The organism is Yoonia sp. I 8.24, from assembly GCF_022096995.1.
GTDB lineage: Bacteria > Pseudomonadota > Alphaproteobacteria > Rhodobacterales > Rhodobacteraceae > Yoonia.
In genome coordinates, this window is sequence record NZ_JACXGQ010000004.1 from 55,735 (window position 1) to 112,590 (window position 56,856).

Here is a 56,856-nt window from a genome sequence, read left to right on the forward strand (position 1 = left end):
ATGATGGGCTTCACCGATGCGCGTCTAGCAAAACTGACCGGGCGCGACGAAGATCAGGTCCGCCGCGCGCGCCAAAACCTTGGTGTGAACGCAGTGTTTAAGCGCATTGATACTTGCGCGGCCGAATTCGAAGCACAAACGCCTTACATGTATTCCACCTACGAAAACCCAGTGATGGGCGAAGTAGAATGCGAAGCGCGCCCATCTGACCGCAAGAAAGTTGTCATTCTTGGCGGTGGACCGAACCGGATCGGTCAAGGGATCGAATTCGACTATTGCTGCTGCCACGCCTGTTTCTCGCTCACTGATCAGGGCTATGAAACCATCATGATCAACTGCAACCCCGAAACCGTGTCGACCGATTATGACACTTCGGACCGTTTGTATTTTGAGCCACTGACATTCGAACACGTCATGGAAATCATGCGTGTCGAGCAAGAAAACGGCACGCTACACGGCGTCATCGTACAGTTTGGCGGGCAAACGCCGCTCAAGCTTGCCAATGCGCTCGAAGAAGCTGGCATCCCGATCCTTGGCACCACGCCGGATGCGATTGATTTGGCCGAAGACCGTGAGCGGTTCCAAGACCTTGTAAACCGTTTGGGCCTGAAACAGCCTCATAACGGCATCGCATCAACAGACGCCGAGGCTTTTGAAATTGCGAAAGACATCGGCTTCCCGCTGGTCATCCGCCCCTCTTATGTTTTGGGTGGTCGTGCGATGGAAATCGTCCGTGATCAGGCGCAATTGGAACGCTATATCTCTGATGCGGTGGTCGTCTCAGGCGACAGCCCTGTATTGCTCGACAGCTATCTGTCTGGCGCGGTTGAGGTCGACGTGGATTGCCTGTCAGACGGGAAAAACACCCATGTCGCGGGCATCATGCAGCACATCGAAGAAGCTGGCGTACACTCTGGCGATAGCGCCTGTTCACTACCCCCCTATTCATTGTCCGATGCAATGATCGCAGAAATCCGCAAACAGACGGAGGCACTGGCGCTGGCATTGAATGTTATCGGATTGATGAACATTCAATTCGCGGTCAAAGACGAAACCGTCTACCTGATCGAAGTAAACCCGCGGGCATCGCGCACCGTGCCATTTGTTGCAAAGGCCACCGATTCAGCCATCGCATCTATTGCCGCCCGCTTGATGGCTGGTGAGCCGCTAACAAACTTCCCTCTGCGCGCCGCCTACCCCAAAGCCGAAGACCCGATGGATGTACTGCCGCTTGGCGATGCGTTCACATTGGCCGATCCAAATACACCTTGGTTCAGCGTAAAAGAGGCGGTTTTGCCCTTCGCTCGCTTCCCCGGAGTTGACACGATCCTTGGGCCAGAAATGCGCTCAACCGGCGAAGTTATGGGGTGGGCACGGTCATTCCCACGTGCGTTCCTCAAGGCGCAAATGGGAGCAGGCACCGAATTGCCGACCTCTGGTACTGTATTCCTGTCGATCAAAGACATGGATAAAACCGCCCAAATGGTCGAGGCCGCACAAATCTTGACCGAACTCGGCTTGTCTATCTCAGCGACACGCGGCACGGCAGCATGGTTGTCAGAAAACAATGTCCCCTGCGAGAACGTGAACAAAGTCTACGAAGGTGGGCTGACAATCGTTGACCGGCTCAAAGACGGGCACATCGCTTTGGTCATGAACACGACCGAAGGCGCGCAAGCCGTCGAAGACAGCCGCGAAATTCGCGCCGTCGCGCTCTACGACAAAATCCCTTACTTCACGACAGCCGCCGCGTCCCACGCAGCGGCACTTGCGATGCAGGCGCGCGCTGAAAGCGAAGTGATGGTGCGGAGTCTGCAAGGGGCTTAAGCCTTTCATCTTAATCGGGATCTCCCCGGCTGCGCCGGGGGGAGCCCAACAACGGGCGTCTGTCGCAAGGTCAGAAACCTACCACTGTGGACATCTGCAAGCGTCGCGCAATATGGTGGCCCAACGCAAAACGAGGGTTGCCATGCATAACGTCGCCATCACCGGAACCGGGCTGTTCACCCCATCCGAAATCATCACCAACGACGAATTGGTCGCGGCATTTAACGCCTACGCAGATCTTTGGAATGCCGAAAACGCCGCCGCGATTGACGCAGGCACAGTGCAGGCAAAATCCCATTCCTCGTCCGAATTTATCGTCGCCGCATCTGGGATCGAAAATCGCTATGTGCTTGATAAAGCTGGTGCGCTTGATCCAACCCGCATGTTCCCCCGGCTTGCCCAACGTTCAGATGATGCCCCCGGATATATGGCTGAAATCGGCGTCGATGCCGCGCAAAAGGCAATCGCCGCCGCAGGTCGCAGCGCCGCTGATGTTGACCTTGTGATCTGTGCCGCCTCGAATATGGAACGCGCCTACCCCGCCGTCGGCGTCGAAATTCAACAGCTTTTGGGCGCAGCTGGCTTTGCCTTTGATATGAATGTTGCCTGTTCAAGCGCGACGTTTGGCATCCAAACAGCCGCTGATATGATCCGCGCCGGGTCCATACGCTCTGCAATCGTTGTGAACCCGGAAATCTGTAGTGCGCACCTCGAATGGCGCGACCGCGATTGCCATTTCATCTTTGGCGACGTGGCCACCGCAACCTATCTTGAACGCGACGAAGGGATCAGTGGGCCACATTTCAAAGTCCTGTCGACCCGCTGCGCCACGCAATTCAGCAATAATATCCGCAATAACAACGGTTTCTTGCGCCGCGCCCATGACGCCATGGACGACCGCCGCGATATGCAATTCATGCAAAACGGCCGGAAGGTGTTCAAAGAAGTGTTACCACTGGTCAGCCAACACATTGCCGATCACCTAACTGAAACGGGTGTCGAAGCCGGCGATTTGCGCCGTCTTTGGCTGCATCAGGCCAATAAATCGATGAATGATTACATCGGGAAAAGAGTTTTGGGCCGCACCCCCGAACCCGACGAGCAGCCCAACGTCTTGCAAGACTACGCGAATACGTCCTCTGCGGGGTCGATCATCGCATTCAACAAATACTCGGGCGATCTCGCGCCCGGCGACAAAGGCTTGATTTGTTCGTTTGGCGCGGGCTATTCCGTTGGGTCAGTGATCGTTGAACGCTGTTAATTCTTGATTGGAGCACCAATGCAAAAATTTATTTTCCTCGCCGCCCTCCTTACCCTCGCAGCCTGTGGCGGCGTCCCAATTGTGCCGCTGATCTAACTGCTCACGCGTTTATGCAGGTCTTCTTGGGTCTCGACCCGTTCAGAATACCGGTCAGTTAACATCGCAGAACGCCCACGCGTCATCAAGGTAAAGCGCGCGAGTTCCTCCATCACATCGACGATCCGGTTGTACAGCGATGACGGCAGCATCCTCCCGCCTTCAAACTGCTTCCATGCCATCGGCACCGAGGATTGATTTGGGATCGTGATCAAGCGCATCCAGCGGCCCAAAATGCGCATTTGGTTTACTGTGTTAAACGATTGCGATCCGCCAGACACCTGGATCAACGCCAGCGTTTTTCCTTGTGTCGGCCGAATGCCACCGATTGGTGATAGTGGAATCCAATCAATAATCGTTTTCATGATCCCCGTCATTGCGCCGTGCCGTTCAGGGCTCGACCACACCATTCCCTCAGACCACATGACAAGTTCGCGCAGTTCGACAACCTTGGGGTGGGTGTCCTCTGCGTCGCCGGGCAAGGGTAACCCCGAAGGATCGAAAAACCGCGTTTCACAGCCAAGTGCGCGCAAGATCCGCGCGCCTTCCTCTGCACAAAGCCGCGAATAGCTAGTTTCGCGCAACGAACCATAAAGCAGCAGAATACGTGGCGCGTGCCCCGGATCATCCGCTGACACAAACGACGAAATATCTAGCGCCTGTAACGCATCTTTAACCAGATTTGGCATGTCGTTTTTATCCATGGCCTACCCTTTGTTTCGATTCACCTTGTCACTGCGCGATCTTCGCCGAGACGTCGAATATGCCGCGGCTATTCTATCTCCACTAAATGGGGACATGCATGCTGTCACCGAAAAACTAACCCTTTCCCGCCGTAAAAATCGCGCAGCGTTCCAAAAAATCCGGCACCGTGTTTTGGCGACTATCGGCTTGTGTCTTGCCAAGCCATCGGCCCCAGCGCTAATGAAGCCACATGGCAAAATTATACTTTAACTTTTCAACGATGAACGCGGGCAAATCGACCGTGCTTTTGCAGGCGTCCCACAACTATATTGAGCGCGGTATGCAAACCTACCTCATGATTGCACAGTTGGACAATCGTGCTGGCGCGGGCCGTATCGGCAGCCGTATCGGTATCGGCGCGGATGCAGATACATTTGCACCCTCCGAGGACCTCTTTGCAAAGATCAAGGCACGTCTTGACGCCGGGCCCTGTGCCTGTGTCTTTATTGACGAAGCGCAATTTCTAGAAGCCGATCAGGTTTGGCAATTGGCGCGCGCGGTCGATGATCTGGGAGTGCCCATCATGACCTACGGGCTACGGGTGGACTTTTTGGGAAAACTGTTTCCCGGCTCTGCTGCTCTTTTAGCATTGGCCGACGAAATGCGGGAAGTACGCACAATTTGCCATTGCGGAAAAAAGGCGACCATGGTCGTGCGCAAAGACGCAGCCGGGAATGTCATGAAAGACGGCGATCAGATAGTGATCGGTGGGAATGACCGCTACGTTTCACTTTGTCGCCGACATTGGCGTGAAGAAATGGGCGAGACGACAAAAGCCTAGCTCGCCATCCGGTCGTACGTCGGCGGAGCGAAACGGAAACCCGATAGTGCCCCCGATAGCCCAGTTGCACCCTGCGCCAACTGGTGCCCCATTGCCGTCATTTCTTCGCACATCGCAGCGTTGTGCTGCGTCGCACTGTCGAGCGTTTGCACCGCGTCGTTCAGATCGTGAACCACACCAGCCTGATTGTCGACAGACGTGGTAATATCACCGATCATTTCACTGGCCCGCGAAACTTGTTCGACGATACCGGCGAGCGCTTCACCAGCCGCATTCACAAGCTCAGACCCGTTTTCGACCTCTTGTGAACTTTTGAAGATAAGTTGTTTGACGCCCTGCGCCGCCTCTGATGTCCGTTGCGCCAATGCCCGCACTTCGGAGGCAACGACCGCAAACCCCCGTCCCGTTTCACCCGCACGTGCGGCTTCAACGCCGGCGTTCAAGGCAAGCAAGTTCGTTTGGAACGAGATGTCTTCGATGAGGCTGATAATATTGGATATTTCCGATGAAGATTGTTCAATACGCATCATCGCATCGACCGCTTTTTTAACAATTTCACCATTTTGAGCGGCGCTATCGCGCGCCTCTGACGCGGTGGTATTAGCTTGTTTTGCGCCGTCAGCGGTCTCGCGCAACGTTTTTGTCAGTTGCTGCAGGCTTTCCGCCGTCTTTGAGAGCGTCCCAGATTGCACCTCTGTCCGTTGGGCCAAATCATCCGCAGCACCCGAAAGTTCGCGCGCGCTCACGTTATATTCTTCGGATGTTTCAGTCGCCGTTTGGAGCACATCACGCAGGCTATAGACCAATTCATTGAAGTGTTGCCGCAAATCTTCGAATTGCGCAGGCAGTTCTTCATCAAGTGTTTGCGACAGATCTTGTTCTGACAATGTCTTAAGCCGCGCATTCAGCAGTTGCACAACCGATGTCGCCGCGTGCCGTTCTTGGGTTGCGTTTTGTTCAGCAAGTTCGCTGGCCCGCTGAGATTCTTGCATCGCGTCTCGTTGTAATATTAAGGCCTCATCCATTGTATTGCGCTGTAGAATGGACACCCCCAAAATAACGGTCTCCATGACTACGATACCAGCATGGATCATCGTGCGCGCAATAAACCCGCCCGTCATTTCAGGATACAACAGCGTTGGCATTGCAAGGCTCATCCCGAGGTGATGTACCGCAACGAATGCCGCAGACCCAAGCAGAACCTTGAAATCGTACATGACGGCGATCACCGCGAGCACCGCAAAATACATCATATGCGTATCAATTTGCCATGGATGCCCCTTAAACGCGACCGTCAGCGCCATGTTGAGAAGAAGAAGCACCGCGGCGAGCATTCCCTTTGCAGCACCCGGCAAGAAATAGACCGTCGCGACAGCAGCCCCAGCGGCAGCAATCGAAAAAACACCAAGCCCAATCGCTGCATTGCCGATCAATAATGCGCTCACGGGTGGCAATGGCGTAAGAACAGCCAAGAACCACAGCGCAAGGCGCACACCGCTTTGGTCTTTTGGATGCTGCGTCGAATCACTGTGCATTTGGGTCACCTATCTGTTGACAATCACCGCCGAAATTCAGGCGTTCGCCAGTTTATGGCCCAACAGATTTTAAGATTAGATGAACCGCACTAGTAAAAACTCTGCGGATCAATATCGATCGTGAGGCGCAGATTTGTTGACAGCCGAAATTGCCCTGCCCATTGCGCAAGCGCCTGTTGCAACGGCGCGGTCTTATCGGCCTTGACCAGAAGCCGCACTCGGTGCCGTCCGCGCACCCGTGCAATTGGTGCGGGCGCCGGCCCAAAAACCTGCGCGCCGATCCGGCGCAACGGCGCATCCCGCCGCGCCATTTCTGTTCCCAAATCAAAGACCTCTTGCACATTTGGGCTGCTGAGGATGATACCCGCCATGCGCCCGTAAGGAGGGACACCCGCCGCTTTGCGCTCGGCGGCTTCGGCGGCCCAAAATGCCTCTTCGTCGCCAGCCAAAATTGCGCGGATCACAGCATGTTCGGGCTGGTAGGTTTGCAACATCGCCTCGCCCGGTGTTTCTGCGCGCCCAGCCCGGCCAGCAACCTGCCGCATCAGTTGGAACGTGCGTTCCGCCGCGCGTAAATCGGACCCCTGCAGCCCCAAATCAGCATCGATCACACCGACTAAGGTAAGCTTGGGAAAGTTATGCCCTTTTGCGACCAGCTGCGTGCCAATAATAATATCTGTGCCGCCCTCGGCGATCTCTTCGATATGGGCCTTCATCGCGCGCGCAGAGCCATAAAGATCCGACGACAACACCGCGATCCGGGCCTCTGGGAACAGCGCGGCCACCTCTTCGCCCATCCGTTCGACACCTGGTCCAACGGCGCTTAGCCGGTCTTCAGCTTCGCAATGGGGGCACACGGTCGGCATTGGTTTGGTTTCACCACATTGGTGGCACATCAGACGTTTCAAAAACCGGTGTTCAACCATGCGTGCATCGCAGTGGTCACAGGCAATCTGGTGCCCGCAAGCCCGGCAAATCGTGATCGGTGCATACCCACGCCGGTTCAAAAACACGAGCGATTGCTCACCTCTTTCCAACCGCGCCGCGATGGCTGTGCGCAATGAAGGAGACACCCATTTCCCGCCGGGCAGGTCCTCGACACGCATGTCGATTGCCGTCATTTTTGGCAAAACGGCCGCTCCAAAGCGCGACTTCAGCTCAAGCCGTTTGTATTTGCCCGCCTCTACATTCGCCCAGCTTTCTAAACTTGGGGTCGCAGATGCCAAGACCACCTGCGCACCATTTATCGCGGCCCGCAGCACGGTCATATCGCGCGCATTATACAGCACGCCGTCCTCTTGCTTATAAGAGGTGTCATGTTCTTCATCGACCACGACCAGCCCAAGGTTTTGAAACGGTAGGAACAATGCAGAGCGCGCGCCAACGACCAATTGTGCATCGCCTTGGCCAACCATCCGCCAACAGCGGCGGCGTTCGGTCATGGTCACGCCAGAGTGCCATTCAGCCGGTTTCACACCGAAACGCGCCTCGACCCGGTTAATAAAATCGCCCGAGAGCGCAATTTCGGGCAATAGCACAAGCGCTTGACGCCCCATGCGCAGGCATTCGGAGACGGCTTCAAGATAGACTTCGGTTTTGCCCGATCCGGTCACGCCCTTCAGTAAGGTGGTGCCGTATTTATCGGTCCGCAGCGCCGCGCGCAGCATTTCTGCGCCAGCCGCCTGATCAGCGCTGAGTTCCTTACCCCCGTAATCAGGGTCCAATTTCGGATAGGGCGTGTCACGCGGGGCTTCTTCTTCGCGGATCGCGCCATGTTTGACCAACCCTTTGACCACGGATGCACCAACCCCGGCCATCTCGGCCAGTTCTTTTAGCGTGAACGACAGCCCGCCATAGTCGCGCAACACCGTCAGCACTTTTTCGCGCGCATCGGTCATGCGATCTGGAACACCATCAGCCAAACGGTACACTTTGCGCATCGATGGCGCATCCCCAAGTCCCGGCGCACGGGTGGCGAGGCGCAACATCGCATGCAGCGGGGTCAACGTATAGTCAGCGGCACGGGTCAAAAACACACGCATTTCTTCGCGCATGGGTGCCACATCCAACACACGGATCACCGCGCGTATTTTACTGCGGTCATAATCGCCCTGCCCCGCCCCCCAGACGACGCCCAACACCTTACGCGGGCCTAACGGAACCTCGACAAATGCACCCAGATGGCATCCGCCTTCGGGGGCTTTGTAATCCAGCAGCCGATCAAGCGGTTGCGCCGTCAAAACGCCAACCAACTCGCCTTCATGGAAATAGCTCTGTGTCATAACAACCTTTTGCGGGTTCACGGCTTGCCTGACATCAGGTAAACGCTGTCACAACAAACACCAACCCATAGGCGGAGTGAACCCATGAAGTTTTTCGTAGATACAGCCGAGATCGACCAGATCAAAGAATTGAATGACCTAGGCATGGTTGATGGGGTGACAACAAACCCATCGCTGATTGCAAAATCTGGACGTGACATTCTCGAAGTGACTAAAGAAATCTGTGATCTGGTTGATGGCCCGGTATCTGCCGAAGTCGTTGCACTCGACGCTGAAGGCATGATCGCCGAGGGTCGTAAGCTTGCAAAGATCGCGGACAACATCGCTGTGAAAGTACCGCTGACATGGGCGGGCCTTAAGGCGTGTAAAACACTTTCCGACGAAGGCACCATGGTCAATGTGACCCTGTGTTTCTCAGCGAACCAAGCGCTTTTGGCTGCCAAAGCAGGTGCCACATTCATCAGCCCGTTCATTGGCCGTTTGGATGACATCAACATCGACGGTCTCGATCTGATCGAAGACATCCGCACAATCTATGACAACTACGGTTTCGACACACAGATTTTGGCCGCGTCCATCCGCAACGCCAACCACATGTCAGATTGCGCCAAAATCGGCGCCGACGTGGCAACCGCACCGCCAGCCGTGATCAAAGGTATGGCCAACCACGTGCTGACCGACAAAGGTTTGGCCGGGTTCATGGCCGACATCGAAAAAGCAGGTATTAAGATTCTGTAAGTGAAGATTGCCGCCAAGTTGCCTGTGGGTGGCTTGGCGGCTGGATACCAGAAAACCGGAGATGAAATTGCATACATTCCTTATGCAAGTGAAAACCTTCTGGGCGAAACTTGATCTCTTCACCGCATTCCTGTTCGGCGCATTTTGTGGGTTTCTAACTTGTATGTTGCCTGCGTTGATACTGCCTTGGCCGGCGGCATTTTTTGGAATGTTTTTATATTTTTTGTTTCATATGTGGTTTTGCATATCACTTATGATCTTGATTTTCTCAAAATCCGAAAGAGATCGGCAAATTGGTCGTGGGTACACTCCCCGACAGGCGATTAGGATTTACATGTATCGAACGAAATATAGCTTGTTTTGTACCGGATGGTTCTGCGTACTGATCTTGTCGATTGGTGTGCTGGAAACAGGATAGACCTTCGCTTTCGAGTTTCAGTTGATCGTAGGCGCCATATTTATCTTACTCTTTGTCGGAATGGGCCTTGCCCGCATGCACGAAGCGAATGGCGGCGCACTCTAGATCCGCCCCTGGCAATGCCGCTCTTACGCCTGTTTTAAATGCGCAATGGTGTTAGTCTCGCCTAATCGCTGACGGGAAGGCTGCCACGATTTCTGCAAGCGCGGAAACCGCGATGAAGGATGCGTCGCGCAGTGATGGAACCAGCCCGATCGGGCCGCGCAGCCGTGACAGGGCACCCTCCGACACACCCATTTGGCGCAGGGTCTCGCATCTGAGCGCATGCGTCCTTTGGCTGCCCAAACTACCGACAAAATGCGCATCCGTAGCGAGAGCAGACTTCAAAAGGCCCGGTTCCCAATCATGATCATGAAACAGTGTTAAAAACGCTGAGTGCGCATCCAATTGATCCAGAGCGCCGGCCTGATCATGCGTCGTCAAATGCAAAGGCGGGTGCTTGGCTAGATGACCAATCGCGTCGAGATCCAGGCGATCGGGTGAAGCAAGGCCAATATGGAACCCGGATGCGTGCCCCGCTTGCGCAAGGGTCCGAAAAATGGCTCCACGCCCGGCAAGATAAAGCTGAACAGGCGGGGCATAAGTGAACCGCCGGGTGACAAGTTCGCCCTGCACATCGGCCGAAAAAGCAAGCGTCACGGCTTGGCGCGCATCAAAACCTTGCTTTGCCGCCAAAAGCGCATTGATATCGGGGTTCGGGTCAATAAGTACGTCCAGCGCACCACCACATGGCAGCTTAAGATCGGCAAAACGCGATCCATCGCCATAGCGGATCAGGGTTTTATCCCCCGATTGCAAGGCGGCTACCCCATGCAGTTGAATATCGCGGTCAATACAACCATTCGACAAATACCCGGTCATCGCGCCGCTTTCAGCGACCAAAGCCAAGGAGCCGACCTCGCGGGCGGCACCACCTTCGATGGCGAGCGAAGTGATCAAGGCGAACCTTTGCCCGTCCTTGATCAGCTCTGCGGCTTTGGTGATGATGTCAGCCGCGTGTTCGGCGTAAGTTAACACCTCAGGCGGAGACGTCTTCATTCACAACATCCGCGAAGGATTTAAAGAACTTCGCCGCCAGTTTTTTCGCCGTGCTTTGGATCAAACGGCTGCCCAATTGGGCCAGTTTGCCGCCGATATCGGCCTTGGCCTCGTAGCGCAGGGTCGTTGTCTCAGCATCGGTCGCGATCAGCGTGACGTCCGCACCGCCTTTGGCGTGCCCGGCAGCGCCGCCATTGCCTTGGCCTGTCAACGAAAACGCATCAGGCGCCCCGCCCGTGTCCAATTGCACATTGCCACTAAAGCGGGCCTTTACAGGGCCAACCTTCAGCACGACTTTTGCTTCGAGTTCGGTGTCTGAGTGTTTGATTAGCTCTTCGCAGCCCGGAATACATTGTTTGAGAATTTCAGGGTCATTGAGCGCCGCATACACCCGTTCTTGTGATGCGTTGATGACGATTTCATCAGAGAGTTCCATGTAAGGGTCCTTTTCTTAGCAACAGGGAAATTTGATAGTCGCGAGCGTCTCGATTTGCTCTGGCGTCGGGGCGAGCTTGCGACGCAGACGTGCGATTGCGTGTTTAAGTTTTTTCATACTGTGGCCTCCTTGAATGTGCTGTGCAACGCCGCATAGGCGGCTGGCGTGTCAACATCGGCGTAAAAGCCGGGGTTTGGCAGCGCGTGAAACTGAACCTGTTCAGGATGCGCGCGGGTGAAGGATTTGCAGCCCGGCGCGCGTGGGTCTTCAAGCAGCCTTGCGCGCAAGTTTTCAGGAATAAAAATTGGATTTCCGCGTTGTCCTTGCCACTTCGGGATCGCGATTTTATTGCCCCCAATCGCGGCATGTGCTGCAATCAATTGCCTAAGGTCTGCCGGGCTTAATCGCGGCTGATCGCCAAGCCCGATAAACAGCGTTCCCTTTGCGCCTGCACGACGCAACCCGCACACAACAGAGCTGACCTGCCCTTGCACAAAATCGGGGTTAAAACAGATTTCGGCGGGGCAATCGCGCAAGGCATCTTCGACCTGTGCAGCCTCATGGCCGGTGACCACCAAAACAGATTGGCCAGTCGCGGCATGGTAGGTTGCGACCATATGCCGGATCATTGGTACGCCACCAATGGGCAGCAGCAATTTATTGCGCGCGCCCATCCGTGTTGACAGACCTGCCGCCAGTAAGATCGTGCCGATCTCAGTCATGGTCTGCCACCACTGCGGACCGACGCGTTTGCACCAGCTCTGCCAATATGGACAACGCGATTTCTTCGGGGGTGACGGCACCAATATCCAGCCCTGCCGGGGCCTTCACGCGGGCGACAGCATCCGCATCACAGCCTGCGGCGATCAGTTTTTCCGACAGGCTCACAAATTTGCGCGCACTGCCAACGAAGGCAATATAGCCCGAAGGTTGCGACAGCGCCGCTTTCAGCGCATCCAGATCCCCTTGTCCTTGGGTCGCCACTACCACGCATTTTATTGGTGGCTGGTTGCCTTCACTTGCCGCAGGCGGGGCACTCGCGACAGTCCACTGAAACCGCGGAGCCAATTCACATAGTGCTTGCGCCACTGGCGATGCGCCTAAGACCAATAGCTGCGGCATGGGTATGCAAGGTTCAATGAAAATATCAACGGTCCCGCGTGACGGGCACCCATTGCGAGCAAACCGCGTGCCTGCGACTTCCTCGCCCGGGGCGACGCCCATCTGCTCCAACATATCTTCTGGGGTGACGGATACCAATTGTGGTCTCCCCTCTTCTAAGGCGCGCAAGGTCGCTTGTTTCACCGCCCCGCGCGTGCAGCCCCCACCTAGCCAGCCGCGCAAGATCGTCCCATCCGCGCCAAGCAAGGCTTTGGCCCCCGGTTTCGCCGCAGTGGACCCCGCCGTGCGCACGATTGTGGCAAAGGCAAAGGGTTCATCCTTGGCGCGCAAGGCTTGCGCCGCTTCGGCCAAATCAGACGAGAGAACTTCAGCAGGGGTCATAACGCACCTAATTCACGGTCAAGGGCGGCCAAATCATTCAAGGTGTTGGCCGCGCTAAACAAATCTAGATGTGGCACGGCAGCTGCCATGCCTGACGCCACAGGCGCGTAATCTTTCCAGCCTTTCAACGGGTTTAACCAGATGATTTTGCAGCCACGTTTTTTCAGCCTCTTCAGTGCTGCACTGATAATCTCGGGCGGCTCCGTGTCGTATCCATCCGATAAGATCATCACCACAGAGCGCCCGTCCACAAAACGTTTCGCATAGGTCTGCGCGAATAAATCAAGCGACGGGCCGATCTTTGATCCACCGCCAAACCCATCCGCCATCAAGGACATCCGCCCTATCGCACGCATCGCATCTTTGTCGCGCAGTGCTTCGGTGATCCGCACAAGCCGGGTGTGAAACAGATAAGCATCTGCGGTAGTATCGGCGCGCATCAACCCCGATAGAAATCCCAAAAAAACCTGCGCATAGATAGTCATCGACCCCGAGACATCGCAAAGCGCCACGATTTTACGTGGGCGGTCAGGGCGGCGCTTATGGAGCAAGTGCAACGGCTCTCCGCCCGTTGCAAGACTGCGGCGGATGGTCTTGCGAAAATGCAGCCTGTCGCCTTTGCGCGCGGCAATCCGGCGCCGTGACCGACGGTCGCGCAACGCAGCGCCAAGCCGACGCGCGACAACTTCGGCAGCGGCGATATCTTCAGGACGGACGAGATCGCGCAGGTCTTTGCGCGATAGGTTACGCAATTCGGTCGCGATCAGCTTTCCGGTCCCATCGCTTTCAGCGTCACCATCGCCATCGTCTGGCGCGCTGGCGCTGCCTGCAGCCCCGGCATCTTCGCCCTTGGCGTCGCGTGACGAATGCACATCATCGCTTGTAGGGCTTGATTGGCTGGGGACGATCTTTTGTTTGACCCGCCCTGCATCCATCCAAAAACTATCGAACAAGGCATCAAATTGTTCGGCCTCCTCCTTGCAGCCCGTGCAGACGGCCCGCAAGGCGCGCCGTGCCTCTTCTGGGGCGCTGGCGTTGACGAGGCGAAGCGCGCATAGTGCCATATCCGCCTCGGCCACACCAAGCCGCAAACCGTTGTCACGCAAATGCCCGATAAACCCGGCGACCCGCGCACGCGGTCCCGGATCACGCCCTGCGAATTTGGTGACCCGGCTCATGCGGCTTTACCTGCGAAACGCCCGGCGACTTCGGGTGTGATCTGCGCCTGATCGCTTTGCGTCTTAAGCAAGGTTGTCAACGTCGCCTGCAACGCAGCCGGGTCGCTGGTTAGATCCGCAATGCCCAGCCCCATCAGAGCCGCAGCGAAATCCAACATCTCGGCCACGCCAGGGGTTTTTTCCAGTTCTTCTTCGCGCAGTTTTTGCACAAACCCAATCACTTGTGCGCCAAGCTGGGCATCGATCTGCGGACAGCGTGCCTTCAGGATCGCAAGTTCGGTCTCGCGGTCCGGATATTCCACGTAGGTATAAAGACAACGCCGCCGCAGCGCGTCTGAGAGGTCGCGGGTGCCGTTTGATGTCAAAATCACAAGCGGCCGCGTGATCGCCGTGATCGTGCCAAGCTCAGGGATAGAGACCTGAAAATCAGACAGGATTTCTAACAGATAGGCTTCGAATTCTTCATCCGCACGGTCGATTTCGTCAATCAGCAAAACCGGTGGCACGTCTTGGCTGATCGCTGCGAGCAGCGGGCGTTCGAGCAAAAATTCGCGCGAAAAGATGCGGTCTTCGACCGTTTTACCGGTTTCACCCGCCTCTGCCGCAGCACGGATGCTGAGCAACTGACGCTGGTAATTCCATTCATAGATGGCTTGGGACGCATCCAGCCCCTCATAGCATTGCAAGCGGATCAGCTGCGTGTCTTTCACTGCTGACAGGGTACGCGCAATCTCAGTTTTGCCGACGCCAGCAGCGCCTTCTAACAACAAAGGCCGCCCAAGTGACAAGGCCAGTTGCAAAGCAACGCTCAGGTCGTCAGATGCGACGTATCCTTCGCGCCCCAGCGCGGTTTGTAGGTCAGTCCAAGTCATCAAAATTCTCCGCGTTGGGTGGGGCGTGCGCCCCACCCAGACTTTGGTTTAGTCGTGCAGGCCCAGCTCATTTGCGGTTTTCCAAATCCGCCAGTGATCATGCGGCATATTGGTATGCGTGTTGCCAAAGGCACGGAACGCATCCTGCACCGCGTTTGAGAAACATGGTACGCCACCGACATGCGGGCTTTCGCCGACGCCCTTTGCCCCAATCGGGTGATGTGGGCTAGGGGTGACCGTGTAATCGGTCTCGTAGTTGGGGACCTCCCACGCGGTTGGCAGGAAAAAGTCCATCAATGTGCCCGTTTTGCAATTCCCCATTTCGTCATAGGCAATCTCTTGGCCCAAGGCGACGGCGAGCGCTTCGGTCAAGCCGCCATGCACCTGACCTTCGATAATCATCGGGTTGATCCGTGTCCCACAATCATCAAGCGCGTAGAAACGCCGGATATCTGGCACGCCGGTATCCACATCAATATCCATGACACAGATATAAGCCCCGAACGGATAGGTCATATTGGGCGGGTCATAATAGCTGACCGCCTCAAGCCCCGGTTCAATCCCCGGGATGGCCTGATTATAGGCGGCAAAGGCGATTTCCTTCATCGTTTTGAACTTTTCTGGCGCGCCTTTGACAACAAACCGATCCACGTCGAATTCCACGTCATTGTCGTGAACTTCAAGCAGGTAAGCCGCGATCATCTGCGCCTTGGCGCGGATTTTGCGCCCCGCCATCGCCGTGGCCGCCCCTGCCACCGGGGTTGACCGCGACCCATAAGTCCCAAGCCCATAAGGCGCAGTGTCGGTATCGCCTTCTTCAATGGTGATACTGTCGGCAGGCAGTCCGATTTCAGAGGCAAGGATTTGCGCAAATGTTGTCGCGTGTCCTTGGCCTTGGGAAATCGTGCCCAACCGTGCAATCGCGGATCCGGTCGGGTGGATCCGGATTTCACAGCTGTCGAACATGCCAAGCCCAAGAATATCGCAATTCTTGACCGGTCCAGCGCCGACAATCTCAGTAAAGAATGACAGGCCGATGCCCATCAGTTTGCGCGTTTTACCAGCCTTGAAATCTGCGACACGTTGCGCCTGCTCTGCGCGCAGCCCATCGTAATCAACGGCTTTTAGCGCCTTATCCCATGCGGTGTGATAATCGCCTGAATCGTATTCCCAGCCCAGCGCTGCTGTGTAAGGGAATTGTTCCTTTTTGATAAAGTTGATCCGGCGCAGTTCGGCCGCGTCCATGTTCAACTTAATCGCCAGAACTTCGATCATCCGTTCAATGAAATAGACGGCCTCGGTCACGCGGAATGAACAGCGGTACGACACGCCGCCGGGGGCTTTGTTGGTGTAGACACCATCCACCGCCAGATAGGCCGTTGGGATGTCATAAGACCCTGTGCAGATGTTCATAAAACCCGCCGGGAATTTGGTCGGGTCAGCACAGGCATCAAAGCCGCCATGATCCGCGGTCACATGGCAATGCAGCCCTGTGATTTTACCTTCGGGGGTCGCGGAAATCTTGCCTTTCATCCAATAGTCACGGGCAAAGGCCGTGGTCATCAGATTGTCCATACGGTCTTCGATCCATTTGACCGGCTTACCCGTCACGATGGATGCTACAACCGAACAGACATAGCCCGGATAAGCGCCAACCTTGTTGCCGAAACCGCCGCCGATATCAGGCGAAATCACCCGGATATTGTGTTCTTCAATGCCCGAAATAAGCGAGACAATCGTACGGATCGCATGCGGTGCTTGGAAGGTTCCCCAAAGCGTTAGCTTACCGTTGACCTTATCCATTGACGCCACACAGCCGCAGGTTTCAAGCGGGCACGGGTGGGTGCGGTGGTAGTACATCTCTTCTTCTGCGACGACATCCGCGTTCGCGATAACCTCTTCGGTCGGGGCTTTATCGCCAGCTTCCCAAGTAAAGATGTGGTTGGGATGCTTACGGGGGCCGTGGGCACCATCGGTGGCTTTGCCGTTTTCATCGACCGTATCTTCGCGCAAGATCACATCTGATTGCAGCGATTTAAACGGGTCTACAATGACCGGCAGTTCTTCATAGTCGACCACGACGGCTTCGATCCCGTCGGCAGCGGCATAGCGATCTTCGGCCACAACATAGGCGACCTCTTGGCCCTGAAACAGAACTTTGCCGTCAGCAAGCACCATCTGTTTGTCGCCCGCCAATGTCGGCATCCAATGCAGGCCAAGCGGTTCCAGATCAGCCGCCGTCAGCACGGCCAAAACGCCGGGCACTTCTAATGCGGCTGCAATGTCAATATTCGTGATCCGGGCATGCGCATAAGGAGAGCGCACAAAATCGCCAAACAGCATCCCGTCAAGTTTCACGTCATCGACATAGTTGCCTTTGCCTTGGGTAAAGCGCGCGTCTTCAACCCGTTTGCGTGAACACCCCATACCTTTGAGGTTATCAACGCGTTCCTCGCGTGTAATTTCGTCCTTCATTCTGCGGCCTCCTTGGCTGCATTCATTTCAGACGCAGCGGCCTGAATGGATTTCACAATGTTCTGGTATCCCGTGCAGCGGCAGATATTGCCGGCCATGCCGAATCGAATTTCTTCTTCGGTTGGGGTGGGGTTTTCTTCCAGAAGCTTGGTCGCGCGGGTGATCATACCCGGCGTGCAATAGCCGCATTGTAGCCCGTGGTGTTCTTTGAACGCCTCTTGCAACGGGTGCAGATCATCGGGGCCACCGATACCTTCGATGGTGGTGATCTCTTTGCCGTCGGCTTGGGCTGCGAACATGGTGCAGGATTTGACAGATTTTCCGTCAATCGTGACCGTACATGCGCCGCAATGGGACGTCTCGCAACCGATGTGCGGGCCAGTGATGTTCAGCCGTTCGCGCAGGGTATAGATCAACAATTCGCGCGGCTCCGCGAGAAATTCCTCGGCCTTGCCGTTCACATTCAATTTGATGTGCATCTTATTCGACATAATAAATCTCCCTTACGCCCGCGACCAAGCGCGTGTGATGGCACGCTGCAAAATGACGCCCGCCACATGGTTTTTGAATGCGACCGGACCGCGGTTGTCTTCGACCGGGTCGATGTCGCCAAGCATCGCGTCAATTGCGGCTTTGATCGCCGCATCATCCACCGCCGTTCCAACCAATGCGGCAGAGGCCGCTTCGGAATAGACCGGGATATCGCTCAGGTTTGTCATCGCGATGGATGCCGATGTGCAGGTGTCACCATCTTTGGTGATCTGCACCGCAGCGGCCGCTGTCGCGTAATCACCAATCTTACGTTTCTGCTTTTCATAGGCATATCCACCGCTGGGCATCGGGATCGTCACGCGGGTCAGAACTTCGTCATCTTCGCGGGCGGTCATATAAGCTGCTTCATAGAATTCACGCGCTGCGATGTCGCGTTCGCCGTCTGGACCGACAACGCTAAATGTCGCATCCAAACATTGCATCAGCCCCGGCATGTCATTGCCCGGATCGCCGTTCGCTACATTGCCACCGACAGTGCCCATGTAGCGCACCTGCGGGTCAGCGATTTGCAAAGCCGCTTCGCTAAGGATCGGGGCCTTGGTTCCCAGCGCTGCGTGATCAATGATCTGCGCTTGGGTGACCATCGCGCCAATCACAATTTTATCCGCATCAATCGCAATGTCAGACATGCCGCCAACATCTTGTAGATCGATCAAATGAGGCACATCGGCCATGCGCAGTTTCATCATCGGGATCAGGCTGTGGCCCCCCGCCATGACGCGCGCATCATCGCCATGTTCCTCAAGGATCGACAGCACGGCGGCCATGTCCTTGGGTCGGTAATAATCAAATGCCGCTGGAATCATCGGCTCTCCTCCCTAAAAAGCGTGTGTTCTGGCTAAGGAGAAGTAGGGCATACGCGGGTATGCGATGGCTTTAGGAAATCAATGAAAAACAGGTATTTTGCACGAAATGCGCGTCAGGTCGCACGAGTTGCACCCAGCTGCGACGCCAAGGCATCTTGTATTGGCTTGAGCTTGGAGCGGCTAACGGGCGCGGGCGGCAAATCTGTCCCATTGAAGACGCAGCGCCCTTTATCTTTCGTCCGCTCAAACCGCGCGACCCGGTCCGGGTTCACCAGATAGCTACGGTGGGTTTGTAAAAATCCCGTTGGCAAAAGCCGTTTCGTCGCCTCTGTGATCGGCCAAACGCAAAATAGACGCTCTTGGTCAGTGTAGACCTGCGTGTAATGGCCATCGGCGCGCACGAAGGCCACTTCGCTCGGCGAAATAAAAACTTTACCACCGTCCCGTTCGCATGGGATTTGTAGGCGCGACGGTTGGTGATCTTCTGGCGCTTCAGGCTTCTTGTTCGCTGGCACAATCAAATAGGTGACGCTGACCCAAAGGCACGCCCCGAAAATGACAAAGCTGAAGAAAATAACGCCAAGGGCCAGCGTCTCATTGCTCATCGACGGGCCAAATTCAGCACCGCTTGGCACGGCGACAAAGTTGGTGCCCGCCATCGCGAGGAAATGAACAGAACACACTGCAATCGCAAAACATAAGGTACCCAGCAAAATGTTGCGGTTTGTGCGTTTGCCGTAAGCGATTCCAAAGGCCAAGATACAAAGCCCAATCGCAACGATCGACGACAGCGCCACGCCCAAAGGGGAATAGACCGCGCGGCATAGCTCTAGCCCTGCCATCCCGATGTAGTGCATCACCAAAATGCCAACTCCGACGATACCGCCAGCCAGCGTGATCGTGGCGGGGGTGCGGGGCGCGAAATGCAAAATGATCAACGCGGCACCGACGATCAAGATCGCCGTCAGTGCGGAAACAAGCGTGATCGCCGCATCATAGTAAAATAATGTCGGAAGCTGCAGCCCCAGCATCGCGACGAAATGCATTGCCCAAATACCGCCGCCAAGCGCGACAGCTGCAAGTGTGATTAAAGCCTTTTTATGGATCTCGGATTTCGTCGACAGCGCGCGGGTCATCGATAACCCTGTAAACCCCGCAGCCAAAGCAACCACACAGGCCATTACAACCAAAAACGCGTCATGATCAACGTCAAGAAATTCCATGTTCGCAACTTGACCAAAAAACATGCACTTGGCAAATGCTATAGTTGAAAAGCCTTGCACGTTTTCAATATCGCACCGCACCCACGCCATAACGCGTGTACGGCTACATCCCCGATGTGCGCCCCAAAAGTCACCCTTTCATACCGCGCAAAAATAGTTGCGGAACCGCGCGCCGTGACCTGCTACTGTTTGTGAAAAACATAAGAGCAGCCTGATGAGTACACCCGAGATGGATGAGCAAACCCGCGAAAAGATCATCGCGAACCCGAACCTCTTGCTTGAGGATCACGATATTATGCGCGCCCTTGTGGGCGGCAATGATGACAATATGGGCGGCAATATTGTTGACCTGCGTGGCATCGCAATGGAACGGCTTGAGGCGCGGTTTGATCGGCTTGAAGACACGCACCGCAACGTCATTGCCGCAGCCTATGATAATCTGGCGGGCACCAACCAAGTACACCGCGCCATTCTGCGCATGATGGACGCCCAGACGTTTACTGCCTTTCTCGAAGACCTGACTGGCGATGTGGCCAATACCCTGCGCGTCGATGCGATCCGGTTGGTTCTGGAAAGCGCAGATCCAGAAACCGACAGCAACATGGGCTCAGCCGTCGCCGTGGTGCCCGAAGGGTTTATCGACGATTATATCACCCTTGGTCGCAACATGCCGGTCCGCCAAATCACTCTGCGCAAATTCGATAACTCTGGCGCTAGTCTTTATGGTGAGCGTGCGGGCTATATTCAATCTGAAGCCTGCCTAAAGCTGGACCTCGGTACGGGCAATCGCCCCGGCATGCTGATCATGGGATCAGAAGACCCGCAGCAATTCAGCGCCCAACAAGGCACGGATCTGCTGACCTTCTTCACCGGCGTGTTTGAACGGGTCATGCAGCGCTGGCTGGGATAGCTGCGATGATCTCTGCGGCGCTCACGGATATGTTGGCAAAGTGGCTGGACCATCAGCGCGCTTTATCAGGCGCGGCGGATAACACGCTCAAAGCTTATCAGGCGGACGTGATGGGGTTTTTAGCCTTTATGACACACCACCATGGGGGTGGTCTGGGGCTGGAACCAATTGCCGCGATTTCAACGCGCGACATGCGGTCATGGATGGCGCATGAACGCGGGCGCGGTGTGGGCGCGCGGTCTTTGGCGCGATCATTATCGGCGGTGAAATCATTCTACCGCTGGCTGTCCGAACGCGAAGATTTTGAACCTACTGCCGTTCTTTCGACGCGGTCACCAAAGTTTCAAAAGAAACTCCCCCGCCCCTTAGCCGAAGACGCCGCCGCCGCGATGATCGATACTGTTGAGCTGCAAGCCCGCGCGTCTTGGATCGCCGCCCGCGACGGCGCGGTGATCACCCTGCTTTACGGCTGTGGACTGCGTATCTCCGAGGCGCTCAGCCTGACCGGCGCGGACGTGCCATTGCCTCCGGTCCTGCGGATCAAAGGGAAAGGCGATAAAGAACGGATCGTTCCCGTCATCGATGTCACCCGCGAAGCCGTGGATGCCTATGTTGCGCAATGCCCCTACCCGCTTGAACCACTTGCACCGCTGTTTCGTGCAGTACGTGGCGGGCCACTCGCCCCGCGTGCGATCCAAAAAGTTATGGCACAAACGCGCATGCAGCTTGGCCTGCCTGCAACCGCCACGCCCCACGCGATGCGCCACTCCTTTGCGACGCATTTGCTATCCGCAGGCGGTGATCTGCGCACGATCCAAGAACTTCTGGGACATGCGTCCCTATCGACCACCCAAGCTTATACGGCTGTCGATTCCGCACGTCTGATGGAAGTCTACGACAAGGCCCACCCTAAGGCATGACTAACCGATTGCCCTGCAGTTGAATTTCGACCATATCGTCATGATGGATATTCGCACCAAAGCCCTTTCTGTCCACTTTCTAACAGCCACCGGCGCGGTTTTTGCCATGTTGGCAATGTTGGCCGCCGTTGACGAAAAATGGAATCTGATGTTCCTCTGGCTTGTCGTCGCGTTTTTTGTCGATGGGATCGATGGACCTTTGGCGCGCCGCTATGATGTGAAAAAGAACGCGCCGATCTTTGACGGGGTCCTGTTGGATCTGATTATCGACTACCTGACCTATGTCTTTGTACCCGCCTACGCGCTGTTCAAATCAGGGCTTCTCCCCGGCTGGACGGGGTGGTTTTCAATTATCATCATCACCTTTGCCTCTGCGATGTATTTTTCGGATACACGCATGAAGACGAAAGACAATTCTTTCTCTGGCTTTCCGGGCTGCTGGAATATGCTGGTGCTGGTGATCTTTGCGCTCACCCCGGATTTTTGGGTTTCACTCTTGCTTGTGGCGAGCCTCGCAATTGCGATGTTCTTGCCGTTGAAATTCGTCCACCCTGTGCGTACCGAACGTTGGCGTGTCGTGACATTACCGATGGCGCTGGCCTGGACAGCATTTGCGGGATGGGCGGCGTGGGTGGATTTTCATCCTGACAGCGCAGCACATTGGGGGCTGATCGTAACATCTGTTTACCTACTTTTGGCGGGAGTCGCACAACAAATACTGCCAGAAAAATCCGAGACCTAAATTTCCCTTAGGGAAATGTTATCTCTCGTGCTATAGTTGTGTCATTATTATACGACTTCTCGGATTGAGAGATATTTTGATGAAAGCGCAAAAGCAGATACCGCCTCAGCGTGCCGCGCAGCCGCGCGCACCCAAAACTGGCGGACCGTTGCAGCGCGCGGCAGATGACAGCGCAGCTTCCCAATCACTCACAGAACTGCAACTGATGGCCGACGCCCGCCCCACCGTTCAGCGGGCAGAAGACGATGAATTTCAAGCAAAATTCATACAACGCGCCGAAGCACCCGCACCAAAGGCAAACAATACCGGGCTGCCGGACAATCTGAAATCCGGGATCGAAAACCTGTCGGGCATGTCGATGGACCACGTACGCGTCCACCGCAATTCTGACAAACCCGCAGCGGTTCAGGCACACGCCTACGCGCAAGGCAGCAACATCCACCTTGGCCCCGGCCAAGAACAACACCTCCCGCACGAGGCGTGGCATGTCGTGCAACAGGCGCAAGGCCGCGTGAAACCAACGATGCAGATGAAAGGCGTCGCAGTAAATGATGACGCGGGCCTAGAGCATGAGGCCGACGTGATGGGCGCGAAGGCTGCACAATTAGGGAGTACAAAAGAAATAGTGGCTTCATCTGTTCATCGTACGACCAATACCGCTACTTGTAGCGGGGATGGGAGCTTAAATTCTTCAGTTCAGCGAGTAGCAGGCCATAATGGGCTCGACGAATTTAAGGCTGCCATCCACGAAGGGTCAGGTAAGGCTGAGGCAATTGCGACAAGTCTCTATGCGTTCAATGGTTCCGGGGATGGAGATTACGCGATCGATACAAAGACCAAAATACGTCAAGCGGCGCTTGATTTTGGTTACCCAGCTGAACACGCGCAGCGGCTTTCTGACAAAAATCCGTATCAGGATACCGATATCGCGACCAATACGACTCTTAATGGCGGTGTTCAGGGAAGTGCCCCTAATAGAAAAGCAAATGCCGAAAGCTTCGAATTCAGCGCAACGATTCAAACAAACGACAGTGATACCGTCAGTCGCCATCAACTGAATTTCGATAATGACTATCAAGAAGATGGTGAAGCAAGCATGAACTATAATGCGCGTAACCCAGCTTTAGCGAACTTTTATGCCAGCAACGTTGTCGAAGTTCAGCGTGGCGTCGTCGGCGCGGCTTTTGGTGGTAGCTCCGGCGGTGGACTTGTTGCAGTGACGCAAGTAACCAGATCAGACGTCCAGTCTGTAAATGGACGGGAATGGTGGGACCGTCTTCCTGCGACGGGAGGGACAAAATTTAGAAAACTGACTGATCTCGAGCTACAGGATTTTCTGAAAAACACGGATAATGGGAAAAGTACGGTCAGCGCGTTTCGTGGGCAATACGACGTAGTAACTGGAGAGACCGTGGTCTATAGCGCGAGTGACTTGGACAAGTTTTCGGTTAAACTAGGTCTTACGCCGGTCTAGCCATGTTGCGATCAAACGTTTCAATAGTACGCCTCGCGATCACGGCGCCGTCGGGAACGATGATAGGCAAACGGTATCGCTAAGCTGTCACAGCCGTTACGAACAAAAGCCATATTCAAATCAACAACCCCGCCGCCCTCTCCAACCGCAATAGCGCCACTTTCGCGTCCACGCCGCCTTCGCCGGAATAGCCACCTAAACCCTGCGCTCCTAGGACGCGATGGCATGGGATCAGGATGGCTATTGGGTTGGCGCCGCAGGCTTGTCCGATGGCTTGGGCAGAGACACTCAGCGATTTGGCTAAGTCTCCGTAGGTCCGTGTTTCGCCGTAGGGAATGGCGCATAGAGCTGCGTAGAAAGCATGCTGAAACTGCGTCCCGCGTGGTGCAAGGGGCACGGTAAATTCAGTCAGCTTGCCGGCAAAATATGCAGCCATTTCGGCGCGCGCTTGATCAAAAAGCGGCCCCTTTCTCAGCGTCCCCGCCCGCCCCCAATACAGCGCAGTAATCGCGCCATCCGCCGCGTCGACACCCAGCGCGCCGACAGGCGAGGTTTCACAAATCAACCCGCTCATATTGGTTTCCTTTGGGTCGCTGCGACCCGCGCCTTGATAACATCGACGACGGGCTTAGGTACAGAATAAGGAGTACCTGATGCAGCAGTTTTCTCTACTTGACCTGTCCCCCGTGCCCGAAGGTAAGACCACGGCGGATGCCCTTGCAAACACAGTCGCGCTTGCGCAATTGGCCGAAAACACGGGCTACCATCGGTACTGGCTGGCCGAACACCACAACATGCCCGGCATCGCGTCAGCGGCAACCTCCGTCGTGATCGGCCATGTCGCAGGTGCGACCAAGACAATCCGCGTCGGCGCTGGGGGCGTGATGCTGCCTAATCATGCACCGCTGATCATCGCAGAACAGTTCGGCACATTGGCCACACTTTACCCGGACCGGATCGATCTTGGTCTTGGGCGTGCACCCGGCACCGATATGAAAACCGCCCGCGCGCTGCGCCGCCATATGGCCCCAGAGGAGAGTTTCCCACAAGATGTGCAGGAATTGATCGCCTATTTGGGTGCGGGGCCAACACCGGTTCAGGCAGTGCCGGGGAAAGGCACGCAGGTCCCGATTTGGATATTGGGGTCCAGTCTTTATGGCGCGCAGCTCGCCGCGCAATTGGGGTTGCCTTATGCGTTTGCATCACATTTCGCGCCTGCAATGCTGCCAGATGCGCTCGCGACCTACCGCCAGTCATTCCAGCCGTCGGAATTCTTGGAACGCCCCTATGTCATGATGGCTGCAGGGGTTTGCGCGGCCGATACTGACAGCCAAGCACATTACTTGCGCACCTCACAGCAGTTGGCTTTTGCGCGGCTCATTGCGGGCAAACCCGGCAAGCTTCCACATCCGGTTCACGATCTACCCGCGCAGGTCGCACCGCATGTTTTGGCACAGGTAAACGCCGCGCTTGGCTGTTCGGCGACAGGTGAACCAGATACGCTTCGGGCGCAGCTGCGCGCGCTTACCGACACATATCAACCTGATGAGCTGATGGTGACGGGCATGATCCATGACCACACAGCGCGGTTACGATCGTTCGAGATTGCGGCGCAAGTATTGACCGATTTGCGTGCGCCCTAGCGACGGCGCCAGACGAACGCGGCTACCGCAATTAGCAGACACATCGACAACGTTGCATCCGGTCGCGGAGAAATCCAAAGGCCGTTATGAATGATGACCAAATCTGCGGTCATAACGAGCGGCCACATAATCGCATTTGCGCAACCATGCGCTATCACCGCAGGCCAGACGCTATTGGTGCGTTTGCGCGACACGCCATACCATACTGCCATCGCAAGCGTCTCGATCAAATAGATCGGCATGAACAGGTAAAGCGGGATGTCGGCGACATTTCCAAATGTCATCAAATAAGAAATATGCCAGATCGTCCAAATCAATCCGACGAGCAAATGCCGTTTTAGATCTGGCACACCCAAGATTTCCAGTTGCGGTTCGAGATAGCCGCGCCAGCCGAATTCTTCGAAGACTGCATATAGCATCGTGATCGGCAGCATTGCCAAGATCGCTGGCAAATACAGCGCCACAAACCCATCGAATAATGTCAGCGTGCCTAGCGCTGCCCCCAAAACAAGCGACAGGGCAACCAACGCAGGAAACACCAAAAGCGCCAACGCGTAATCGAACGCGTGACCTGCGAATGTGGGGCGAAACCCTGCCGTTTTCCAACCATCCCCGCCAAAGGCGCGCAACGACAAAGCCATAAGAATTGCGCTAACGACGAAGACCAATCCACCCACGTCATGTCCCCATGCGACAAGCAAACAGCCCAACACCGACAGCGCATAGGCGCCCGCCACATAGATTACGATATTGCGCAAGCTTGCCTTCATTTCAGTGCCTCAAGTGTTTCATCGATCCATAGGATTTCCGCTTCGACGTAGCGCAATCCGCTAAGCAACGTGGCCCGGCGCAACACCGTGTTTAGGTCCCCGCTCTCTGGGATACTTGCCGCGATGCCCTGAAATGTGGCGCGCAGTACCTCCGCCTCGCCCCGCCGGGCCAGTAGAAGCGCGCACACATCCGCTGCACCGATGCGGCCCCCAAAAAACATTTTTATCAAAAAAGGTTCGCGCGAAGCTTCGACGGGGTGGATTGTGCGCAGCCAATCGTCAAGTTCCGCCAATCCCGCGGCGGTCGCGAAGTGCAGTTTGCGCTGGCGCGTGTCCCCATCAACCTCTTGCACATCCACCAACCCATCAGCGACCAATCGCGCCAACGTCCGGTAAATCTGCGCCTGATCAGCAGGCCAGAAATGCTGCACAGAGGCATCCATCGCCTTGCGCAAATCATAGCCGCTTAGCGGTGTTGCGGATAAGAATCCAAGGATGGCGTGACGAAGTGACATGACTCGGCTTATATAGGATTTATCATATATGACAAGTCCTATATTTGCAGTAAAAAAAACCCGGCACGCGATGGCCGGGTTTCTTAGTTTAGCCTAGCGCATCATGACAACGTCCACAGACACCGGCGTGGCTGTGGCTGCCAACGTCGGGCAGGATCTTCCAGCAGCGTTGGCATTTTTCACCCTCAGCACGGGCAAAGACCACGGCCACATCGGCGACATCATCCAAGGTAAACGCATCCGCCGGTGCAGCCTCTGTCGACAGGTTGATGCCGGAGGTGATGCACAGGTCGTCAAAGCTCACTGTTTCCAGCACCGCAGCCACGTCAGCCGACACATAAACCGTTGGTGCCGCTTCGAGCGAGGCACCGATGACCTTGTTGGTGCGTTCGATCTCAAGCGCGCCCGTCACGACCCGGCGCACCTGACGAACAGTCGCCCATTTTGCGGCCAAAGCATCGTCGCGCCACGCGGTCGGTGTCTCTGCAAAGTCTTCGAGATGGATAGAGCTTTCATCACCGGGGAACCGCTCAAGCCAAACTTCTTCCATTGTAAACGTCAGCATCGGCGCAAGCCATTTGGTCAGCCGGTGGAACAAGATGTCCAGAACCGTGCGTGACGCACGGCGCCGGTCCGTGTCACCATCACAATAGAGCGCATCCTTGCGGATATCGAAATAGAAGGCCGACAGCTCAAGCGTGGCAAAGGTAAACACCGCTTGGAACACGCCTTGGAAATCGAATTTCTCGTATCCTGCGCGCACCTGTGCGTCCAATTCGGACATGCGGTGTAGCATCAGCCGCTCCAATTCCGGCATATCGGCGGGCTCAACGTGGTCGGCTTCGGTAAAGTCAGCCAGCGACCCCAGCATGAAACGCAACGTGTTGCGCAAACGGCGATAGCTATCGGCCACCCCTTTTAGGATTTCATCACCAATCCGGTGATCGTGCTTGTAGTCGGTTGTCGCGACCCAAAGACGCAGGATGTCCGCGCCATATTGTTTGACCACCTGTTCCGGCACGATCGTGTTGCCCAAGGATTTGGACATCTTTTCGCCCTTCGCGTCCAAGGTAAACGCGTGGGTCACAACCGCGCGGTACGGTGCGTGCCCAATGGTGCCGCAGGCCTGCAGCATGGACGAATGGAACCAGCCGCGGTGTTGGTCCGTCCCTTCTAGGTAGACATCTGCGATCCCGTCATCCGACCCATCTTCACGGTCGCGCAATACGAATGCGTGCGTTGACCCGGAATCAAACCAAACATCCAAGATATCAAAGACTTGCGTATAGGCATCATGATCCACATCATCGCCCAAGAACCGTGCCTTTGCTCCTTCGGCATACCACGCATCTGCGCCGCTTTCTTCAAACGCGGCCAGCACACGGGCATTCACAGCTTCATTGCGCAGCAAGAAATCAGGGTCCGTTGGCAACGCCCCGTTTTTCGTAAAGCATGTCAGCGGCACACCCCACGCACGTTGGCGCGACAACACCCAATCCGGACGTGCTTCGATCATCGAATAAAGCCGATTGCGGCCCGTTTGCGGGGTCCATGTCACCAATTCATCGATAGAGCGCAGCGCACGTTCGCGGATCGTTGTGCCGTAGGTATCTTTACCATCACCCACAGCGCGGTCCACAGCGGCAAACCATTGCGGCGTGTTGCGGTAGATCACCGGTGCCTTAGACCGCCATGAATGCGGATAGCTATGCTTGATCACACCACGCGCAAACAGCCCGTCAACCTCGGCCAGTTTCGACATGATGGCAGTATTGGCGTCACCTTCCCACGGGTTGTTTTTATTCTTCTTATTGGCCTTATCACGCAGGATTTTTTTACCACCAAAGAACGGCAGGTCCGCACGGAGCGACCCGTCTTCCATGACATTGTAGGTGATCATCTGTTCCAACATACCAAGATCACGGTAGAATTCGAATTCATCCATCCCGTGGGATGGGGCACAGTGGACAAAGCCGGTGCCTTCGTCTTCGGTAACAAATGGTGCTGCACGGAAATCACGCGGATCATCCCATTCACCATTGCCGCCTTCGGCCCCAGCAAGCGGATGTGACAGCGTGGTTCCAGACATATCGCCCGCGTCGCTGACGCGCGTGAACGCCTCAATGCGTGCTTTTGCAAACACCGCTTCAGCTTGCTTATCGGCAAGAATATACCGCTCACCTTTACGGACCCAATTGTCCTCGGGCGCGTCAGACACTTCGTAAACGCCATAAGAAATCGTCTCTGAGAAAACGACCGCTTTGTTAGAAGGGATCGTCCAAGGTGTTGTGGTCCAGATTACAACACTGGCCCCTTCAAGAGCAGCGTTATTGGTTTCGCGTACAGGGAACTTCACCCAGATCGCAAAGCTCTCTTTATCGGCATATTCAACTTCGGCCTCGGCCAAGGCGGTCTGTTCAACGGGCGACCACATCACAGGTTTTGAGCCTTGATAGAGCGTGCCGTTCATCAAGAACTTTTGGAATTCTTCCGCGATGGTCTTTTCCGCGTGGAAATTCATCGTGAGATACGGTTCATCCCAATTGCCTTGGACCCCCAAACGCTTGAATTCTTCGCGCTGCACATCGACCCAACCTTGGGCAAACTTGCGGCATTCCTGACGAAAATCGACGACATCAACATCGTCTTTGTTCTGGCCCTTATTGCGGTACTGTTCTTCGATTTTCCATTCAATCGGCAGCCCGTGACAGTCCCAACCGGGGATATACCGCGCGTCGCGCCCCATCATCTGGTGCGACCGTACAACCATATCTTTCAAGATTTTATTCAGCGCGTGGCCGATGTGCAGGTGACCGTTCGCATAGGGCGGGCCATCATGCAGGGTGAACGGTTTGCGGCCTTCTGCCTTTGCGCGCAATTTGTCGTAAACGCCGATTTGGGCCCAACGCGCGAGCCAATCGGGTTCGCGTTTGGGCAATCCAGCCCGCATTGGAAAATCGGTACGTGGCAGGTTCAGCGTGTCTTTATAGTCTGTGGTTTCGGCGCACATGTGGGGCGTCCTTTGAATATCTGGAATACATACAGGTAAGGAGCGGTGCGCATAGGCGGACACCTTTTCCCGGCTGGTTTGGTTTGATCAAACCGCCGGGCAGATAATGTCTATGATCATCATGCTCAACTTCATGACGCTGCTTATAGGCAGCGCATGAAGGAGCGTAAAGAGTGGTGTTCACCGAATGTGTCTGCACAAACCCCCATAAGGGTTTGCTGTCTGTTTCATACGAATAGTGACTTCGCTTACCCGTGGTCAGGGCAAAGCGCGCCGTGGCAGACAACTGTATCTGCGTGAATTTGGACCCGGCCCATTTCTTCGGTCAGCAGAATGTATACGTTGTTCTCATAACGGATAAGCTCACCCGAAATCGAAGATTGCCCATCGTATGTCTGCAAGACTATTGTCTTTAGCTCTGCTGCGGTGACAGCATTTGCATCAAGCGCCAATAAACTGACGGCGCAACCAAAGGTTATCGCAGCTGCGGATAGGCTGGTCTTTATACTCTTAAACATTTTCTTTTCCCATTTAAAACTACAGCAGTAGCGTGAAACTATGTATAAAGAGGTAGGCAATCGCCCCTCGCGTGTAAATCTATACCTTTGTATAGGTAGGCCAGGCTTTGAGCGCACCGCGCCTAAGCGCGCAATCGTCGAATATCGCTTGCCAGGACGCCCGCTTATTGCTACCCAGCCCGCCATGACCAATTTGATGACGACAACCATGACCAAGATGACCACCGCTCCGGCGGGGGATTGTTTGGCATGGGCGCATCGCAGCTAACCTAAGCTAAATAAAACCCTGCCGGATCGGACGGGGTTTTGAATTGCTGAGCCCCGTCTTCCCAAAACACCAAAGGAAGACCACCCCATGAATGCACACGTCCCCCCTGCCCCCGCACCCGTTGTCGCCATTGTCGGCGCAACCGGTGCCGTTGGCCTCGCGCTTATCCATAGCCTTGAACAGCGTAACTTTGCGGTCGGCGCGTTACGCCTGCTGGCCTCGGCCCGTTCTGCCGGGCGCAGCCAGTCATTTCGCGGTCAATCGATTGTGGTAGAAGAGCTGACTGAGGACAGCTTTGACGGCGTCGATATCGCGTTCTTTTCTGCGGGCGCTACAATTTCGCGCAGGTTTGCGCCCATCGCAGTGGCGGCCGGCGCACAGGTGATCGACAATTCATCTGCCTTCCGCATGCAAGATGACGTGCCACTTGTCGTCCCCGAGGCAAACGGCGCCGCCTTGCAATCGGCCCCGCGCATTGTCGCCAACCCCAATTGTATCGCAGCCATTTTGACAACTGCGTTGGCCCCGCTACATCAACGCTGGTCAATCACCCGCCTATCGCTATCCTCCTATCAAGCCGCATCCGGTGGCGGCGCCGAGATGATGGAAGAGCTGCGCGAAGGCACCCGCGCGCATCTGAACGGCGAAGACTTTGAGCCGCAAATTCTACCGCACTCCTATGCGTTTAACGTGTTCAGCCATAATTCTGATATCGATCCTGAAACTGGTTACAACGGCGAAGAGTTGAAGGTCATTTCCGAGACCCGGCGTATCCTTTCGCAGCCGCAACTACCGATTAGCGTGACTTGCATCCGCGTGCCGATTTTGCGCGCGCATGGGATTTCGCTGTCGATCCGCTTTGACGAACACGTCAATACTGACAGCATCCGTCACGCATTAGAGGGCGCGCCCGGTATTCGGCTTGTCGATGACCGTGAAGCGAACCATTTTCCGATGCCATCAGAAGCGTCAGGCGAACAAGATATCCTTGTGGGACGCATCCGCGACGATCTTGGTGATCCCGCTGGACGCACTGTCACTATGTTTATCGTAGGTGATCAGTTGCTCAAGGGCGCGGCGCAAAATGCTGTACAGATTGCAGAGGCGTTACGCGCACCTGTTGCGGGTTAACGACAATAGGACCCACTTCGATACCGCGCGGTGTCAAAGTGGAAATGATCCGCATGAAACCGGTTCGCTTCGGGGCCCAGAACGGTTCCGAAGGGGCCGCAAGCCGCCCGCCACATCTGCCGCAATTGCGCGCCATCATCTTCGGTGCCCCAGCCAGACAGCACTGTGATCTCAGACCCGTCTTGCAAACCGATCCCCGCGATATCAATGGCCCGCCCATAGGCATGTTCGGACAATCGGCCAGTGGCAAAATTATTGCGGTTGCGACAGGCGTAATGCGACACGACGCGCAGGCTGGCAACGCCGCCACCTTCGGCCCGCACCGCTGGGATTGCGCCACGGTTCACCCATGTTTTCAACGCGGTAGCGGTGCGACAATCCATCGTCGCGGCTGGGCGCAGGGCGACGCCAGACACCGACCGCACGCGCACCGCATCAGACACGCCACAAGCACCGGCGCCCTCAACGCGGCCCAACGTATCCCCTTGAATCGCGATATCGCCGCAGACCTGTCCGCGCAAACGTGCAAGACGGCGTTCTTCGGCTGCCGCTTCAATTGACGCGGGACGGACGGCGGGGCGCAACGAAACCAATACGGCGTAAGGACTTGGGGGTGGGCGCGTGACGGGGCGAATGACCGGGGTATCAGTCGCGACCACCACTGGTGGCACAACAAGCGGAAAGCCCTGCGCGACAGCTGTGCCAGCCCAAAGGACCAGCATGAACGCCACAAGGCGGATCACTCTGACTTGATCTGACTACGCCCAAAATCAGGGGCATCAGTATCTTGGCCCGCTTCGACGATGGACCGCCGGATCGCGCGTGTATGGGTAAAGTAGTCAAACAGGTGATCTCCATCACCTTGGCGGATTGCACGTTGCAGCGCAAAAAGCTCTTCGGTGAAACGTCCCAAAATCTCAAGCGTTGCGTCCTTGTTGTTCAAAAACACATCGCGCCACATAGTCGGGTCAGAGGCCGCGATGCGGGTAAAATCGCGAAAACCTGCCGCCGAATATTTGATGACTTCGCTGTCGGTCACACGGCTGAGGTCATCCGCAACCCCGACCATCGTATAAGCAATCAAGTGCGGCGTATGACTGGTAACGGCAAGCACCAGGTCGTGGTGATCGGGATCCATTTCGTCAACGTTACTGCCCATCCCGCGCCAAAGATCGGACACGCGATCAACCGCTGCTCGGTCAGCCCCTTCGACAGGCACGATGATACAAAAACGATTGTCAAACAGTTCGGCAAAGCCAGAGCGCGGACCAGAATGTTCAGTCCCAGCCAAAGGGTGGGCCGGAATGAAATGCACGCCATCGGGGATATGCGGTGCCACAGCATCAATGACCGTGCGCTTGACGGACCCAACATCACTGACGGTTGCACCCGGTCTTAACGACGGACCAATTTCAGCGGCAACAGCACCCATAGCCCCCACGGGCACGCAAAGCACGACCAAATCAGCGTCTATCACGGCTTCAGCGGCGGAATCGTAGATTTGGTCACACAGGTTGATTTCACGCGCAATCGCACGCGTTTCTGAGGATCGCGCATACCCAACAATTTCACCAGCCAGCCCTGCACGACGCATCGCGTGACACATCGAAGACGCAATCAGGCCAAGACCAATTAGGGCAACACGGTTGTAAATCTGCGTCACGCGACGGCCCCTTTGAATTGGGCAATCGTATGGACCACACGGCGGCATGCGCTTTCGTCGCCGACAGTGATCCGCAAACAATGCGGCAGTTTATATCCTGCGACCTGACGCACGATGATACCCACATCGCGCAGGGCCTGATCGCAGGCTTGTGCTTCGGCAGTATCGGCAAAACGTGCCAGCACAAAGTTTGCCGTCGATGTGTCGGACGGCACGCCAAGTTCAGCCAAGGCTGTCGCCATCCATTCGCGCAGGCGCGCATTTTCAACGCGGCATTTTTCGGTGTAATCGGTATCGCGCACGGCCGCTTCAGCGGTTTCGAGCGCCGCAGAAGACATGTTGAAGGGCCCGCGAATACGGTTCATCACATCGATAATCGCGCGCGGTCCATAGCCCCAGCCAACGCGCAGACCACCAAGCCCGTAAATCTTAGAGAACGTGCGCGTCATCACGACGTTGTTGCGCGTTTCGATCAAGGCAAGCCCAGCGTCATATGCGCCCACATATTCGGCGTAAGCCCCATCAAGCACTAAGATAGCCTGCGGCGGCAATCCTTCGGCGAGCCGGGCCAATTCGCTTGGGCCGATCATTGTGCCAGTCGGGTTATTGGGGTTCGCGATAAAAACGAGTTTGGTCCGCTCAGTACACGCGGCCAGGATCGCATCTACATCGGTTGTCCGTTCACGCTCACGGACTTCGACAGGGGTCCCCCCCGCTGCAAGTGTCGCAATCCGGTAGATCGCAAACCCATGTTCCGTGTGGATCACCTCATCGCCCGGACCGACATAACACTGGCACATGAAATGCAAGATCTCATCCGATCCGACGCCGCAAATCACACGGTCTGGGTCGACATCCCAAACCTCTCCAATTGCGGTGCGTAGTTTACTATGGTCCGCAGACGGGTAGCGATGCAACTGATGCACAGCGCGCGAAAACGCTTCCTTTGCCGCATCGCTTGGACCCGCTGGATTTTCATTGGACGACAGCTTGAGCACATTCGTGACCCCATCAAGCGTCGAAACGCCGCCCTCATAGAGCGCAATATCCATAATACCCGGTTGTGGTTGAATATCGTCCGCCATGGTGCCCCCACCTTTGTTTAGTTGCCCGTTTCTAGCGCCCCGAATGCAGCGTGACCAGACGCTAGCGGCGGGCGCAGGAAATATGGGCAAAAAAGTCGCAGCAACGCTCCCTTTATTTAACATATTGATTTATTAACAATCTGGTTTATTAATGATAGCATGAATCAGCACGACCAACTTGATAGCGCGTTTGCAGCGCTCGCCAATCCGACGCGGCGCGCAATTCTTGCGCGGCTCGCCACAGGTGAAGCAACTGTAAACGAACTCGCCGAGCCCTTTGAGATGAGCTTGCCTGCCGTCTCGAAACATATTCGCGTTTTGGAAGATGCTGGTTTCATTTCACGTGGGCGCAACGCGCAATTTCGCCCCTGTAAGATCGATGGAGCCCCTATCGAAGCCATTGCAACATGGGCTGATCAATACCGCCATATTTGGGGTGACAGGTTTGATGTGATGGCCAAATTATTGGCTAATACAGAGGATGAAAAATGACGAACGCAGAAATTTCAGTCGTGATCACACGCGATTTTACCGCCAGCATCGACGCTGTGTGGAACATGTGGACGGATCCAGCCAAATTTGGCCAATGGTACGGCCCGAACGGCATGACAATTCCAGTCGCCGAAATGGATGTGACTGTCGGCGGCATCCGCAAAATCTGTATGGAAATGAAGATGCCAGAGCGCACAATGACCATGTGGTTCACAGGCACTTACAAGGAAATCGTGGCCCCAAATCGGTTGGCTTATAGCGAAAGCATGTGTGACGCAGATGGCAACCTGATCTCGCCCGCCAGCATGGGGATGCCCGAAGGCACGCCAGAGGTCACCGAAGTCATCGTTGAACTGCAAGAAGTCGATGGGAAAACCCGCATGACCATGACCCACGTTGGCGTCCCTGCCGGATCGCCCGGCGAAGGCGGCTGGAACCAAGCGTTCGACAAATTGACAGCGCTATTCGGCTAGTTGTCGTCGCTTTGGTCGCGCTATCTGGCGCGACCAATACGACTAGCCTGTGACGCCCTCGGTTTGCGGAAGCGGATCTGGGGTTGTCACGTTCTCGGGCCGTCGCTTTTCGTAGAAAGCATTGCCGCCAGCTGTGACCACATAATGGATATTGTTGTAGTTAGCGTCATACCAAGCGGCATGAAAATACTTTGCGCTTGCAACATGCGGGTGCCGTTCACCGGCCAGTACGGCGGCCGCAGATGCATCTGCCAATGCCCGCCCCTGCCCGTCCATCGCTTTGGTCATCACACCCGGTGCAAATTGATTTCGCTGACCAACAACGGCGCATACGCTGTCAGGAAATGCATCAGATTGCACGCGGTTCATCACAACGCTGCCCACTGCAACCATGCCATCGCGGCTGGAACGGTTTGATTCGAAATACATGGCGCGGGCCATGCAGTTGATATCAGACGCTGACGCGCGCGTGGCCTGCGGTTCGCGTGAACACCCTGCGACACCGCACACCGCGACGCAGGCCCCGATGAGCAACATTCTAGATCTCTTTAGCTGCATATCTGCGCTCCTTTGCGCATGCATACGCGTCTAATTTCTTGATCTCAAGTTAGAGTTCACGTGAACGTATTTCTGCGCGCAAGAATTTCGCAGCCGATCGAAAATGGCTTGGGCCTGCGGCCTCCGCGCAGCGCCCCGGCGTCCATTTGTTATTGGCGCCTTTCATCGGACCACCGAAAAGCTCTGCCTCGGACTTCGAAGTGATGCATGCAATCAAATCGGCATACCCCGACGCCAACGCAGATTTCGCGCCATCCCAGTCTAGGTCGCTCTGGCGCTGGCGTAGATCGGCGTTGTAGCGTTTGAGATCGTTCCACTTGTACCCTTCAGCGGGAAAGAACACAGGCTTTTCTGCTTGCCCATCTGCATACCAGCCCAAGAATAGGCTGATCCAATGCGCGCGGTGCGAGATGACGTCTTTGATTGACGTATCTTCGACACCCTTCGTCATTGCCATATTAGTGTCAATCGCATCGACAAGCTTTGACAACTTGGCGAATTCCTTTTGTGAAATCTCAAGGAGTGCGGATTTGGTTGTTGCGGCCATTGGGGGCTCCCTTCCAGTGCAACCTTACCGCGAAACACACATAGGGGCCTTGTGGTAGATCAAACCGCAAAACGCAAAAGGCCGCACCAGATGGCGCGGCCTTTGAAATCGCAATTGCAAGAACGATTAGTTCTTGGCGTAGAATTCGACCACGAGGTTTGGTTCCATTGTGACCGGGTAAGGCACATCGCCCAAAGCTGGTGTACGTACGAATGTCGCAACCATCTTAGAGTGATCAACTTCCATGTAGTCAGGCACGTCACGCTCTGGCAGTTGAGACGCAACCAAAACCAGTTCCAATTGCTTGGACTTCTGACGCACTTCAATCACGTCGCCTTCTTTCACACGGTAGGAAGGAATGTTCACTTTCTTACCGTTCACTGTGACGTGGCCGTGGTTCACGAACTGACGTGCAGCGAAAACAGTTGGCACGAATTTCGCGCGGTAAACAACAGCGTCCAAGCGGCGCTCGAGCAGACCGATGAGGTTTTCACCTGTATCGCCTTTTACACGCTCAGCTTCGCCGTAGATGCGACGGAACTGTTTCTCGGTCAGGTCGCCGTAGTAACCTTTTAGCTTTTGCTTTGCGCGCAGCTGTGTACCGAAATCGGAAAGTTTACCCTTACGGCGCTGACCGTGCTGGCCGGGGCCATATTCACGACGGTTTACTGGTGACTTAGGACGACCCCAGATGTTTTCGCCCATGCGGCGATCAATTTTATATTTGGCAGCGGTACGTTTAGTCATACGCTGATCTCCTTCTTTAGAGTACGAAGGGCGTTGTCCTTTTTCCCGGATTTTGCCGGAACGACAGGGTTCCTCTTGCGAGGTCCACCAACACCAATGAAAGCGCGCTTATAGTGGTGATCTGGTTGCTGTCAATAATTAATCGAATTGTGACCGAATTGAGTACAACGGAGTCTTAGGAATGCACAAATTACGTCAAATTCTCAACATATCGATGGGCTAAAAACCGCTCATGGCACTGATGAATGTCAGTTTCCATGCTTAACGAGTAATTTGTTTTTGATTAATCCGTATTATGTTCACGATTTAGGCGCGTATGTGGCGGTTCTGTTTAACCCCACATGCGCGTAATCTGCTCTTGCTCCTGCGGTACAAAACCGCAATGCATTGCAAATGACAGATTTAGTGCGCGGCACACAATCCTTCCACTTTGCAGCAGCCTTTGGGGCCGGCGGCCTGTTGACGCTAATGGTCTTATGCAACGGGACCCTTGCTGCGCATGGGTCGTTGTTTTTCGCGTCATGGGTGCCACATCTGACGGGCAGCATCGTGGCGCTATCTTTTCTGGTCGTATTACGCCCCAAACGCGCTGCCCCCGTTCGCCCGCCGCTTTGGGGCTATTTGGGCGGGATTTCAGGCGGCGTAACCGTGATGTTAACCTCGGCGACGATGAACACCGCGCTCGCACTTTCGGGCACTATTGCGCTGGGATTAGCGGGGCAAGTGGTCTTTAGTCTGTTTGCCGATGTGCGGGGGCTGTTTGGACTGCCCAAGCGCCGCCCGACGTCACGCGACTATATATCCATGACTTTTATCCTCGCGGGCAGTCTGATTTTGATCTTCTTGGGGGGCGGCGCATGATAGTCTATGCGGCACTTGCAGTCCTTGCAGGACTGTTGGTCGGGCTTAGCCGTCAGATCAACGGGCGCCTTGCACTGTCGACCTCCGCGCTTGAATCCTCATTTTGGAACCACCTTATTGGGCTTGTCTTTATTACATGTATTGCGCTGACCATTGGTGGGCTTTTCGCGGGCACCCCCGGCGATGCCCCCTGGTGGGCTTATTTGGGTGGCCCCATTGGCGTCGTGTTTATCGCAGCGGGCAGTTGGTTGATTCCACGAATCGGCGCTGCGCATACGGCTATGCTCATTATCGCGGGCCAGATGATATCGGGGGTGCTCCTCGATATTTTTTTCAAAGCCCCCGGCAGTACATCCGCGCGTGTCATCGGTGTTTTGTGCATTTTGGGCGGGGTTTGGGTGGCACGCGGTCCCACAAAGCGCGACAAAAAAGGGTGATCAAAAGTACAATCAAAAATCCGTGATGCGCAAGAAAAATGCGCCTATAAGTTGAATTTCAGGCGGCATTTTGCCAACCCCAAAATACCTATGGACAGCGTTCATTTTTTGTAACAGATAGCCACTGTTCGAAACTCAAAATAGGAAAAACCTAAAATGAACAACGTGTTGAAAATTTCAGCAGCTATCGCATTCGCTACAATCGCAACAACTGCATCTGCTGAGTGCACGGAAGCATCCATCCAAGAAAAGACAATGGAAATTTCAACCGGCATGCAAGCTATGGCTGCAACAAACCCAGAAATGATGATGGAAATTTCAACTGAGCTTCAGACTGCTATTGCAGCTGCTGCCGAAGCAGACGACATCGAAGCCGTTTGCACTTCACTTGATGAAATTTCTGCAAAAATGGACAGCTAAGCCTGTCTTGGATTTGCCCCGACTTTGTATCGGGGCAAATCTATTTTAGTTTTCTTTGCGGTCATCCACGACGCCTAGCGCCGCAACACCAGAATTCCCTAAATCAACCGTTGCGAACGGCCCACCGATGCACAGGTTCGCAAGGTCCTTGTTATCAAGCGGCGGCGTATCGGCCAGAATCTCTTTGGCAAAGACCTCGGCGTTGTCTTTCGGGCGATATCCCAAATGCGCGGCTTTGCTGTTATCAACAACGACGCGGTCGTTGTTGGAAATTCCCCAAACCTTCGTGAAGCCCACAACTGGTGAATCGATGGATCGTTCGACCAGATGGATCAAATCATCATAGGAAAGCCACGTCCCAAGCGACCGCGCGTTATTTGCCTGCGCGCATGAGAAAATCCGCATACAGACCGATTCCACGCCGCGCTTGTCCCAGTACAGGCTCGCTAGGTCCTCGCAAAAACACTTTGCCAACCCGTAGTAAGTGTCCGGCTTATGCGGCGCATCTAGATCGATCACGTCGGTTTTCAAATGCATCCCCACCGCATGCACAGAGCTTGCGTAGACAACACGGCGCACGCCTTGGCGGTAGGCGGCCTCCCAAACATTATAGGCCCCGATGATGTTAGAATGCAGGATATCGTCCCACGCGGCCTCATCGCCGATGGCGCCAAAATGCACGACCATATCCGCCCCTTCAAGCATTGCCTCAAGCGCGGCCAGATCGCCAAGATCAGCTTGCACATAGGTTTCGCCGGGCAATGTGTTGCCAATATCCGCAGCAAGATCGGTCGACACCAATTCATCGCACATCTTTGTTAGCGGTTCACGCAAGTATGACCCCAAACGGCCTGCAGCCCCGGTCAAAACAAGTTTCTTCATGTGTTTTCCTTATTGGTAGATTTGCGCATCTGCGCCATCAGACTATCGGTTGATTTTGCCAGCACACCGATATCAGTGGCACAGGCAACAAATGTGAACCCATCATTAAGCAGATCAGCCGCGAACGCCGGTTCAGTGACTAACGTACCAACAGGCACGCCCAAATCCATTAGTTTGCGCGCAGCAGGCTTGATCCGCGCCCAGACATCCGAGTGCAACGGCTGGCCCAGCAGCCCCATATCAGCCGAAATATCCGCAGGCCCAAAAAACACGCCATCAACACCATCGACAGTGCCAATCTCGACCGCTTGATCAAGTGCAGCGCAGGTTTCGATTTGCAAGATAACGCAGGTTTGCGCCGCGACGTCTTCATAATAGTCTGTGACGCGTCCAAACCGATTGCCCCGTGCAATCCCAGCCACGCCACGGATACCGTGCGGCGGGTAACGGGTTGCGGCCACAGCGGCGCGGGCTTCATCGACGGTTTGGATCATTGGGAACAAGATACCTTCCGGCCCCAGATCAAGCAGCCGTTTAACGATCACCGGATCATTGACCGGCGTGCGCACAATTGCAGTCGCGTGGTAGGGTGCGATGGCCTGCAACTGCCCCAACACATCTTGCATATCGCCCGGCGTATGTTCAAGATCAACGACCAGCCAGTCAAAGCCAGCTCCGGCCACAACTTCGGTGGAATAGGCATTGGCAAGACTAATCCAACAACCGACCTGCTTTTCACCCGCTTGCATCGCGGAAAGAAACTTGTTGGTTTGCATTTTCATATCACGGCCTTTTCTTCAAAACGGATGCCGCTGGCGATGCGGTCAAAACTAAACGGGGTCAAATCCAGACTAGAATATGCACCTGCGGTTATCCACTCTGCTACGCCGCGCCCCATTGCAGGGCTTTGCTGGAACCCATGTCCTGAAAATCCATTCACGAAGATAAAGTTTATGACTTCGGGATGCGGCCCAACAATCGCATTCTGATCAAAGACGTTATAGGCGTAATGCCCCGCCCAAGAGTTGCGCAATTTAATCGCTTCAAACTGTGGGATACGCGTCGCGAGGATCGGCCAGACCTTTTCTTCCCACAGGCTGTGATCTTGCACGAAATCATCATGATCTACGGCCGGATCGTCATCGGGCGGGCAGCCAGCAAGATAATATGTCCCTTCGGAACGCATATGCACGCCCGATGGATCAATCGTCAGCGGCAGGTCACTATCCAGCGGCTTTTCTGCCTCGAATATATAAGTATACCGTTTGCGCGGCTCTACCGGGATATCAACACCCGCCATCTTTGCAGTCAGGGCCGCGCGCGGGCCACTGGCGTTGACCACCGTGCCGCAGTTGATCACCTCGCCGGATTTGAGCGTGACGCTTTCAACGCGCGTACCGCTTGCGTCTTTTGTCATCGCGACGACTTCGTTTGTCACATATTCCACGCCGCGTTCACGTGCTGATCGTTTCCACCAATCAAACAGCGTGTTTCCGTCAAAATACCCTTCGTCGATCAGATTGTGGTTGCCTGCGACAATATCATCAAGCTGGTAGAACGGATAAGCCGCCGCAATTTCATCGCGGGTCATATGCTTTGTGCCTGCGCCACAGGCTTCTTGTAGTTTTTGGTTCTCACGTAGGGTCATGGCAAAGCCAGCGTTATCGGCCAGATACATATAGCCATAGCTTTGTAGCGCGACGGTCGGCACACGTGGGTCATTGCCCATATAGGCTCGGAAGTTTTTGACGAAGTCAGCCGCAAATTGCGAAATACGCACATTAATTTCTTGGCTAAACTGCTGGCGCATGCAGGAATTCGTGTGCGAGGTTGACGTGAATTCATAGGTCGGATCGCGTTCCACCACGAGGATCGACCCGTCAAAGCCGGGATTATCCGTCAAGAACCACGCAACCGATGAACCAAGCATCGCGCCGCCAACGATCACGACATCATAGCTGGTTTTCGCAGGTGTCTGCGTCATGCACTCTCCCCCTTTGCAACAGCATCCAAAATATCAGCAACGCTTTGCGCGCTCAGCCCATAATCATCCATCGCTGCTTGCGCTGAAATATAGCCACGCGCCAGATCACGTTTGACCAGATCAGGGTCGCGAGCTGCCGCGTCACCATAGCCTGCACCGCCTGGCAGACCAAGGATCACCCGCGCGCCATCTGGCACAAACTGTTTCCCCTTACCTTGCATGGCGGCACCATCATCGCGCGCAATTGTCGTGGCCGCGCCGCTGGCCCCGCCTTGGCGGCCACGCGCCGGGTGGTGGACCCGGTCAAACATCGCGGAAAAATCAAATTCATGCCCGCTGCGTGCCCCGACCTCCATATATTGGCCCAAGCCGCCGCGATATTGCCCCGCGCCACCGCTGTCAGGGCGTAATTCTTTGCGCCAGATAATGACGGGGCCGGTGTGTTCTGTGGCCTCGATCGGCATTGTCATCACACCCGACGGGAACGCAGTCGCATTTAACCCATCGACACGTGGGCGCGCACCTGCCCCACCTGAATTAAAGGCCAGAACTTCGGCGCGTGTACCCTCTTGCCCTGCTGCGGGGCGCACACTGACCTGAAAATTGCATAAACATCCGGCCCCCTCGGCAGGCACGGTGGCGGGCAAAATTTGATCAAGCGCATCATAAACCGTATCGGGGATCATATGCCCAATGATATGACGCAGCGCCACGGGGGCCGGATGCACCGCATTGACGATACTGTTAACTGGGGCCACGACCTCAAACGGGGCTAAGGAGGCCGCGTTATTAGGAATCTCAGGTGCAACCGCGCATTTCAGCGCATAGCACGCATAGGCTTTTGTATAGACCAGCGGCACGTTGATCCCTTTTTTATCAAGCCCCGATGTCCCTGCGAAATCGCAAACCATCCGATCTTTTTCGATGGTCAGCTTGACCCGCAAATCAATCGGCGTATCAAAGCCATCAATCGTCATGCCGCCATCCGCGCTGGCCTGTGGCAGAGCCGCGATTTTTTCGAGCGTTGCACGGCGCGAGTTGTCCAAAATAAACGCGCCGATCCCGTCCAAATCAACAAGTGCAAATTCGTCCATCATTTCGGCAAGCCGCCGCTGACCGATCTCATTGCAGGTGGCCAACGCGTACAGATCACCAATCAGTTGATCAGGTTCACGCACATTGCCGCGCAGCATATGGATCAAGGTTTGATCCACCGCGCCGCGATCCGCAAATTTCATGATCGGGATATAGATGCCCTCTTCGTAGACGCTGGCTGCATCCGCGCCGAACCCACGCCCGCCGATATCGACGACATGGGCGGTGCAGGCAAAGAAACCCACGTGGTTTCCATTGTGAAACGATGGGGTGACGACCGTAATGTCGTGCAGGTGTCCGGTACCTTCCCACGGATCGTTGGTGATATAGACATCACCTTCGCAGATATTCTCACTCCCGATGCGCCGGATGAAATGTGCGACTGCATCAGCCATCGCGTTCACGTGACCGGGCGTGCCTGTCACGGCTTGGGCCAGCATCAATCCATCTGCGTTATAGACGCCTGCCGAAAGATCGCCAGCTTCGCGGACCGACGTTGAAAACGCGGTGCGCACCAACGCTTGCGCTTGTTCTTCGACGATAGAGATCAAGCGGTTCCACATGACTTGGTTGGCGACGTTGCTCATGCTTTCACCTCATTGATGTCAATTGTGCCGTCCGTGCGCGCCGTGGCTTGGCGGCTGCTTGGGACGACAATCGTTGTTTCGTCCTCGGTGATCAGTGCTGGGCCGGGAATAGTCGCCCCTGGTGCCAGATCGGCGCGTGCGATCACCGCCGCATCCACGACCTTGCTCAGTGCAGGGTCAAATAGTCTGCGCGACGCTGTGGACTGCGCATGCGTCTGTTCTGCGGTGTCCGCCAACGCGTCAACCTGCGCGGCTTCCGTCGTTGCATTTACCGCCCAAACTGTGATCTCAATATCCATCCCGGCAACTGTGCGCCCGAACAATGCTGCATAATCCGCTTCAAACAAGGCTTGGAAAGTCTCCGTATCTGGGGCTATCGCTTGCGCACGGGTTAAGCTAATCGGGATTTCCCAGCCCTGTCCGGTATAGCGCATATAGACTTTATATTCGGCATGAATTTCAGCGGAAGCATCGCAGGTACGCACAAACCCCGTCGCCTCGGTCTCCATATCCGAAAGCAACGCTTTCACGGTCGAGGGCGCGAAATCTGACAGTTTCATATAGACACTGCGGGTTGCTTCAAAACTAAATGGCGCGCGCAAGAACCCGATGGCTGATCCGACCCCGGCACCGGTCGGCACCAAAAGCCGCTGCACGCCCAGCTTTTCGCACAAACGCCCCGCATGCAACGGGGCCGCGCCGCCAAAGGCGATCATCGTGTAATCGGCAAGGTCTTCGCCATTTTCAACCGCATGCACACGCGCGGCGTTGGCCATGTTTTCATCGACCACTTCGGCCAACCCATGGGCGGCGGTCAGCGCATCCATATCGAGCGGCGCACCCAAATCAGATAGGGCTGTCGCAGCGGCATCCATGTGCAATGGAATAGACCCGCCCGCGAAATTATCAGGGTCCAGCTTGCCCAATGTCAGGTCAGCATCCGTGACCGCAGGACGCTGTCCGCCACGCCCATAACAGGCAGGGCCGGGTTCAGATCCGGCGCTTTCCGGGCCGACACGGATTTGGCGCATTGCATCTACATGCGCCAGACTGCCCCCCCCTGCCCCAATTTCCACCATATCGATCACAGGGATCGAAATCGGCATGCCTGATCCTTTTTTGAATCGATACGTGCGGGCAACTTCAAACACGCGTGCGGTTTTGGGCGTCTGGTCTTTGATCAGGCAAATTTTGGCAGTTGTACCGCCCATATCAAATGACAATACTTTATCGAGATTATACCGCGCGGCAATGTTCGCAGCAAACACTGCACCACCAGCGGGCCCGGATTCCACCAAACGCACAGGGAACTCTGCTGCACTTTCGAGACTGATGATCCCGCCGCCCGAATGCATCAAAAAGATCGGACATGCGGTGCCTTCCTCCGCAAGGCGCCCTTTGAGCCGCCCCAGATAGGATTTCATCAGCGGTTTAATATAGGCATTGGCGACCGTCGTGTTGAACCGCTCATATTCGCGCATCTGGGGGGAGACCTCGGATGAAATAGAAACCATCACATCCGGCAGTTTTTGCGCAAACACGTCGCGGATCATCTGTTCATGGGCGTCATTCAGATAGGCATGGATCAAGCCAACGGCGATGCTGTCAAATCCCATCGGTGCGATCTGATCAGCAAGAGCTTCGACATCCGCGCGTTCCAACGCAATCAACACCCGCCCTTGCGCATCCATCCGTTCAGACAAGGTAAACCGATGCTGGCGCGGCAACAGCGGTTCGGGCAATTGCAAGTTCAGATCATATTGCTCAAACCGGCTTTCGGTACGCATCTCAATCACATCGCGAAAGCCTTCGGTGGTGATCAACGCGGTCTTAGCCCCGCGCCGTTCAATCAGCGCATTTGTCGCCAAAGTGGTGCCGTGAATAATCTGCGAAATCGCCCCTGGCGTGATACCCGCCTTGGCGCAAACCTGATGCATCCCATCGATAATCGCGTTTTCAGGGGCCGCGTATGTGGTCAGCACTTTGGTCGAAAACTGATCACTGCCAATCTCTAGCACGACATCGGTAAATGTGCCGCCGATATCGACGCCTAGCCTGATATTATGTTGCATAAACGACGGGTCCCAAACTGTTGTCTGAGAGAATGCTAGCCGCAACGATAGATCATCACAAATTGTTTAATACGATCACAAGGATAGCATTTTTTTATCATACGCTTGCGCAATTCCCGCTGCGATTGCGGCGCATTGGGCAACGACACCGGGTGCCTTTTCGGCATCAAACCGGGCATAAAAATCTAACGGCGTCGGTGCCCAATCATAGGTCATTCTTTGCAGTGCTCCGCACGCGATTTCGGCGGCCACCATCGCCGCCGGGAGCGTCGCAATGCCCATCCCATCCAGTGTCATATGCAAACAAGCCGCTAGATTACTGGAAGGCACCAAATGCACATTCAAATCTCTCCGCTGCGCGAAATGTGCGGCAACCTGATCAAAAAGGCGGGTATTGCGCGCATGTGTCAGGATCGGGTGGCGCGCCAAATCCTCCATAGATGCTGGACCTGTCACGGCAACATCGGGTGCCGCAACCCAGACCATGTCATAGGAACCAAGCGGGGTTTCACCGCTGGAAAGCCGTTGGAACGGCCTGTTTTGCACGGTCAAATCTAGTGTCCGTTCTTCGAGGCCACGTTCAAGGTTGGCGGAAAGATCCACTGTCAATTCGACCGATAGATTCGGGTAGGTCTCTTTGAGCGCACGCAAATAGTCGCGCAACCACGTATGCACGATCATTTCAGTCACCCCAAGCCGCAACGTCCCTGACACCAGTTGCTTTTGATCGGCAGCCACAATCATCGCATCCGCCGCGTCCATAACACGCCGTGCATGTGCCAACAGATCGCGCCCCTTATCCGTAAGATGCACAGATCCTGCGTCGCGCGTCATCAATTGCGTGTTCAGCACAGTTTCAAGCCGCGCAATACGCGCCGAGATATTCGGCTGCGTGGTATTCAGCCGGTCCGCCGCCCGTCGAAAGCTTTGCATATCTGCGACCCATATGAAGGCTTCAAGTTGTTTGAGGTTCAAGCGCATCCGCAACCGATCATTATTTAGTGGGCATCACGAAACACCGCATCTTGGTGCAACATGGCCCCAAACAGCGGATGTGTCACCGCTAAAGAAAACCGGAAACACCCGTCACCCAAATCATGATGCCCGACCACCACTTTGCCGGGGCTCAAAGCGCGCGGTAAGCGCAGCCTGCGCCCCGCAATCTGCAGAAAGAAGTGGTCGCTTTTGAACAACAACGCATCATCAGTGGCTTCCACCTGCAAGGCCATCCCAACCCCATAGCCGATGTATTCCTCTAGACCGGTCACCCCGGCAAACCGCTTTGAGCTGTATACAACTTGCGGAAATCCATGCGCACGGCCGTATTGGCGCACCCAAAACTGCCCGTCGCTTGCCCCGTCTTCGGTCACAACAACCACAGCGGGCTGGTGCAAGCTGCTGCGGTCAAACGGAAACGGCGCGCCAATGATGCGGGCCGCCTGTGCCAAAAGCCATCCTGCCGGGTTCATCCGCATCGCGGTGACGACACCCTGATAGGCCACGCTTTGCCCCGCGCACAGTCGCTTACCAAAGCGTTTACGGATAGCCACGGGCAACCGCGCCCACGCGCCAACGCCCAAAAGGCTGCGAAATCGAAGATCGGTAGTTTGCGGATCAATGCAGATTGGGGTTTGCTTTACCTCAGGCGCAATATGGATCGATGACATGATGCTTCCTTCCAAATCTTCAAAAGAGATCAGCGGGCTATTTCCGTTTCCCGCCAGCAAATTTCAGTAACTTAATGACCCTATCGCCAAGACCGACCAACCGGATAAGCTGCGCCTTGGGGACATCACGCATTTGGTCATACCACTGCGTGGTATTGTCTAAAAATCCTTGCATTTCTGTCAGGCGTTGCAAAACTTCGGGCGCGATAGATTGATCGTCTCGCGCAAGCTCAACACATTCCGCGATGGCTGACATCGCAGGATCAATTTCGCGTTCACGTCGGCCTTGGGCAATACGCAAGGCCATTTCCCAAACGTCGGCCTCAGCCACAAAATATTCACGACGATCCCCTGCGATTGGCACCCGTCGGATCAGCCGCCACGCGACCAATTCTTTGAGCGAATTCGACACATTAGAACGGGCAATTCCCAGGCGGTCGGAAATTTGTTCCGCATTCATGGGTGCGACCGCCAAAAACAAAAGCGCGTGCACCTGCGCAACAGAGCGATTAACGCCCCACTGCCCCCCCATATCACCCCAATACAGAATAAACTGATCAATGGCCTGCGGGCTTTTTATATCTGTAATTTCTGTCATAACAGAAATATAGGAAATCATCGAAGCAATTGCAAGCCTATTCAGGCGCGGCAAGCAAGGCGGGTGACATCGGCTCCACAGGCGCATAACTTTCACGGGCGGCGACGGAAGACCCTTGTCCGCGCGCACAAAGGGTAAGCTTGATGGAGACGCACCGTGAACCGGCCCCATAAACTCACCATCGCCACCGCCGTTTGCTTATCCCGCGGATAATTTGGATAAAAAGGACGGTTTGGGCTGGTGCATCGACACGTTGGGGCGCGGTTCCGCTACCGGCCTTCAAGCCCATCCCTGCAAACCGCAAGGGAGAACGTGCATTCTCATTTGATCTCGCGGCTGGCACAAAGCAAAGGCGGCTATATGGCCTCATTGACTACTCGGGTTGAAAACGCCCTTGTTTTTACCTCGATGATGAGGGCAAGTACGCCTGAGAACTCCCCGACGATTACGCTACTGACAGCCACTACCGCATCAAGATCGGCCCGCTCCTAGGGGGTATCGGACACCGGCAATTCCTTTGATCGTTGGACTTGGCTTACCGACAAAACTCAGGACTATGCCAACTGGGCTCAAAACCTTGATGATAGCGCGACCAAACGGGATCCGCGCGACAATACCCAACCCAATGGCGGCGGCAATCAAAACGTCGTGGGCCCTGGTGGGATGAACACCCCGGCGCCAATTTGGGGCGATTATTGGGACACAGTTGCGCAATAGGGTGAACGCGGCAAGCCCTCTGGCGACAACGTGGGTTTCATCATCGAATACGACGAGATGCCGCAATCGCTTTGCCCTAGAAAAACAAGTGCGGCCAAGCATATCTCCCCCATTCTGGCAGGTCACTACCCCCCTATTCGCGCGGCCCAAACGCGCGATATGGACATGACAATCCATACGATTATTTGCGAAACCCTCAGTCCCAAGACTATTTCACAGCCAAGGTTTTTTTGGCCTTGTTTCTCAGGTTTCACGCACTTATACGCGTCGGCGGAGACGTGGCCGAGTGGTCGAAGGCGCTCCCCTGCTAAGGGAGTAGGCGGGAAACCGTCTCGAGGGTTCGAATCCCTTCGTCTCCGCCACCATACACTTCCAGAAACTTCATGTTGTACCAAAACAAGGGCTTAGGCCCTTTTTTCTTGCATTTACCACCATAAGGCGGCACGGTTAGTGGTGGGTAGAATGACCACGCCACGACCGGGGATGTTGATAGAGACCACGCCACCGTCAAAGATCGGCTCTAAGCCTGCATCCATCAGCGCTTGTGGGAAGTCAGGCGATTGCCAAGCGGTCATTGCGGCATCATTGTCCAGAGGGGTCCATGCGGCGGCGTCTGCTTGCTGTGCGATCTGTTGGAAGGCAGCGGTGGAACCTGTCTTCATCAACTCAGTGACAGCCTTCGCAAACCCTGCACGGTCAGCGTTATAGGCTTGTTCCAACTCGCCTTCCGACCTCAATTGCCATGCGAGATGGATCAAGTCACGTGTCTTTACAGAGCCCTTGGCGCGCTCTGGCTGAAAGCTATGGCGCACACCTCACCTATTTCACCATTCGCACCAGTGCTCGACTAAACTATTCTGGGTGTTTCTATTGCCCAATAAGCGGACGCGGTCTTCGTAGGTGGTTCTTAGTCGTTGGCCCCTTTTGTTTTGTTTTTAGCTCCTTTTTTCCTCGGCGTGCTGTCCGCCCCGATAGAGAGAGACGACAGGAATTCCCGGTTGGGTCATGAGTTGTTCAAGATTTAACAACGAGGTTTCCCAATATGTATCGACACGTACGAACCGTCATTTCAACGACGGTATTTTTTCAACTTTTGGCATGTGGAACCGGGGTTTCGAGCGAAACCGCCGCCCTTTACGAACGCTTGAACGGGATTTTTGTCAGCGACGGGTACGGCTACGTTGTCGACCTGCGCGGCGACACACGAGACGTCTATCATTTGTCCGGTGGTACTTGCGTCTTTGATGCTGACACCAGCGCAGGCATTCAACATGTGCTTGGCCCGGATGATGTTGTCGAAGCAACCGATGGCCAAAGCTTTGCGTATGGCGATGCCTATGAGACTCACAAAATAGTATTTCTTCGAATTCCCGCGCTCCCAGCGTCCTGTGCGACGCCATTGCCGGACACGCCGCACGGGAATTTTGAAGCCTTCGCTGCCGCCTTTAGTGCGCATTATGCGTTCTTTGAACTTTATGGTGTGAACTGGCCGCAACAGGTCGCCGCCGCTCGGTCAGAAGTGACTTCGTCCATGACAGATGAAGACCTCTTTGCGCTATTTTCTGACATGGTCGCTCCGATCATGGATAGCCACCTATCGTTGGAAGCCGAGATCAACGGTAGCGCGTTCAGTATCGACCCAGTCACGACCGAGCTTGGTCGCGGGGCTATCCGGTTGGCTGATGAAAGTAACACCCCAAAGCAAGAAATCGTGCTGGCGGCACTTGATCGGTATTGGAACGAAGGCGTGGCCGAAGACATCTTGGCGGGCCAAGGGCGCGAGACGGCTGGCGGTAAATTACAGTACGGTCTGATTGATAGTAAGATCGGTTATATCAATGTGTTGATGCTGATGGGCTACACCAGCGATGCGTTCTTTCCAGACACCAATACGATGAATGACGCCGAGGAGCATCAGCGGGTCAACGCAATCTTAGACGAGATCATGATTAGCTTCGCAGAGGCGGAGGTGAACGCTGTGATCATTGACGCCAGCCTCAATTTTGGCGGGAGCGACTATATGGGGCGTGAAATTGCGGCCCGGTTTGCCGACCGGCAGCGGCTTGCCTACACCAAGGCGGCATTTGACGCGGCAGGTGCACCCGAAACATCCGTATATATTGTTCCCACAGATCGCCCGTCATTTGATGGCCCGGTTTATCTGATGACAACGGATTCGACCGTCAGCGCAGGCGAAACCATGACGATGGCGCTGCGCGCACTGCCCAACGTTACGCATGTTGGACAGCCAACCAACGGGTCCTTTTCAGATGTGTTGAACAAGACCTTGCCGAACGGTTGGTCGCTGACCTTATCAAACGAAATTTATCGCGATCACGCAGGTATCTTGTGGGAAGGTCGCGGAATCACGCCCGACATTCCCTTGGATATTTTCAACGAAACCACCCTCGTCAACAGCCATCCTGCCGCTGTCGCGACCCTTGTCGCCCATATCCAATCTCAACTGAACAAATGACGAAAGACCAGAAGACAATGAAACTGATCAAAACTTCACTGCTTTTCGGAGCCATTCTTACAACCCCAGCCTGGGCTGAAGGGACATTCACATTAGGTGCATTTACCAGCAACGACGCGAGCGTTTATTCCGACCATGACGACTGGAGCCTTGTGCCTTATGTGGCATACGACACCGAGCACTTTCACGTTGGGTTTGATGGGGTGGCGTATCATCTCATGAACACAGAACAGACGACACTGTCCGTTGGGGCAAGTACAAATTACGGCGACATTTTTGATCAAGACATCGCATTCTTCGACGGATTAGATCGCGAGGCTGATTTGCAGATCGAACTTACAGTGGATCATGATTTTGGAGGGTTCTTTGTCGAAGGAGAGGTCGCCGTTGACGTGTCGGTCGCAAAAAGCGGGCACTTTGCGACCGTTGCTGCTGGGTATGCGACAGATCTCTCGTTCGCATCATTGTCCGTGAAAGGCGGGGTGACTTACACGTCCGAAGAGCATAACCAATATTACTACGGCGTCACCACGGATGAAGTCACCGCCGGCCGCTCCGTGTATCTAGCTGATGACGCATTTTTACCATTTATCGCGGTTGAGGCCCTTGTCCCGGTTTCCGACAATGTAACCTTTGTGGCACAGGTTGAGTTTATAGATTTGGAAGATGTGAAAGACAGCCCGTTGCTGGATGCTGACACCAACGCCACTGCGCTGTTAGGTATCGCGTATCAATTTTAAAAAAACATGCGTGCGCAGGGCATTTCTTGCCCTGCGCTTCGTGAGACCGGAACAAACATGCCATTCGCCGCTCTTATTATGATCATTCACAGCACGCTTGCTGGCTTGTGCCTATTTTGTGCAAACCTGCTGTTGCTCCGCCGTAGGGATGAAGGCGTTTACGTGCCTTTGGCCCTACTATTCTTGTTTCAAGGGCTTAGCTTCTTACCCGATTTGATAGCCGATGCTATCTATGGGCCTGACGCGCAGACAGCGTGGCAAATCTACCTCAACGTGTTGATTAGCCCACTTGATTTGGCAAGCCCTTTACTGTTCTGGCTATATGTACGTGCTTTGACCAGCGAAGGACCGGTCATGCCGGTATCCTGTAAGTTTTGGCATGCCGGCCCCATCATTGCGGCTTCGCTCTGTATCACGCCCGTGGTTGCCATACCTGCAGATATATTGAACGGGATTACCCCGCCGCCGACAGAACTGATGCCACATATCCGGTTGATCACACAGCTCTTGCTGGTTGCGGATATGATATTTATGGCAATTGTTACCGTCTATATCACCCTGACTATTCGTAGGCTGCAGCGTTACCGAAAAAGGCTGCGGGACATATTTGCGAGCACCGAGAACCGAGAGTTGACGTGGATTTGGCTCATTACCATCAGTACAGGCATCTACTTATTGGTAGGTTTTATTGATACACTGTCCGACAGTCTGGGTTGGAGCGCGGAAGTAACGCAAACTCCCATCTTCCAAGTGCTTGCTGAGTTAATTATTCTGGTGTTGATGTGGACTATTGGGGTCTGGGGGCTGCGCCAACGCCCAGGCTTACGTTCTCCATCGGTTGAACCTGTGTTAGAGCAGATCAGTCCCGAATTATCCAAATATAAACATTCAGCACTGGATGACGAAAGAGCAAAGCGTATCGCAGCAAAGATTGAAACCGCGATGCAAGCAGATTTGCTGTACCGCGACCCAAATCTGTCGCTTTGGGATTTATCAAAACATATATCGGTTACCGCCCATTACGTCTCACAGACATTGAACACGCAGTTGGGCCGTAGCTTTTTTGACTACGTTAACTATTGGCGGATCAAAGAAGCTGTCAAGCGGCTGACCACGACCAAAGAAACAACTCTTGTGATCGCTCTGGACGTTGGCTTCAATTCGCGCTCGTCATTCTACAAGGCCTTCAAACGCGAGACCGGAAAAACCCCGCGAGACATCCGAGAAAAGTGATACCACTCGCCGGGTCGCCTCATATTGGTCCCACAATATGTAAAATGCGTTTGGTCAGACAACATCTGTCTTGGCTGTGAAGACGGTATATTTTACTATATTTTGTAGATTTTCTGATGGCCAGCGCATCCCCTATGCTCATTGATGATTATCACGAACGGCGCTGTCCATTTTCAATTTCTTTTATGGCTGTGTAATCGGCTTTAAAAATAGTTGACAGTTATAGTCAGTTAATGTCTACGCTCGGCCAAGCATAACATCAGCTATGCTAAATTTAGGAGAGACCCATGAATGTCAGAACACTGACGCGGGGTCTTTGCTCCGCTACCGCAGCTATGACGCTTACTTTCGCGTCAGCCACGTTCGCCACCGCAGAGACAATTACCGTCACCGATATCGCAGGCCGCGTTGTCGAAGTTGAACACGACCCATCCCATGTCGTAATTGGTGAAGGGCGCATGATCTATTCGATCGCGTTGCTTGACCAAGAAAACCCATTCCAACGTGTCGTTGGTTGGAAAGACGATATGGTTAACTATGACCCTGATGCGTATCGTAAGTATCTAGAGGTTTTCCCGGAAATCGCGGATTTGCCTAGCTTTGGTAGCCCGTACAACGATGAATGGAACCTTGAAGCTGTTATTTCGCTGGGGACAGAAGTAGTCTTGATGAACCTTGGGAACCTTCTGAAGGCCCAAGAAAGCGGAATTATTGAAAAGCTCGAAGAAGCTGGAATTGCGACCGTTTTTGTCGATTTTCGCCAAGACCCTACACAAAATACAGTGCCTAGCCTGCAACTGTTAGGGCGTATCTTTGACCGTCGCGACGAAGCGGATGCTTTTGGTGATTATTACCAAGAGCAGATGAAACTTATCTATTCACGCGTGCAAGAAATCCCTGTCGAAGATCGTCCTATTGTCTTTATCGAACGTGCTGCGGGCTATAATCCTGCGGAATGCTGCAGCACATTTGGTGCCGCCAACCTTGGCCGTTTGGTTGATCTGTCCGGTGGCCGGAACTGGGGGTCTGCGAAAACGCCGGGGTTCTCGGCATCTGTGAGCCTCGAGGCCATCTTCTCTGATGATCCAGACGTGATCATCGGTACCGGCGCAAACTGGGCCGAAGCCAACCCGGCAACCACGGCCGTTCTGTTCGGGTACGAAGCGGACGCCGCGATGGTAGAAGAACGCCTTGCCGCACTTGCAGCACGTGACGGTTGGCCAGAACTGTCGGCGGTTAAAAACGGGCGTTTCCATTCCGTCTATCACCAGTTCTACAACAGCCCTTACCACTTTGTTGCGATGCAAGCTTTTGCGAAATGGCTGCACCCAGAGCTGTTCGAAGATGTCGATCCAGATGCAACAATGGCAGAGCTTCACGACAGGTTCCTGCCCATCGACTATTCGGGTGTCTTCTGGGGAACGCTTGAGTCTGACGATTGATTTGACTTTACTAAGCGGCCCTGCTTGATGCGGGGCCGTCATCGCTGTTGAAGGGCTCTGAATTCATGACAATAGATGTAGATGCAACCGACATGCGGCGGGCATATGCGGCGCAGCTCATGCGCCGGTACGCTATGATCGCGCTGGTTGGCGGGCTGTTGGGCCTTAGCTTTTTCTTGGATGTGGCCACAGGCCCCGGAAAATATAGCCTATCGGTCGTGTTTGATGTTCTTACTGACCCGTTGTCGCATGGGGTCCGGTTAAAAGTGATCGTTTGGGATTACCGTTTGCCAGTCGCCATCACGGCCGTCTTGGTCGGTGCGTTACTGGCCGTTGCGGGGGCGCAAATGCAAACGATTTTGAATAACCCGCTGGCGGAGCCTTTCACACTGGGTGTGTCCGCAGCCGCTAGTTTTGGGGCTTCCTTGGCCATTGTGATGGGCATTAGCGTCATTCCGGCGGTTGGCCCACTGTTGGTCACGGTGAACGCCTTTATGTTTGCGTTGTTGACCTGTGGTTTTATCTTGTTTGCGACCCGCCTCAAAGGGGTTGGGTCCGAAACGATGATTTTATTTGGGATCGCGATTTTCTTCACGTTCTCTGCGCTTTTGGCACTGATGCAATATATGGCATCAGAAGACGAAATCGCGCGGATCGTATTTTGGATGATGGGATCTCTTAGTCGCGCAAGCTGGGAAAAAATCGCGCTTGGGGCGCTATTGCTGGCCGTCGCTATTCCGTTCAGCCTGTTGCGTACCTGGCCAATGACGGCGCTGCGCATGGGCGAAGCGACCGCCGAAAGCATGGGCGTCGATGTCGGGCGCTTACGCGTCGAGATGTTGATTTGTATTTCGCTGCTAGCGGCAACCGCAGTGTCCTTTGTCGGAACAGTTGGATTTGTTGGCCTTGTAGGACCGCATATCGCGCGGATGCTTGTGGGTGAAGATCAACGTTTCTTTGTTCCCCTGTCGGCCATTGTCGGAGCGTTGGTGTTGTCGCTGACATCTTTGATTTCAAAATCAATTACACCGGGAATTATTTACCCAATCGGCATCATCACATCGTTGATCGGCGTCCCGGTCTTTATCTCGATCATTTTAAGCACGCGGCGGGAGAGACTATCATGACCCTCAGCATTGAAAACCTCAAGGCAGGATATGGAAACACCCAAGTGCTCCATGATGTTTCGGTCCCGAACATCGAAGGCGGCGCCTTTGTCGGGTTAATCGGGCCAAACGCATCTGGGAAATCCACGCTATTTAAAACCCTCGCTGGATTGGTAACGCCAACAGCCGGACTTATCAGGATTGGCGAAGATGATGTAACGCAATTACGGCGCAAGGATCGCGCGCGCCGGGTTGCCTACATGCCGCAGGCGTTTGGGTGCAACGCCTTGTTGACTGTCTTTGAGAGCGTCTTGCTGGCGTTAAAACAAACGACGGGCTGGCGAGTTGATGATGAGAATCTTGATCGCGTATCATATACGTTGAACGCACTAAAATTGTCGCATCTTGCAAACCGTGGCGTGTCAGACCTCAGCGGAGGTCAGGCCCAGATGGTCGCGGTTGCGCAAACAATTGTACGTTCACCCGAGGTTATTTTGTTAGATGAGCCTACAAGTGCGTTGGACCTTCACCACCAACTATCAATCATGACGTCGATCCGTAACGAAATGGACAAAAAGAAGCCGGTTGTCGTGGCTGCCCTGCATGATCTAAATCTTGCTGCCAAATTTTGCGATAGATTGGTGCTGTTACGGGATGGGGTAATCCTCGCTGACGGTAAGCCTGAGAACATTCTAGCCCTTTCCGAAATTGGTGAAACCTACCGCGTTCATACTGAACTAGAGCATACGAAACGCGGCGCACTATACGTGGACGCACGACTGTCTGCGTGATTCAGTTAAGACATGCTGCAAGGTCTTCATAGGAGAAGCAGCGCTGCAGCGTCACTACACATGATCAACGACGGCTTTGGGCTGTTACTTCGTGGGCAATTTTTGTTCATCTCCTGATAGCGGACTTTAGCTGCACTACAGAAAAACGGCAAAGTGGCTCATACCTGCCATTAGCCGCTTTGCAGCATCATGGCGGATCTGATGAGATAGCATCGTCATGGACGGCCCATTGCGGAACTTGGCCGTCACTGCGCTATGCTGCAGTGCGGCCCGTCAGACCGGTCATTCGCGGCAGCCGCGAAGCCAGATTCACACAACACGGACATGTCCGTCATTCGCCCATTTTCCGACAATTTCTGAAGCCAGCCCAAAAGAGACTTTGAATGGACCTATCGGCCACCATGGGCGTTGCGGGTCAGGGTCCGCATGAAATGCAAAGACTGCCGAAAGTCCAGGC

54 protein-coding genes and 1 tRNA gene (1 of these 55 only partly in view) are annotated in these 56,856 nt (G+C 54.9%); 22 read left to right on the top strand and 33 right to left on the bottom strand.

Annotated elements, in window-relative coordinates:
- Positions 1-1,827, top strand: partial view of a carbamoyl-phosphate synthase large subunit gene (carB, locus tag Yoon_RS08850; protein ID WP_238111806.1) — the 3' portion only. 1,509 nt of this gene lie to the left of the window's left edge; 1,827 of the gene's 3,336 nt are visible here — the last part of the coding sequence; its start codon lies beyond the left edge, outside the window; the stop codon is at positions 1,825-1,827.
- A gap of 142 nt (positions 1,828-1,969) precedes the next feature.
- Entirely contained in the window at positions 1,970-3,088 is a 1,119-nt protein-coding gene (locus tag Yoon_RS08855; protein ID WP_238111808.1) for a beta-ketoacyl-ACP synthase III, read from the top strand.
- Between the two features lie 92 nt (positions 3,089-3,180).
- Here Yoon_RS08855 and arsH read toward each other — a convergent pair whose 3' ends face one another.
- A complete protein-coding gene (gene arsH, locus Yoon_RS08860) occupies positions 3,181-3,888 on the bottom strand; it encodes an arsenical resistance protein ArsH (protein WP_238111810.1) in 708 nt (235 codons plus the stop codon).
- A 230-nt stretch (positions 3,889-4,118) separates the two neighbouring features.
- Here arsH and Yoon_RS08865 point away from each other — a divergent pair, with 230 nt between their 5' ends.
- Positions 4,119-4,709: a thymidine kinase gene (locus tag Yoon_RS08865; RefSeq protein ID WP_238111811.1), complete on the top strand. Its 591-nt coding sequence runs from the start codon at positions 4,119-4,121 to the stop codon at positions 4,707-4,709.
- Here the strand turns inward: Yoon_RS08865 and Yoon_RS08870 are convergent.
- The gene (locus Yoon_RS08870) at positions 4,706-6,244 is read right to left on the bottom strand and encodes a methyl-accepting chemotaxis protein (protein WP_238111812.1); all 1,539 of its coding nucleotides are present in this window, start codon (positions 6,242-6,244) and stop codon (positions 4,706-4,708) included. The two genes, Yoon_RS08865 and Yoon_RS08870, sit on opposite strands and share 4 nt — an antisense overlap.
- An 89-nt stretch (positions 6,245-6,333) precedes the next feature.
- Positions 6,334-8,526 (bottom strand): primosomal protein N', encoded by a 2,193-nt coding sequence (locus Yoon_RS08875; protein ID WP_238111813.1) that lies wholly within the window; start codon positions 8,524-8,526, stop codon positions 6,334-6,336.
- Between the two features lie 84 nt (positions 8,527-8,610).
- On the opposite strand from Yoon_RS08875, the gene fsa reads away from it, so the two are divergent.
- Positions 8,611-9,264: a fructose-6-phosphate aldolase gene (fsa, locus tag Yoon_RS08880; protein WP_238111814.1), complete on the top strand. Its 654-nt coding sequence runs from the start codon at positions 8,611-8,613 to the stop codon at positions 9,262-9,264.
- Positions 9,265-9,838: 574 nt separating this feature from the next.
- Here fsa and Yoon_RS08885 read toward each other — a convergent pair.
- The 10 genes from Yoon_RS08885 to Yoon_RS08930 all read right to left on the bottom strand — a co-directional run bounded on the left by Yoon_RS08885 (position 9,839) and on the right by Yoon_RS08930 (position 19,825).
- On the bottom strand, positions 9,839-10,780 hold the full coding sequence (locus tag Yoon_RS08885) for an XdhC family protein (RefSeq protein WP_238111815.1): 942 nt from the start codon (positions 10,778-10,780) through the stop codon (positions 9,839-9,841).
- Positions 10,761-11,216, bottom strand: a complete 456-nt coding sequence (locus tag Yoon_RS08890; RefSeq protein ID WP_238111816.1) for a CoxG family protein — start codon at positions 11,214-11,216, stop codon at positions 10,761-10,763. The genes Yoon_RS08885 and Yoon_RS08890 overlap by 20 nt, the downstream gene beginning before the upstream one ends.
- A gap of 113 nt (positions 11,217-11,329) precedes the next feature.
- Entirely contained in the window at positions 11,330-11,938 is a 609-nt protein-coding gene (locus tag Yoon_RS08895; RefSeq protein ID WP_238111817.1) for an NTP transferase domain-containing protein, read from the bottom strand.
- The gene (locus Yoon_RS08900; protein ID WP_238111818.1) at positions 11,931-12,719 is read right to left on the bottom strand and encodes an XdhC family protein; all 789 of its coding nucleotides are present in this window, start codon (positions 12,717-12,719) and stop codon (positions 11,931-11,933) included. The genes Yoon_RS08895 and Yoon_RS08900 overlap by 8 nt, the downstream gene beginning before the upstream one ends.
- Entirely contained in the window at positions 12,716-13,897 is a 1,182-nt protein-coding gene (locus tag Yoon_RS08905) for a VWA domain-containing protein (protein ID WP_238111819.1), read from the bottom strand. The genes Yoon_RS08900 and Yoon_RS08905 overlap by 4 nt, the downstream gene beginning before the upstream one ends.
- On the bottom strand, positions 13,894-14,769 hold the full coding sequence (locus tag Yoon_RS08910; protein ID WP_238111820.1) for a MoxR family ATPase: 876 nt from the start codon (positions 14,767-14,769) through the stop codon (positions 13,894-13,896). The genes Yoon_RS08905 and Yoon_RS08910 overlap by 4 nt, the downstream gene beginning before the upstream one ends.
- A gap of 48 nt (positions 14,770-14,817) precedes the next feature.
- Positions 14,818-17,244 (bottom strand): aerobic carbon-monoxide dehydrogenase large subunit, encoded by a 2,427-nt coding sequence (locus Yoon_RS08915; RefSeq protein ID WP_238111821.1) that lies wholly within the window; start codon positions 17,242-17,244, stop codon positions 14,818-14,820.
- Positions 17,241-17,735 carry a (2Fe-2S)-binding protein gene (locus Yoon_RS08920; RefSeq protein WP_113775465.1) on the bottom strand — a complete coding sequence of 165 codons (495 nt, stop codon included), beginning with the start codon at positions 17,733-17,735 and terminating at the stop codon, positions 17,241-17,243. The genes Yoon_RS08915 and Yoon_RS08920 overlap by 4 nt, the downstream gene beginning before the upstream one ends.
- Before the next feature lie 12 nt (positions 17,736-17,747).
- Positions 17,748-18,602, bottom strand: coding sequence for a xanthine dehydrogenase family protein subunit M (locus Yoon_RS08925; RefSeq protein WP_238111822.1), 855 nt, complete (start codon positions 18,600-18,602; stop codon positions 17,748-17,750).
- Positions 18,603-18,715: 113 nt separating this feature from the next.
- Entirely contained in the window at positions 18,716-19,825 is a 1,110-nt protein-coding gene (locus Yoon_RS08930) for an MHYT domain-containing protein (RefSeq protein ID WP_238111823.1), read from the bottom strand.
- 214 nt (positions 19,826-20,039) lie between these two features.
- On the opposite strand from Yoon_RS08930, the gene Yoon_RS08935 reads away from it, so the two are divergent.
- From Yoon_RS08935 to Yoon_RS08950, 4 genes are all read left to right on the top strand, one after another.
- Positions 20,040-20,735: a DUF484 family protein gene (locus Yoon_RS08935; RefSeq protein ID WP_238111824.1), complete on the top strand. Its 696-nt coding sequence runs from the start codon at positions 20,040-20,042 to the stop codon at positions 20,733-20,735.
- Between the two features lie 5 nt (positions 20,736-20,740).
- Entirely contained in the window at positions 20,741-21,655 is a 915-nt protein-coding gene (locus tag Yoon_RS08940; RefSeq protein ID WP_238111825.1) for a tyrosine recombinase XerC, read from the top strand.
- 43 nt (positions 21,656-21,698) lie between these two features.
- The gene (locus Yoon_RS08945; RefSeq protein WP_238112220.1) at positions 21,699-22,397 is read left to right on the top strand and encodes a phosphatidylcholine/phosphatidylserine synthase; all 699 of its coding nucleotides are present in this window, start codon (positions 21,699-21,701) and stop codon (positions 22,395-22,397) included.
- Between the two features lie 79 nt (positions 22,398-22,476).
- Complete coding sequence (locus tag Yoon_RS08950; protein ID WP_238111826.1) at positions 22,477-23,871, top strand: DUF4157 domain-containing protein; 1,395 nt, start codon at positions 22,477-22,479, stop codon at positions 23,869-23,871.
- A 115-nt stretch (positions 23,872-23,986) separates the two neighbouring features.
- On the opposite strand, the gene Yoon_RS08955 is transcribed toward Yoon_RS08950, so the two are convergent.
- Positions 23,987-24,445, bottom strand: coding sequence for a methylated-DNA--[protein]-cysteine S-methyltransferase (locus tag Yoon_RS08955; protein ID WP_238111828.1), 459 nt, complete (start codon positions 24,443-24,445; stop codon positions 23,987-23,989).
- A gap of 79 nt (positions 24,446-24,524) precedes the next feature.
- Here Yoon_RS08955 and Yoon_RS08960 point away from each other — a divergent pair, with 79 nt between their 5' ends.
- A complete protein-coding gene (locus Yoon_RS08960) occupies positions 24,525-25,514 on the top strand; it encodes an LLM class flavin-dependent oxidoreductase (protein WP_238111829.1) in 990 nt (329 codons plus the stop codon).
- On the opposite strand, the gene Yoon_RS08965 is transcribed toward Yoon_RS08960, so the two are convergent.
- From Yoon_RS08965 to Yoon_RS08980, 4 genes are all read right to left on the bottom strand, one after another.
- Positions 25,511-26,272 (bottom strand): CPBP family intramembrane glutamic endopeptidase, encoded by a 762-nt coding sequence (locus Yoon_RS08965; RefSeq protein ID WP_238111830.1) that lies wholly within the window; start codon positions 26,270-26,272, stop codon positions 25,511-25,513. The two genes, Yoon_RS08960 and Yoon_RS08965, sit on opposite strands and share 4 nt — an antisense overlap.
- A gap of 8 nt (positions 26,273-26,280) precedes the next feature.
- A complete protein-coding gene (locus Yoon_RS08970; protein WP_238111831.1) occupies positions 26,281-26,799 on the bottom strand; it encodes a PadR family transcriptional regulator in 519 nt (172 codons plus the stop codon).
- Between the two features lie 88 nt (positions 26,800-26,887).
- On the bottom strand, positions 26,888-29,809 hold the full coding sequence (gene ileS, locus Yoon_RS08975) for an isoleucine--tRNA ligase (protein ID WP_238111832.1): 2,922 nt from the start codon (positions 29,807-29,809) through the stop codon (positions 26,888-26,890).
- Between the two features lie 248 nt (positions 29,810-30,057).
- Entirely contained in the window at positions 30,058-30,327 is a 270-nt protein-coding gene (locus tag Yoon_RS08980; RefSeq protein WP_238111833.1) for a hypothetical protein, read from the bottom strand.
- Positions 30,328-30,682: 355 nt separating this feature from the next.
- On the opposite strand from Yoon_RS08980, the gene Yoon_RS08985 reads away from it, so the two are divergent.
- The gene (locus Yoon_RS08985; protein ID WP_238111834.1) at positions 30,683-31,726 is read left to right on the top strand and encodes an aspartate-semialdehyde dehydrogenase; all 1,044 of its coding nucleotides are present in this window, start codon (positions 30,683-30,685) and stop codon (positions 31,724-31,726) included.
- On the opposite strand, the gene Yoon_RS08990 is transcribed toward Yoon_RS08985, so the two are convergent.
- From Yoon_RS08990 to hisC, 3 genes are read right to left on the bottom strand one after another with little or no spacing between them, the layout of a single operon-like run.
- Complete coding sequence (locus tag Yoon_RS08990; RefSeq protein ID WP_238111835.1) at positions 31,723-32,448, bottom strand: extensin family protein; 726 nt, start codon at positions 32,446-32,448, stop codon at positions 31,723-31,725. The two genes, Yoon_RS08985 and Yoon_RS08990, sit on opposite strands and share 4 nt — an antisense overlap.
- A gap of 17 nt (positions 32,449-32,465) precedes the next feature.
- Positions 32,466-33,389: a prephenate/arogenate dehydrogenase family protein gene (locus Yoon_RS08995; protein ID WP_238111837.1), complete on the bottom strand. Its 924-nt coding sequence runs from the start codon at positions 33,387-33,389 to the stop codon at positions 32,466-32,468.
- Complete coding sequence (gene hisC, locus Yoon_RS09000; RefSeq protein ID WP_238111838.1) at positions 33,386-34,474, bottom strand: histidinol-phosphate transaminase; 1,089 nt, start codon at positions 34,472-34,474, stop codon at positions 33,386-33,388. The genes Yoon_RS08995 and hisC overlap by 4 nt, the downstream gene beginning before the upstream one ends.
- A 159-nt stretch (positions 34,475-34,633) precedes the next feature.
- Here hisC and Yoon_RS09005 point away from each other — a divergent pair, with 159 nt between their 5' ends.
- Both Yoon_RS09005 and Yoon_RS09010 read left to right on the top strand, forming a co-directional pair.
- Entirely contained in the window at positions 34,634-34,966 is a 333-nt protein-coding gene (locus tag Yoon_RS09005; protein ID WP_238111839.1) for a helix-turn-helix transcriptional regulator, read from the top strand.
- Complete coding sequence (locus Yoon_RS09010; protein WP_238111840.1) at positions 34,963-35,439, top strand: SRPBCC domain-containing protein; 477 nt, start codon at positions 34,963-34,965, stop codon at positions 35,437-35,439. The genes Yoon_RS09005 and Yoon_RS09010 overlap by 4 nt, the downstream gene beginning before the upstream one ends.
- A 42-nt stretch (positions 35,440-35,481) precedes the next feature.
- Here the strand turns inward: Yoon_RS09010 and Yoon_RS09015 are convergent, their stop codons facing one another.
- The 3 genes from Yoon_RS09015 to rpsD all read right to left on the bottom strand — a co-directional run bounded on the left by Yoon_RS09015 (position 35,482) and on the right by rpsD (position 37,291).
- Positions 35,482-35,997 (bottom strand): cell wall hydrolase, encoded by a 516-nt coding sequence (locus tag Yoon_RS09015; RefSeq protein ID WP_238111841.1) that lies wholly within the window; start codon positions 35,995-35,997, stop codon positions 35,482-35,484.
- 49 nt (positions 35,998-36,046) lie between these two features.
- Positions 36,047-36,544 carry a ClbS/DfsB family four-helix bundle protein gene (locus Yoon_RS09020; protein ID WP_238111842.1) on the bottom strand — a complete coding sequence of 166 codons (498 nt, stop codon included), beginning with the start codon at positions 36,542-36,544 and terminating at the stop codon, positions 36,047-36,049.
- Positions 36,545-36,670: 126 nt separating this feature from the next.
- Positions 36,671-37,291: a 30S ribosomal protein S4 gene (gene rpsD / locus Yoon_RS09025; RefSeq protein ID WP_238111843.1), complete on the bottom strand. Its 621-nt coding sequence runs from the start codon at positions 37,289-37,291 to the stop codon at positions 36,671-36,673.
- Between the two features lie 393 nt (positions 37,292-37,684).
- Here rpsD and Yoon_RS09030 point away from each other — a divergent pair, with 393 nt between their 5' ends.
- The 3 genes from Yoon_RS09030 to Yoon_RS09040 all read left to right on the top strand — a co-directional run bounded on the left by Yoon_RS09030 (position 37,685) and on the right by Yoon_RS09040 (position 39,009).
- A complete protein-coding gene (locus Yoon_RS09030) occupies positions 37,685-38,152 on the top strand; it encodes a DMT family transporter (RefSeq protein WP_238111844.1) in 468 nt (155 codons plus the stop codon).
- Positions 38,149-38,589 carry a DMT family transporter gene (locus Yoon_RS09035; protein ID WP_238111846.1) on the top strand — a complete coding sequence of 147 codons (441 nt, stop codon included), beginning with the start codon at positions 38,149-38,151 and terminating at the stop codon, positions 38,587-38,589. Before Yoon_RS09030 ends, Yoon_RS09035 begins: the two co-directional genes overlap by 4 nt.
- 156 nt (positions 38,590-38,745) lie before the next feature.
- On the top strand, positions 38,746-39,009 hold the full coding sequence (locus tag Yoon_RS09040; protein ID WP_238111847.1) for a hypothetical protein: 264 nt from the start codon (positions 38,746-38,748) through the stop codon (positions 39,007-39,009).
- Positions 39,010-39,054: 45 nt separating this feature from the next.
- Here the strand turns inward: Yoon_RS09040 and Yoon_RS09045 are convergent, their stop codons facing one another.
- The 8 genes from Yoon_RS09045 to Yoon_RS09080 form a co-directional block, all read right to left on the bottom strand.
- A complete protein-coding gene (locus tag Yoon_RS09045; protein WP_238111848.1) occupies positions 39,055-39,891 on the bottom strand; it encodes an NAD(P)-dependent oxidoreductase in 837 nt (278 codons plus the stop codon).
- Positions 39,888-40,673 (bottom strand): HpcH/HpaI aldolase/citrate lyase family protein, encoded by a 786-nt coding sequence (locus Yoon_RS09050; protein ID WP_238111849.1) that lies wholly within the window; start codon positions 40,671-40,673, stop codon positions 39,888-39,890. Before Yoon_RS09050 ends, Yoon_RS09045 begins: the two co-directional genes overlap by 4 nt.
- Positions 40,670-41,875, bottom strand: a complete 1,206-nt coding sequence (locus tag Yoon_RS09055) for an FAD-binding oxidoreductase (RefSeq protein ID WP_238111850.1) — start codon at positions 41,873-41,875, stop codon at positions 40,670-40,672. Before Yoon_RS09055 ends, Yoon_RS09050 begins: the two co-directional genes overlap by 4 nt.
- Positions 41,872-43,557 (bottom strand): hydantoinase B/oxoprolinase family protein, encoded by a 1,686-nt coding sequence (locus tag Yoon_RS09060; RefSeq protein WP_238111851.1) that lies wholly within the window; start codon positions 43,555-43,557, stop codon positions 41,872-41,874. The genes Yoon_RS09055 and Yoon_RS09060 overlap by 4 nt, the downstream gene beginning before the upstream one ends.
- Positions 43,554-45,629, bottom strand: coding sequence for a hydantoinase/oxoprolinase family protein (locus tag Yoon_RS09065; RefSeq protein ID WP_238111852.1), 2,076 nt, complete (start codon positions 45,627-45,629; stop codon positions 43,554-43,556). The genes Yoon_RS09060 and Yoon_RS09065 overlap by 4 nt, the downstream gene beginning before the upstream one ends.
- 75 nt (positions 45,630-45,704) lie before the next feature.
- A complete protein-coding gene (locus Yoon_RS09070; protein ID WP_238111853.1) occupies positions 45,705-46,610 on the bottom strand; it encodes a LysR family transcriptional regulator in 906 nt (301 codons plus the stop codon).
- A gap of 17 nt (positions 46,611-46,627) precedes the next feature.
- Complete coding sequence (locus Yoon_RS09075; RefSeq protein WP_238111854.1) at positions 46,628-47,296, bottom strand: DUF4166 domain-containing protein; 669 nt, start codon at positions 47,294-47,296, stop codon at positions 46,628-46,630.
- A 37-nt stretch (positions 47,297-47,333) separates the two neighbouring features.
- Positions 47,334-47,915, bottom strand: coding sequence for a GbsR/MarR family transcriptional regulator (locus tag Yoon_RS09080; RefSeq protein ID WP_238111855.1), 582 nt, complete (start codon positions 47,913-47,915; stop codon positions 47,334-47,336).
- 968 nt (positions 47,916-48,883) lie between these two features.
- Between Yoon_RS09080 and Yoon_RS09085 the strand changes: the two genes are divergently transcribed.
- Positions 48,884-48,973, top strand: a tRNA-Ser gene (locus Yoon_RS09085).
- A 63-nt stretch (positions 48,974-49,036) separates the two neighbouring features.
- Here Yoon_RS09085 and Yoon_RS09090 read toward each other — a convergent pair.
- Positions 49,037-49,369: a hypothetical protein gene (locus Yoon_RS09090; RefSeq protein WP_238111856.1), complete on the bottom strand. Its 333-nt coding sequence runs from the start codon at positions 49,367-49,369 to the stop codon at positions 49,037-49,039.
- 284 nt (positions 49,370-49,653) lie between these two features.
- Between Yoon_RS09090 and Yoon_RS09095 the strand changes: the two genes are divergently transcribed.
- The 6 genes from Yoon_RS09095 to Yoon_RS09120 all read left to right on the top strand — a co-directional run bounded on the left by Yoon_RS09095 (position 49,654) and on the right by Yoon_RS09120 (position 56,399).
- Complete coding sequence (locus tag Yoon_RS09095) at positions 49,654-51,087, top strand: S41 family peptidase (protein ID WP_238111857.1); 1,434 nt, start codon at positions 49,654-49,656, stop codon at positions 51,085-51,087.
- Positions 51,088-51,104: 17 nt separating this feature from the next.
- A complete protein-coding gene (locus Yoon_RS09100) occupies positions 51,105-51,827 on the top strand; it encodes a MipA/OmpV family protein (RefSeq protein WP_238111858.1) in 723 nt (240 codons plus the stop codon).
- A gap of 57 nt (positions 51,828-51,884) precedes the next feature.
- Positions 51,885-53,060, top strand: coding sequence for an AraC family transcriptional regulator (locus Yoon_RS09105; protein ID WP_238111859.1), 1,176 nt, complete (start codon positions 51,885-51,887; stop codon positions 53,058-53,060).
- Between the two features lie 287 nt (positions 53,061-53,347).
- Complete coding sequence (locus Yoon_RS09110) at positions 53,348-54,502, top strand: ABC transporter substrate-binding protein (protein ID WP_238111860.1); 1,155 nt, start codon at positions 53,348-53,350, stop codon at positions 54,500-54,502.
- A gap of 65 nt (positions 54,503-54,567) precedes the next feature.
- Positions 54,568-55,629 carry an iron ABC transporter permease gene (locus Yoon_RS09115; RefSeq protein ID WP_238111861.1) on the top strand — a complete coding sequence of 354 codons (1,062 nt, stop codon included), beginning with the start codon at positions 54,568-54,570 and terminating at the stop codon, positions 55,627-55,629.
- Complete coding sequence (locus tag Yoon_RS09120; RefSeq protein ID WP_238111862.1) at positions 55,626-56,399, top strand: ABC transporter ATP-binding protein; 774 nt, start codon at positions 55,626-55,628, stop codon at positions 56,397-56,399. Before Yoon_RS09115 ends, Yoon_RS09120 begins: the two co-directional genes overlap by 4 nt.
- The last annotated feature ends 457 nt before the right edge of the window (positions 56,400-56,856 follow it).

What these genes read in the sequence shown, in the direction of transcription:
- Yoon_RS09075 (WP_238111854.1), bottom strand. Translation starts at nt 47,296, where the DNA reads ATGTCATCGATCCATATTGCGCCTGAGGTAAAGCAAACCCCAATCTGC.
- arsH (WP_238111810.1), bottom strand. Translation starts at nt 3,888, where the DNA reads ATGGATAAAAACGACATGCCAAATCTGGTTAAAGATGCGTTACAGGCG.
- Yoon_RS08980 (WP_238111833.1), bottom strand. Translation starts at nt 30,327, where the DNA reads ATGTTTAAGAGTATAAAGACCAGCCTATCCGCAGCTGCGATAACCTTT.
- Yoon_RS08925 (WP_238111822.1), bottom strand. Translation starts at nt 18,602, where the DNA reads ATGATTCCAGCGGCATTTGATTATTACCGACCCAAGGACATGGCCGCC.
- Yoon_RS09060 (WP_238111851.1), bottom strand. Translation starts at nt 43,557, where the DNA reads ATGAGCAACGTCGCCAACCAAGTCATGTGGAACCGCTTGATCTCTATC.
- Yoon_RS09070 (WP_238111853.1), bottom strand. Translation starts at nt 46,610, where the DNA reads ATGCGCTTGAACCTCAAACAACTTGAAGCCTTCATATGGGTCGCAGAT.
- Yoon_RS09045 (WP_238111848.1), bottom strand. Translation starts at nt 39,891, where the DNA reads ATGAAGAAACTTGTTTTGACCGGGGCTGCAGGCCGTTTGGGGTCATAC.
- fsa (WP_238111814.1), top strand. Translation starts at nt 8,611, where the DNA reads ATGAAGTTTTTCGTAGATACAGCCGAGATCGACCAGATCAAAGAATTG.
- Yoon_RS08900 (WP_238111818.1), bottom strand. Translation starts at nt 12,719, where the DNA reads ATGACCCCTGCTGAAGTTCTCTCGTCTGATTTGGCCGAAGCGGCGCAA.
- Yoon_RS09120 (WP_238111862.1), top strand. Translation starts at nt 55,626, where the DNA reads ATGACCCTCAGCATTGAAAACCTCAAGGCAGGATATGGAAACACCCAA.
- Yoon_RS09030 (WP_238111844.1), top strand. Translation starts at nt 37,685, where the DNA reads ATGACAGATTTAGTGCGCGGCACACAATCCTTCCACTTTGCAGCAGCC.
- Yoon_RS09100 (WP_238111858.1), top strand. Translation starts at nt 51,105, where the DNA reads ATGAAACTGATCAAAACTTCACTGCTTTTCGGAGCCATTCTTACAACC.
- Yoon_RS08870 (WP_238111812.1), bottom strand. Translation starts at nt 6,244, where the DNA reads ATGCACAGTGATTCGACGCAGCATCCAAAAGACCAAAGCGGTGTGCGC.
- Yoon_RS09040 (WP_238111847.1), top strand. Translation starts at nt 38,746, where the DNA reads ATGAACAACGTGTTGAAAATTTCAGCAGCTATCGCATTCGCTACAATC.
- Yoon_RS09065 (WP_238111852.1), bottom strand. Translation starts at nt 45,629, where the DNA reads ATGCAACATAATATCAGGCTAGGCGTCGATATCGGCGGCACATTTACC.
- Yoon_RS08910 (WP_238111820.1), bottom strand. Translation starts at nt 14,769, where the DNA reads ATGACTTGGACTGACCTACAAACCGCGCTGGGGCGCGAAGGATACGTC.
- Yoon_RS08985 (WP_238111834.1), top strand. Translation starts at nt 30,683, where the DNA reads ATGAATGCACACGTCCCCCCTGCCCCCGCACCCGTTGTCGCCATTGTC.
- Yoon_RS08930 (WP_238111823.1), bottom strand. Translation starts at nt 19,825, where the DNA reads ATGGAATTTCTTGACGTTGATCATGACGCGTTTTTGGTTGTAATGGCC.
- Yoon_RS09020 (WP_238111842.1), bottom strand. Translation starts at nt 36,544, where the DNA reads ATGGCCGCAACAACCAAATCCGCACTCCTTGAGATTTCACAAAAGGAA.
- Yoon_RS08990 (WP_238111835.1), bottom strand. Translation starts at nt 32,448, where the DNA reads ATGCTGGTCCTTTGGGCTGGCACAGCTGTCGCGCAGGGCTTTCCGCTT.
- Yoon_RS08920 (WP_113775465.1), bottom strand. Translation starts at nt 17,735, where the DNA reads ATGTCGAATAAGATGCACATCAAATTGAATGTGAACGGCAAGGCCGAG.
- Yoon_RS08940 (WP_238111825.1), top strand. Translation starts at nt 20,741, where the DNA reads ATGATCTCTGCGGCGCTCACGGATATGTTGGCAAAGTGGCTGGACCAT.
- Yoon_RS08865 (WP_238111811.1), top strand. Translation starts at nt 4,119, where the DNA reads ATGGCAAAATTATACTTTAACTTTTCAACGATGAACGCGGGCAAATCG.
- rpsD (WP_238111843.1), bottom strand. Translation starts at nt 37,291, where the DNA reads ATGACTAAACGTACCGCTGCCAAATATAAAATTGATCGCCGCATGGGC.
- Yoon_RS09110 (WP_238111860.1), top strand. Translation starts at nt 53,348, where the DNA reads ATGAATGTCAGAACACTGACGCGGGGTCTTTGCTCCGCTACCGCAGCT.
- Yoon_RS09015 (WP_238111841.1), bottom strand. Translation starts at nt 35,997, where the DNA reads ATGCAGCTAAAGAGATCTAGAATGTTGCTCATCGGGGCCTGCGTCGCG.
- Yoon_RS08915 (WP_238111821.1), bottom strand. Translation starts at nt 17,244, where the DNA reads ATGAAGGACGAAATTACACGCGAGGAACGCGTTGATAACCTCAAAGGT.
- Yoon_RS09035 (WP_238111846.1), top strand. Translation starts at nt 38,149, where the DNA reads ATGATAGTCTATGCGGCACTTGCAGTCCTTGCAGGACTGTTGGTCGGG.
- Yoon_RS09010 (WP_238111840.1), top strand. Translation starts at nt 34,963, where the DNA reads ATGACGAACGCAGAAATTTCAGTCGTGATCACACGCGATTTTACCGCC.
- Yoon_RS08970 (WP_238111831.1), bottom strand. Translation starts at nt 26,799, where the DNA reads ATGTCACTTCGTCACGCCATCCTTGGATTCTTATCCGCAACACCGCTA.
- Yoon_RS09050 (WP_238111849.1), bottom strand. Translation starts at nt 40,673, where the DNA reads ATGAAAATGCAAACCAACAAGTTTCTTTCCGCGATGCAAGCGGGTGAA.
- Yoon_RS09055 (WP_238111850.1), bottom strand. Translation starts at nt 41,875, where the DNA reads ATGACGCAGACACCTGCGAAAACCAGCTATGATGTCGTGATCGTTGGC.
- Yoon_RS09105 (WP_238111859.1), top strand. Translation starts at nt 51,885, where the DNA reads ATGCCATTCGCCGCTCTTATTATGATCATTCACAGCACGCTTGCTGGC.
- Yoon_RS08950 (WP_238111826.1), top strand. Translation starts at nt 22,477, where the DNA reads ATGAAAGCGCAAAAGCAGATACCGCCTCAGCGTGCCGCGCAGCCGCGC.
- Yoon_RS08905 (WP_238111819.1), bottom strand. Translation starts at nt 13,897, where the DNA reads ATGAGCCGGGTCACCAAATTCGCAGGGCGTGATCCGGGACCGCGTGCG.
- ileS (WP_238111832.1), bottom strand. Translation starts at nt 29,809, where the DNA reads ATGTGCGCCGAAACCACAGACTATAAAGACACGCTGAACCTGCCACGT.
- Yoon_RS08895 (WP_238111817.1), bottom strand. Translation starts at nt 11,938, where the DNA reads ATGACTGAGATCGGCACGATCTTACTGGCGGCAGGTCTGTCAACACGG.
- Yoon_RS08960 (WP_238111829.1), top strand. Translation starts at nt 24,525, where the DNA reads ATGCAGCAGTTTTCTCTACTTGACCTGTCCCCCGTGCCCGAAGGTAAG.
- Yoon_RS09080 (WP_238111855.1), bottom strand. Translation starts at nt 47,915, where the DNA reads ATGATTTCCTATATTTCTGTTATGACAGAAATTACAGATATAAAAAGC.
- Yoon_RS08875 (WP_238111813.1), bottom strand. Translation starts at nt 8,526, where the DNA reads ATGACACAGAGCTATTTCCATGAAGGCGAGTTGGTTGGCGTTTTGACG.
- Yoon_RS08945 (WP_238112220.1), top strand. Translation starts at nt 21,699, where the DNA reads ATGGATATTCGCACCAAAGCCCTTTCTGTCCACTTTCTAACAGCCACC.
- Yoon_RS09095 (WP_238111857.1), top strand. Translation starts at nt 49,654, where the DNA reads ATGTATCGACACGTACGAACCGTCATTTCAACGACGGTATTTTTTCAA.
- Yoon_RS08955 (WP_238111828.1), bottom strand. Translation starts at nt 24,445, where the DNA reads ATGAGCGGGTTGATTTGTGAAACCTCGCCTGTCGGCGCGCTGGGTGTC.
- Yoon_RS09005 (WP_238111839.1), top strand. Translation starts at nt 34,634, where the DNA reads ATGAATCAGCACGACCAACTTGATAGCGCGTTTGCAGCGCTCGCCAAT.
- hisC (WP_238111838.1), bottom strand. Translation starts at nt 34,474, where the DNA reads ATGGCGGACGATATTCAACCACAACCGGGTATTATGGATATTGCGCTC.
- Yoon_RS08855 (WP_238111808.1), top strand. Translation starts at nt 1,970, where the DNA reads ATGCATAACGTCGCCATCACCGGAACCGGGCTGTTCACCCCATCCGAA.
- Yoon_RS08890 (WP_238111816.1), bottom strand. Translation starts at nt 11,216, where the DNA reads ATGGAACTCTCTGATGAAATCGTCATCAACGCATCACAAGAACGGGTG.
- Yoon_RS08885 (WP_238111815.1), bottom strand. Translation starts at nt 10,780, where the DNA reads ATGAAGACGTCTCCGCCTGAGGTGTTAACTTACGCCGAACACGCGGCT.
- Yoon_RS08935 (WP_238111824.1), top strand. Translation starts at nt 20,040, where the DNA reads ATGAGTACACCCGAGATGGATGAGCAAACCCGCGAAAAGATCATCGCG.
- Yoon_RS09115 (WP_238111861.1), top strand. Translation starts at nt 54,568, where the DNA reads ATGACAATAGATGTAGATGCAACCGACATGCGGCGGGCATATGCGGCG.